The organism is Burkholderia sp. Bp9099 (genome assembly GCF_003857805.1).
GTDB lineage: Bacteria > Pseudomonadota > Gammaproteobacteria > Burkholderiales > Burkholderiaceae > Burkholderia.
The window spans coordinates 1-57,671 of record NZ_QTPU01000019.1 but is presented as its reverse complement, the minus strand read 5'-3'; the positions used below and the strand labels follow the sequence as shown (position 1 = coordinate 57,671).

The window sequence follows — 57,671 nt, the reverse complement described above, 5'->3', positions numbered from 1 at the left end:
CGAGCCGTCGTTCGGGCCGCTCTGGCACCGCGAGACGCGCTGGCTGCGCACGATCCGTTCGCTGAACCCGGCCGGCTTCGCGTTCCTGTTCATCACGTTTACCGCGCCGTGGCTCGCGATCGGCGCGGCGCTCGCGCTGCGTCTCGACGGCACCATCGCCGGCACGCTGGCGGGTGGCGCGGCCGTGGTGGGCGCGTTCGGGCGGCTGGTGCTGCACGCGCGCGGCGAGGACGGCTGGCGCGCGTTCTGGCGCGACCTGCCGCTCGTCGCGGTGCGCGACACGCTGCTCGCGCTCGAATGGCTCGCGGCCGTGTTCGGCACGCACGTCGTGTGGCGCGGCGCGCGGATGACGGTCGTCGGCGGCGAACGCGCGACGGTGATCGTGGAGGGCGGGGACGGCCGCTGACGTACGTTCCCCGAAGGGAACCGGCGATGCGCCCGGTCCCGATCGAATCCGGCCCGAAGGCCGAGACGCGTTGCGCGGCCACGTCGCGCGACGCGACATGACAGAGAGGCGGGCGCCGGCAGGGCGGCCCGCGGTTGATTGACTGAATCGTTGAAACGAATCGAACTATGCAGGCTACCGGAGCATTCATGAAAACGCTGTTCTTGCAGGCCCCTTCGTATGACGGCTTCGACGGCGGAGCCGGCTCGCGCTATCAGGCGAAGCGCGAAATCCGTTCCTTCTGGTACCCGACGTGGCTCGCGCAGCCGGCCGCGCTCGTGCCGGGCAGCCGCGTCGTCGACGCGCCGGCCGACGGCCTGTCGGTCGAGGAAACGCTGAAGATCGCCAACGACTACGATCTCGTGATCATCCACACGAGCACGCCGTCGTTCCCGACCGACGCGATGTTCGCGCAGGATCTGAAGAAGATGAAGCCGTCGATGCTGGTCGGCATGGTGGGCGCGAAGGTGATGGTCGATCCGCACAACTCGCTCACGGCGAGCGACGCGATCGACTTCGTGTGCCGCGAGGAATTCGACTACACCTGCAAGGAAATCGCCGAAGGCAAGCCGTTCCCCGAGATCAAGGGCTTGAGCTGGCGCGCGAAGGACGGCTCGATCGAGCACAACGAAGCGCGTCCGATCCTCGAGAACATGGACGAACTGCCGTTCGTCGCGCCCGTCTACAAGCGCGACCTGAAGATCGACAACTACTTCATCGGCTACCTGAACTACCCGTACGTGTCGATCTACACGGGCCGCGGCTGCAAGTCGCGCTGCACGTTCTGCCTGTGGCCGCAGACGGTCAGCGGCCACCGCTACCGCACGCGCTCGGTCGAGAACGTGCTCGCGGAAGCGAAGTGGATCCGCGACAACATGCCGGAAGTGAAGGAGCTGATGTTCGACGACGACACCTTCACCGACGACCTGCCGCGCGCCGAAGCGATCGCCATCGGCCTGGGCAAGCTCGGCATGACGTGGTCGTGCAACGCGAAGGCGAACGTGCCGTACAAGTCGCTGAAGATCATGAAGGAAAACGGCCTGCGCCTGCTGCTGGTCGGCTTCGAATCCGGCGACGACCAGATCCTCGTGAACATCAAGAAGGGCGTGCGCACCGATTTCGCGCGCCGCTTCAGCGCGGACTGCAAGAAGCTCGGGATCAAGATCCACGGCACCTTCATCCTCGGCCTGCCGGGCGAGACGCAGGACACCATCAAGAAGACGATCGAGTACGCGAAGGAAATCAATCCGCACACGATCCAGGTGTCGCTCGCCGCGCCGTATCCGGGCACGACGCTTTACAAGCAGGCCGTCGAGAACGGCTGGATGGAAGAGAACAAGACCATCAACCTGGTCAGCAAGGAAGGCGTGCAGCTCGCGGCGATCGGCTATCCGCACCTGTCGCGCGACGAGATCTATCACCATCTCGAGCAGTTCTATCGCCAGTTCTACTTCCGCCCGTCGAAGATCTGGGAGATCGTCCGCGAGATGCTGACGAGCTGGGACATGATGAAGCGTCGCTTGCGCGAAGGCGTCGAGTTCTTCCGCTTCCTGCGCGCGCACGAGGCCTGATTCGTGGCGACGCAGCGGGCGGCGCGGGCGCTGATCTTCACCGCGGACGACTTCGGGCTGCATCCGCGCGTCAACGCGGCGGTCGAGCGCGCGCATCGCGACGGCGTGCTGAACGCCGCGAGCCTGATGGTCGGTGCGCCCGCGGCGCAGGACGCGATCGAACGCGCGCGGCGCCTGCCGTCGCTCGCGGTCGGCCTGCATCTCGTCCTCGCGGACGGGCCGGCCACGCTGCCCGCGCATGACATTCCCGCGCTCGTCGGCCGCGACGGGCGCTTCGGCGATGCGATGGCGAAGGACGGCTGCCGCTTCTTCTTCCTGCCGCACGTGCGTGCGCAGCTGCGCCGCGAGATCCGCGCGCAGTTCGACGCGTTCGCGGCGAGCGGCCTGCCGCTCGACCACGTGAACGCGCACAAGCATTTCCACCTGCATCCGACCGTGCTGTCGATGATCATCGAGATCGGCCGCGACTACGGGCTGCGTGCGGTGCGGCTGCCGTACGAAACGCGCGCGCCCGCGCTGCTCAAGCCGTGGATCGCGCTGGTGCGCGCGCGGCTCGACCGTGCGGGGCTCGCGCACAACGACTACGTGGTCGGCATCGAGCATACGGGCGCGATGGACGAGCGCGTGCTGCTCGACGCGCTCGCGGCGCTGCCGCCCGGGGTCGGCGAGATCTACTGTCATCCGGCGGAAGCCGGGGACGGCCCGATCACGCCGACGATGGCCGCTTACCGGCCGGTCGACGAACTGGATGCGCTGCTGTCGCCGCGCGTCGCGGCCGCGCTGAAGGCCGCGGGCGTCGCGACCGGCGGTTTTGCCGACGTGTTCGGCCAGCCGGCGGCGCGGCGCGGCACGCACGCGTCGCGCGAAGCGGGGGCGCAGCCGTCATGACCAAGTGGATCAAATGGCTCGGCTGGCCGATCGGCATCGGGATCCTGCTCGCGCTCGGGCTGCACGAAGGCATCGGCGACGTGACGCGGATGCTCGAGCGCGCCGGCTTCGCGCTGCTGTGGCTCGTGCCGTTCCATGCGCTGCCGCTGCTGCTCGACGCGTATGCGTGGCACCAGCTGCTCGACCGGCGCGCGTCGCTGTCGTTCCTGTGGTGGGTCGCGACCGTGCGTGAAGCGGTGAACCGGCTGCTGCCGGTCGTCGGGATCGGCGGCGAGCTGGTCGGGATCCGGATGGCGCGCTGGCAGGTGCCCGACGCGAGCCGCGTGACCGCGTCGGTGATCGTCGAGGTGCTGGTGACGATCGTCGTCCAGTATGCGTTCGCGGCGCTCGGCCTCGTGCTGCTGCTCGCGACGACGCACGACATGGGCGGCGGCACGATCGGCCTCGCGCTGCTGCTGACCCTGCCGCTGCCGGTGCTCGGCGTCGTGCTGATGCGGCGCGGCGGGATCTTCCATGCGATCGAGCGGTTCGCGGGGCGTCTGCTCGGCGATTCGCACCGGTTGCTGCAGGGCGTCGACGGCCGCCGCCTCGACGGCGACATCGACGCGCTGATGTCGCGCACGCCGCTGCTGTTCAGTGCGTTCTTCTGGCAGCTGTCCGGCTACGTGCTCGGCGCGCTCGAAATCTACTGGGCGCTCGCGCTGCTCGGTCATCCGGTCTCGATCGGCGGCGCGATCGCGATCGAGGCGATGACGCAGGCCGTGCGGCATGCGGCGTTCATGGTGCCGGGCGGTCTCGGCGTGCAGGAGGCGACCGTCGTGCTGCTCGCGCAGATGTTCGGCGTCGATCGCGAGACGGCGCTGTCGCTCGCGCTGGTCAAGCGCGGCCGCGAGGTGCTGTTCGGCTGTCTCGCGCTCGGGTCGTGGCAACTGGCCGAGCTGGTGCGCACGCGCCACCGGATCAAGGCGGTGCCGGCCGGGCCGCGCACCCCGCAAGCGGGCCGCGAGGCCCAGGTGCAAACCGAAACGACGCATTGATCACGAGACGGGCCGCGCGGTCCGTCTCGCGCTTTTGGCGTTGCGCGGGTATCCTTGCCGCGTGTTTTCTCGACGCGCATTTCTTCCGATGATCTTCCGTTTCCGGCTGCTTCCCGTCACGATGCTGGCCGCCGCGCTGGCGCTGACCGGCTGCGACGACAAGCAAGGCAATCTCGACGTGCAACGTATCAGGGACTTCTTCAACGCGATCAAGCCGGCGCCGCTGCTGCTCAAGGGGCTGAAGGCCGGCGTCTCGACCGAAGCCGACGTGCGCGCCACGATGGGCAAGCCCGAGACCGAGCGCGCGTTCACCGACGGCTCGAAGCGCCTCGAATACCCGCGCGGCCCGATGGGCAACCAGACCTGGTTCGTCGACCTCGACCCGGGCGGGTATTACACGGGCGCGACGCAGGTGCTGACCGCCGAGAACTTCGCGAAGGTGCGCCCGGGGATGACCGAGGACGAGGTGCGCCGCCTGCTCGGCAAGCCGGGCGACGTCGCGCAGTATCCGCTGAAGCCCGAGACCGTATGGAGCTGGCGCTGGCTCGAGGACGGCGTCAACACCGACGCGTTCTTCAACGTCCATTTCGGCCCGGACGGGCTTGTCTATACGACTTCGCGCTCCGACATCCTGAAAGGGCGCTGAACCCGCGTCCGGCGCTATATCGAAAAAGCGACCGGAAAATTGCAAAAAGTCCGCTTCCCTGCGTGTCATCCGACTGTCAGGAAGCGGCTTTTTTCCTTTTGAAACAGCGCGATAGGCCGTGCCTGCAAATGGTAGGGTGAATTGCTGCGACGCAGCAATCGCGCGCACGGTGATTTGAGGCAAACAATTTCGCTTGCGACTATCCGCGTCAGCCCGGCGCCGGACAGTGAGCGCGCCGGTGTTCACATCAACACTGGAGACGCGCGTGTTCCTTTACGGCTTTGGTCCTGTCCTCTGGGCCGGCACCGTGCAGACCATCGAGCTGTCGGTGCTGTCGCTCGCCGCTGCGGTGGCGCTGGGGCTGATCGGCGCGGTGGCGAAGCTGTCGCACAACCGGGTGCTGCGAGCGGTCGCGACCGGTTATACGACGCTGATCCGCTCGGTGCCCGATCTCGTCCTGATGCTGCTGTTGTTCTACAGCATCCAGATCTGGCTGAACCAGTTCACCGACCTCGTCGGCTGGGACCAGATCGACATCGACCCGTTCGTCGCCGGCGTGCTGACGCTCGGCTTCATCTACGGCGCGTACTTCACCGAGACGTTCCGCGGTGCGTTCCTGTCGGTGCCGCGCGGCCAGCTCGAGGCCGGCTCGGCGTACGGGATGAGCGGGCTGCGCGTGTTCGTGCGGATCATGTTTCCGCAGATGATGCGCTTCGCGCTGCCTGGCATCGGCAACAACTGGCAGGTGCTCGTGAAGGCGACCGCGCTGGTGTCGATCATCGGTCTCGCGGACGTCGTGAAGGCGGCGCAGGACGCCGGCAAGAGCACGTTCAACATGTTCTTCTTCATCCTCGTTGCGGCGCTGATCTACCTCGCGATCACGACCGTTTCCAACCTCGTGCTGATCCAGCTCGAGAAACGTTATTCCACGGGCGTGCGCCACGCAGAACTATGATCGAGATCCTCCAGGAATTCGGCCAGGCGTTCCTTTACTGGGACGGCCAGCGCCTCTCCGGCCTTGCGGTGACGCTGTGGCTGCTCGTCGCGTCGATTTCGCTCGGCTTCGTGTGCGCGGTGCCGCTCGCGGTCGCACGCGTGTCGAAGAAGAAGTGGCTGTCGATGCCGGTGCGGTTCTACACGTACGTGTTCCGCGGCACGCCGCTCTACGTGCAGCTGCTGTTGCTGTACACGGGCATGTACAGCCTCGAGTTCGTGCGCTCGCACTCGCTGCTCGACGCGTTCTTCCGCAGCGGCTTCAACTGCGCGATCCTCGCGTTCGCGCTGAACACCTGCGCGTACACGACCGAGATCTTCGCGGGTGCGATTCGTGCGATTCCGCACGGCGAGGTCGAGGCGGCGCGTGCGTACGGGATGTCGCCGTTCACGATGTACCGCCGGGTGATCCTGCCGTCGGCGCTGCGCCGTGCGCTGCCGCTGTACAGCAACGAGGTGATCCTGATGCTGCACGCGACCACCGTTGCGTTCACGGCGACCGTGCCCGACATCCTGAAGGTCGCGCGTGACGCCAATTCCGCGACCTACATGGCGTTCCAGTCGTTCGGGATCGCCGCACTGATCTATCTTGCGGTATCGTTCGCACTCGTCGCGGCATTTCGCCGGGCGGAGCGCCACTGGCTCGCGTATCTCGCGGCCGGCCGTCATTGATTTCATTCGAGGAGAGCCAGATGGCCGAGATCACTCAAACGAGCGCGTCCGCTTCCACCAAGCTTGCCGCGGTCGACATTCACAAGCGCTATGGCGACAACGAGGTGCTCAAGGGCGTGTCGCTGAACGCGAAGGCCGGCGACGTCATCAGCATCATCGGCGCCAGCGGTTCCGGCAAGAGCACGTTCCTGCGCTGCATCAATTTTCTCGAGCGGCCGAATGCGGGGCAGATCGTCGTCGACGGCGAGGCCGTGCGCACCAGGACCGACCGCGCCGGTGCGCTCGAGGTGGCCGATCACAAGCAGCTGCAGCGCATCCGCACCAAGCTCGCGATGGTGTTCCAGCACTTCAATCTGTGGGCGCACATGAACGTGCTCGAGAACGTGATGGAAGCGCCGGTGCACGTGCTCGGCATTGCGAAGAAGGAAGCCGAGGAGCGTGCGCGCGAGTACCTGGAGAAGGTCGGTTTGCCGCCGCGCGTCGAGAAGCAGTATCCGTCGCATTTGTCGGGTGGCCAGCAGCAGCGTGTCGCGATCGCGCGGGCGCTGGCGATGCATCCGGACGTGATGCTGTTCGACGAGCCGACGTCGGCGCTCGACCCGGAACTGGTCGGCGAAGTGCTGAAGGTGATGCAGAAGCTGGCCGAGGAAGGCCGCACGATGATCGTCGTCACGCACGAGATGGGTTTCGCGCGCAACGTGTCGAATCACGTGATGTTCCTGCATCAGGGGCGGACCGAGGAAGAGGGTGATCCGAAGGAGGTGCTGGTGCGTCCGCAGAGCGAGCGTCTGAAGCAGTTCCTGTCGGGTAGCCTCAAGTAACGCGAAGGGCGTTTCATACGTGGTACCGGTGTCTCGTCCCGCAGGCGCCACCCGCACGACGCAGGTGGCGATCGTTGCATTGCCGCCCGTGTCGATGTCGGGTGTGGGTCCGATCGTCGATGCGTTGCATCTCGCGAACGAGATCGACGGGCGCTTGCTGTATCGCTGGCAGGTGTGTTCGTGGGACGGGCGGCCGGTGCCGCTCGCCGGCGGCGCGCAGTGGCATGCCGATGCGGCGTTCAACGATGCGATCGCGTGCGACTGGCTGATCGTCGTGTCGGAGCGGTTTCAGCAGTTTGCCGACTATCGGTTGTTTCTTGCGAGTCTCGCGCGGGTGGGGCAGCGCACGCCGGTCGTCACGGGGATTCACCACGGCGTGTGGTGGCTCGCGATGGCCGGGCAGCTTTCCGGATATCGCGTGAGCGTGAACTGGGAGACGTATCAGCAGTTTGCCGAACAGTTCGAGCGCTCGATCGTCACGCAGCAGATCTTCGAGATCGATCGCGATCGGGCGACCTGTGCGGGCGGGCAGGCGACCGTCGATTTCATGCTGGCCATGATCGGCCGGGAACACGGGGCGGACCTGGGTGAGCGCATTGCCGACGCGCTCGGGGCCGGCACGCTGCGCAGCGGCGAGGAGCGGCAGCGGATTCCTTTTGTGACCGCGCCCGGTGAGCGGCATCCTCGGCTGAACGATGCGTTGCTTTTGATGGAAGCCAATGTCGAGGATCCTTTGACGACCGATGAGATCGCCGGGCTCGTCGGCGTGTCGCGGCGGCAGCTGGAGCGGCTCTTCCGGCAGTATCTCGGGGCGATGCCCTCCAAGTATTACCTCAATCTCCGGTTGCTCAAGGCTCGCACGCAGTTGCAGCGGACCAGCAAGTCGGTCGTTCAGGTGAGCCTCGCCTGTGGGTTTTCTTCTGCTGCGCACTTTTCTAATGCGTACCGCGAAAGGTTTGGGGTCACGCCTCGGGAGGATCGGAGAGCCTGGCTCGAGAAGCAGACCGGCGGTGGGGGGGAGCCTCGCGGGGGCGCGCTTGTTGAGCGGGGGGCTAAGGATTGATTCTGTTTTTTTGATGGTGCGCTTGCGTTTGACGTGAAGCACCTGCGATCGTGTCGGTCTATTAGCGTCGCCCCTGCGCGGGGCGGCGGTTACTTTTCTTTGTCTTGCCAAAGAAAAGTAACCAAAAGAAAGGCGCCCGGATAACGCATGACTTCCCGGTGCCGTAGTCCACCAAGTGGCCCTCGCCTAAGTGTCCGCGCCAGTCGGGAACCCGGAGTGGTTCGAGCAATGGTTCTGACACCACTCCCTACGCAACGGAGCGGTATACCGCCCGCTAGCTCCATCCTCGCTATGCTCGGCTGCAAGGTTCTTCGGCCGCATTCATGCGCCCGCGCCACGCATGGACACCCACTGATCAGTTCCCCAAATCAGTGAGGGGCCGCTGTACCACAACGACGATTTCAATTTATTCAATTCATGCGTCGCTTGCCGCAATTGTGCAAATCAATCGACCGACAGCTTTGCGAAGCGGGACGTGTGGACCTGTCGACCGAGCGAAGCGAGGGCGGAGCTAGCGGGCGGTATACCACTCCGCGGGGTGGTGAGTGGTGTCGGAACCATTGCTCGAACCACTCCGGGTTCCCGACTGGCGCGGACACTTAGGCGAGGGCCACTTGGTGGACTACGGCACCGGGAAGTCATGCGTTATCCGGGCGCCTTTCTTTTGGTTACTTTTCTTTGGCAAGACAAAGAAAAGTAACCGCCGCCCCGCGCAGGGGCGACGCTAATAGACCGACACGATCGCAGGTGCTTCACGCCAAACGGCGAGCGCACCGCCAAAAAACCGCGAAACAGCAACCAAGCACAAAACGCCACGCCCCCCGCCGGGGAGAGGCAAAATAAAGCGCCCTATCCGCTTCCGATAGAACCCGTCGCAATTCCGCAAGACGCTTGCGTCACCCTTACCTAAACTTGATCCTGTTGAACCCTCTTACGAAACCGAAAGGAACGACCATGACGACCTCGACCGTGACCCGCCAGACATTCGACGAAGTGATGGTGCCGGTATTCTCCCCCGCGCCGTTCGTGCCGGACCGTGCAGAGGGCTCGCGCGTGTGGGACACGGCCGGCCGCGAATACGTGGATTTCGCCTGCGGCATCGCCGTCACGTCGCTCGGCCACGGCCACCCGGAACTGCTGAAGGTCCTGGACGAACAAGGCCGCAAGCTCTGGCACATCGGCAACGGCTACACGAACGAGCCGGTGCTGCGCCTCGCGAAGCGCCTCGAAGCGCTGACCTTCGCCGACCGCGCATTCTTCGCGAACTCGGGCGCGGAAGCGAACGAAGCCGCGCTGAAACTCGCGCGCCGCGTCGCATTCGACCGCCACGGCGCCGACAAGTACGAAATCGTGTCGTTCGTCCAGTCGTTCCACGGCCGCACGTTCTTCACGGTCAGCGTCGGCGGCCAGCCGAAATACTCGGAAGGCTTCGGCCCGGTGCCGGAAGGCATCAAGCACCTGCCGTTCAACGACATCGAAGCGGCCAAGGCCGCGATCGGCCCGCAAACCTGCGCGGTGATCGTCGAGCCGGTGCAGGGCGAAGGCGGCGTGATCCCGGCCGATCCGGCCTTCCTGAAGGCACTGCGCGAAGCGTGCGACGCCAACGACGCAGTGCTGATCTTCGACGAAGTGCAGACGGGCGTTGGCCGCACGGGCCAGTTCTACGCATACATGGACACGGGCGTCACGCCGGACATCCTCACGACCGCGAAGGCACTCGGCAACGGTTTCCCGATCGGCGCGATGCTGACGACGAACGAACTGGCCGCCCACTTCAAGGTCGGCGTGCACGGCACGACGTACGGCGGCAACCCGCTCGCGTCGGCGATCGCGGACAAGGTCGTCGAGCTGATCGGCGACCCGGCGCTGCTCGAAGGCGTGCGCGAACGCAGCGTGCGCCTGAAGGGCGCGCTGGAACGCATCAACGCACGCTTCGGCATCTTCAAGGACATCCGCGGCAAGGGCCTCCTGGTCGGCGCGGAACTCACCGCCGCATTCGACGGCCGCGCGAAGGACTTCGTCACCGCCGCCGCCGAGAACGGCCTGATCATGCTGATCGCGGGCCCGAACGTGCTGCGCTTCGTGCCGTCGCTCGTGATCCCGTTCGACCTGCTCGACGAAGGCGTGAAGCGCTTCGAGAAGGCAGTCGAGCAGGTGCTCGCGGCCCAGGAAGCCACCGCGCGCTGAGCGGCGCGCCCATCGCAGACAGGAACGACGATGCTATTTGTTCGCCCCGGCAAACTCACGGATCTCGATGCGCTCGCGCACATGGCGCGCACCGCGCAGCCGGTCCTGCACTCGCTGCCGCACGATCGCGCGGCGCTCGAAGCGCGCGTGGCGCTCTCCGAGGATTCGTTTCGCGCGGACGTCGACTTCGCCGGCGAGGAGTTCTATCTCTTCGTGCTCGAGGATTCGTCGACGGGCAAGCTGCTCGGCACGGCGAGCATCGTGGCCGCGGCCGGCTACTCGGAACCGTTCTACGCATTCCGCAACGATGCACTGATCCACGCGTCGCGCGAGCTGCACGTGAACCGCAAGATCCACGCGCTCACGATGTCGCACGAGCTGACCGGCAAGAGCCGGCTGGCGGGCTTCTACGTCGATCCGTCGCTGCGCGGCGACGCGGCCGCGCACCTGATCTCGCGTGCGCGGATGATGTACATCGCCGCGAACCGCCGCCGCTTCACGCCGGAAGTGTTCACGCTGCTGCTCGGCGTGAGCGACAGCACGGGCGCATCGCCGTTCTGGGAAGCGGTGGGCCGCAAGTTCTTCGGCCGCAACTTCACCGACGTCGACATCGCGTCGGGCGGCCGCAGCCGCACGTTCATCGCGGAAGTGATGCCGGCGTATCCGCTCTACGTGCCGCTGCTGCCGGAAGCCGCGCAGCGCGTGCTCGGCGAGCCGAACGAAACGGCGCTGCTCGCGTACGACATCCATCTCGAGGAAGGCTTCGAGCCGGACCGCTTCGTCGACATCTTCGACGCGGGCCCCGTGCTGACCGCGCAGGTCGACCGCACCGCATGCGTGAAGCACGGCGCGGAGCGCACGGTGCGCGAAGCCGCGCATCAGCAGGGCGACGTCGCGTACATAGTGTCGACCGGCAGCGGCGAATCGTTCCGCTGCGTGCTGGCCGACCTGCCGGGCGATACGGCCGACGCGCCGCTCGCCGGCGACGTGCGCGCGGCGCTCGATGTGAAGGATGGTGATGTCGTGCGCTGCGTGCCGCTGCACCGCCGCGACGATGAAGACATGAAGGGAGACGCAGCATGATCGTCGTTCGGGTCGTACAAACGGGCGACGTCGACGCGCTCGTGTCGCTCGCTAAGGAAACCGGGCCGGGCCTGACCACGTTCAAGCCCGATCGCGACGCGCTCGCCGCGCGCATCGAACGCACGCGCCGCACGCTCGACGGCGAGGCCGCGCCGGGCGAGGCCGGCTACTTCTTCGTGATGGAAGAATCGAAGACGGGCGACATCGCGGGCGTGTGCGGGATCGAGACGCAGGTCGGCCTCGAACAGCCGTTCTACAACTATCGCGTGAGCACGGTCGTGCACGCGAGCCAGGAGCTCGGTGTGTGGACGCGGATGTCCGCGCTCAACATCTCGCACGACCTGACGGGCTACGCGGAAGTGTGCTCGCTGTTCCTGAGCCCGCGTTACCGCACGGGCGGCGTCGGCGGCCTGCTGTCGCGCTCGCGCTTCATGTTCATCGCGCAGTTCCGCGAACGCTTCCCGGAACGCATCTGCGCGGAACTGCGCGGCCACTTCGACGAGGACGGAACGTCGCCGTTCTGGCGCGCGGTCGGTTCGCACTTCTACCAGATCGATTTCAACGCGGCCGACTACCTCAGCTCGCACGGCCGCAAGTCGTTCCTCGCGGAACTGATGCCGCGCTATCCGGTGTACGTCGACCTGCTGCCGCAGGACGCGCAGGACGCGGTCGGCCTCACGCACCGCGACACGCTGCCGGCCCGCAAGATGCTCGAGGCCGAAGGGCTGCGCTACCAGAACCACGTCGACATCTTCGACGCGGGCCCGGTGCTCGAATGCCACATCAACGACCTGCGCACGGTGCGCGAGAGCGTCGTCGTGCCGGTCGCGATCGGCGTGCCCGACGTGCGGGAAGATATGCCGAAGTCGCTCGTATCGAACACGTCGCTCGGCGATTTCCGCGTCGGCGTCGCGCCGGGCGTGGTCGTGAACGGGTCATTCGTGCTGTCGGCCGACGATGCCGCCGCGCTCGACGTGAAGGCCGGCGATCCGGTCCGCGTGCTGCCGCTCAAAGTCAAACAGGGATAAACGAATCATGACGGAACTCTTCATCGACGGCGCCTGGGTCGCAGGCTCGGGCCCCGTCTTCGCTTCGCGCAACCCGGGCACGGACGCGATCGCATGGCAGGGCGAAAGCGCGTCGGCGGCCGACGTCGACCGCGCGGTCGCGAGCGCGCGCCGCGCGTTCGCCGGCTGGTCGGCGCTCGACTTCGAAGCGCGCTGCGAAATCGTCAAGCGCTTCGCCGCGCTGCTCACCGAACGCAAGGAAGCGATCGCGACCGCGATCGGTCGCGAGACCGGCAAGCCGCTGTGGGAAGCCCGCACCGAAGTCGCGGCGATGGCCGCGAAGGTCGGCATCTCGATCCAGGCCTACCAGGAACGCACCGGCGAGAAGCGCCAGGACATGGCCGACGGCGTCGCGGTGCTGCGCCATCGCCCGCACGGCGTCGTCGCGGTGTTCGGTCCGTACAACTTTCCCGGCCATTTGCCGAACGGTCATATCGTGCCGGCGCTGATCGCGGGCAACGCGGTCGTGTTCAAGCCGTCGGAGCTCGCCCCGGGCGTCGCGCGCGCGACGGTCGAGGTGTGGCAGGAAGCCGGTCTGCCGGCCGGCGTGCTGAACCTCGTGCAGGGCGAGAAGGACACGGGCATCGCGCTCGCGAATCACCGGCAGATCGACGGGCTGTTCTTCACCGGCAGCTCTGATACCGGCACGCTGCTGCACAAGCAGTTCGGCGGCCGTCCGGAAATCGTGCTCGCGCTCGAGATGGGCGGCAACAACCCGCTCGTGATCGGCGAAGTCGAGGACGTCGACGCGGCCGTGCATCACACGATCCAGTCGGCGTTCCTGTCTGCCGGCCAGCGCTGCACGTGCGCACGCCGCATCTTCGTGCCGCACGGCGCGTTCGGCGACCGCTTCCTCGCACGCTTCGCCGACGTCACGTCGAAGATCACGGCCGACGTGTTCGACGCCGATCCGCAGCCGTTCATGGGCGCGGTGATCTCGGCACGCGCGGCCGCCAAGCTCGTCGACGCGCAGTCGCGCCTGATCGAGCAGGGTGCGCAGCCGATCATCGCGATGACGCAGCGCGATCCGCGCTTGGGCTTCGTGAACGCGTCGATCATCGACGTGACCGGCGTGGCGAACCTGCCCGACGAAGAGCACTTCGGCCCGCTCGCGCAGATCGTCCGCTACGCGACGTTCGACGAAGCGATCGAGCGCGCGAACGACACGGCGTTCGGCCTGTCGGCCGGCCTGCTCGCCGACGACGCCAACGCATGGGACCACTTCCGCCGCACGATTCGTGCGGGGATCGTCAACTGGAACCGCCCGACCAACGGCGCATCGTCGGCCGCGCCGTTCGGCGGCACGGGCCGCTCGGGCAACCATCGGCCGAGCGCGTACTACGCGGCCGACTATTGCGCGTATCCGATGGCGTCGGTGGAAAGCACCCAACTGACCTTGCCCGCGAGCCTGTCGCCGGGCCTGCATTTCTGATCGAGGGAACGACGATGAACGCACAAGAAGCCAATTTCGACGGACTCGTCGGCCCGACCCACAACTACGCCGGGCTGTCGTTCGGCAACGTGGCGTCGCTCAACAACGAGAAGTCGGCCGCGAATCCGAAGGCCGCCGCGAAGCAGGGGCTGCGCAAGATGAAGCAGCTCGCGGACCTCGGCTTCGCGCAAGGCGTGCTGCCGCCGCAGGAGCGTCCGTCGCTGCGCCTGCTGCGCGAGCTCGGCTTCTCCGGCAAGGATGCGGACGTGATCGCGAAGGCCGCGAAGCAGGCACCGGAGCTGCTCGCCGCGGCGAGCTCGGCGTCGGCGATGTGGACCGCGAATGCGGCGACCGTCAGCCCGTCGGCCGACACGAGCGACGGCCGCGTGCACTTCACGCCGGCCAACCTGTGCAGCAAGCTGCATCGCGCGATCGAGCACGAAGCGACGCGCCGCACGCTGTCGACGCTGTTCGCCGATCCCGCGCACTTCGCGGTGCACGAGGCGCTGACGGGCACGCCGGCACTCGGCGACGAGGGCGCGGCCAACCACACGCGCTTTTGCGCCGAATACGGCCTGCCGGGCGTCGAGTTCTTCGTGTACGGCCGCGCGGAATACCGCCGCGGCGTGGAGCCGAAGCGCTTCCCGGCGCGCCAGACCTTCGAGGCGAGCCGCGCGGTTGCGCATCGCCACGGTCTCGCCGAAACGGCGACGGTCTATGCGCAGCAGGATCCGGACGTGATCGATGCAGGCGTGTTCCACAACGACGTGATCTCGGTCGGCAACCGCGACACGCTGTTCACGCACGAGCGCGCGTTCGTCAACAAGCAGGCGATCTACGACACGCTGACGGCCGCGCTCGACGCGCGCGGCGCGCGGCTGAACGTGATCGAGGTGCCCGATGCGGCCGTGAGCGTGAACGATGCGGTCACGTCGTACCTGTTCAACAGCCAGCTGCTGTCGCGCGCGGACGGCTCGCAGGTGCTCGTCGTGCCGCAGGAATGCCGCGAGAACGCGAACGTTGCCGCCTATCTCGACCAGCTCGCGGCCGGCAACGGCCCGATCCGCGACGTGCTCGTGTTCGACCTGCGCGAAAGCATGAAGAACGGCGGCGGCCCGGCTTGCCTGCGCCTGCGCGTCGTGCTGAACGACGCCGAGCGTGCGGCCGTCACGTCGAACGTGTGGATCAACGACACGCTGTTCGCGTCGCTCGACGCGTGGATCGAAAAGCACTACCGCGACCGTCTCGCACCGGAAGACCTCGCCGATCCGACGCTGCTCGACGAATCGCGCACGGCGCTCGACGAGCTCACGCAGATCCTGCGCGTCGGGTCGCTGTATGACTTCCAGCGCTGAGTCCCGCGTGCCGGCCGCCGTGCTGCTCGACGACTTCCTCGCGTTCACGCTCGCGGGCGACGCGCCGGCCGTGAAGGTCGGCGCGTGCGCGAACGGCGCGGTGCGCTGGCATTGGCTCGGCGACGGGCTGCTCGCGCTCGAGCCGGCAGCGAATGAAGCGGGCGCTGCGGCGCGTGCGAGCGTGCTGGTGTCGGCCGGCGTGCATGGCGACGAGACCGCGCCGATCGAGCTGCTGTCGATGCTCGTGCGCGATCTCGCGGCGGGCACGTTGCCGCTCGCGTGCCGCCTGCTCGTCGTGCTCGGCAACGTGCCGGCGATGCGCGCGGGCGCACGCTATCTCGACGACGACCTGAACCGCCTGTTCAGCGGCCGTCACGCACAAGTGCCCGCGAGCCGCGAAGCGCCGCGCGCGGTGCAGCTCGAAGCGGCGGCCGCCGCGTTCTTCGCGGACGCGCCGGCCGGCAGCGCGCGCTGGCACGTCGACATGCACACGGCGATCCGCGCATCGGTGTTCGAACAGTTCGCGCTGCTGCCCCACACGGGCACGCCGCCGGCCCGCAAGATGGTCGAATGGCTCGGCGATGCGCGCATCGCGGCCGTGCTGCTGCATACCGCGAAGGGCAACACGTATTCGCATTACACGGCCGAGCACTGCGGCGCGCTCGCGTGCACGCTCGAACTCGGCAAGGTGCGGCCGTTCGGCCAGAACGACCTGTCGCGCTTCGCGCCGGCGGACCGTGCGGTGCGCAAGCTCGTGTCCGGTGCGCCGCGCGACGTCGACGCCGCGTTGCCGCGCGTGTTCACCGTGATCGACCAGATCACGAAGCAGAGCGATGCGCTCGAGCTGTTCGTCGCGGCCGACGTCGCGAATTTCACCGCGTTCGCGCGCGGCACGGTACTCGCGCAGGACGGCGACTACCGCTACACGGTGCAGCACGACGAGGAGCGCATCGTGTTTCCGAATCCGGCCGTGAAGCCGGGCCTGCGCGCGGGGCTGCTGGTGGTCGATACGACGCGCGAGACGCTGGCCGCACTCGTCTGATCCAAGGCCGGTGGCGCGTGGCTGCGGGGGCCGCGGCACGCGCATCGTCCGGCCGCATTTCCTTTTTTGCGATCGACGCCCGCATGCCGCGCGGATGGCCCGTGCGTCGCGCTTGCGTATTTGCGACATCGTCTTGCAAGTTCGACGGCGCATCCTGCCGTCATCGTGCACGCAGCGCAGCATCGCGGGCCGGCGGCCGCTTTGCCGTGCCGGGCCCCGCGGATTGGTACAATCGCGGCCTTGCGGCTGTTGCGCCGCATCAAGGCGCGGCATCGGCATTGGCGTCGTCATCCGACCCTGCGATGATGCATGCGCCCGTAGTTCCGGAACATTCGAGTATCGAGGAGAACACCTGATGAAGTTGGATTGGCGTAAAGTGGCCGCGCACGCGGTAGTGGCGGCATCGGCCGTGGCGGCAGGCAGCGCGATGGCAGCGGATCTGAAGGAGATCCGGTTCGGCGTCGAGGCCTCGTACGCGCCGTTCGAATACAAGACGCCCGACGGCAAGCTGACCGGCTTCGACATCGACATCGGCAACGCGGTGTGCGCGAAGCTGAAGACGAAGTGCGTGTGGGTCGAGAACGACTTCGACGGCCTGATCCCCGCGCTGCAGGCGCGCAAGTTCGACGCGATCAACTCGGACATGACGATCACCGACCAGCGCAAGCACGCGATCGCGTTCACCGATCCGATCTACACGATCCCGAACCAGCTGATCGCGAAGCAGGGCAGCGGCCTGCAGCCGACCCCGCAAGCACTGAAGGGCAAGCGCGTCGGCGTGCTGCAGGGCACGATCCAGGAAGCGTACGCGAAGAAGAAGTGGGCGCCGGCCGGCGTCGAAGTCGTGCCGTACCAGACGCAGGACCTCGCCTACGCCGACCTGAAGTCGGGCCGTCTCGACGCGGCGTTCCAGGATTCGGAGGCGGGCTCGAAGGGCTTCCTGTCGAAGCCGCAAGGCCAGGGCTTCGGCTTCGCCGGCGGCACGGTCAGCGATGCCGAGATCCTCGGTTCGGGCGTCGGCTTCGGTCTGCGCAAGAACGACGCGGCGCTGAAGACCGCGCTCGATCAGGCGCTGAAGGAACTGAAGGCCGACGGCACGATCGACAACCTCGCGAAGAAGTACTTCAGCGTGCCGGTCACGCTCAAGTAAGCATTTCGATCCGTCGTACCTGCAGCCGGCCGCTTTTGCGGCCGGTTTGCTTTTGGGGCGCCGCCCGCATCACGCCGATTACGCGGGAAAGAACCGCCCCAGTTCGCGCGCGAGTTCGTTGAGCACGCTCATCTCCTGCTGCGTGATCTTGCGCGCCGGCTGCGCGCCGGCCCAGTCGCCGTACAGCAGGCCGACCGTTTTCGCGCCGACGCGCACCGGCAGAAGCACGAACGCGCGCGTGTCCGGAAGCGCGTCGAGATACCACGCGGGCAGGCGCTTCACCATCTTCGGGTCCTGCGCCTGCTCGATGAAGATGCCGACCGAGTTCGTGATCGCGAGATGGAATACGTCCGGCTCGAAGCGCTCGTCGAAGCACAGCCGGTCGAGCGCCGCATCGACGCCCGGGCCGAAGCCGAGACGCGCGGCGAACGCGCCGTCTTCCCGGCGCACGAACATCACGGTGCGCGTGAACGCGAGGCCCGCGAGCAGGCTTTCCGACGCGAGCGCGAGCACCGGCGTCAGCACGTGCTCGGACGGCAGCGCGCGCAGGTCCGCGAGACCGGCCTCGAGGCATGCCTCGGGATCGGGCTGCGCCCGCGCGATCGCGTCGGCGTTCGCGCGCAACTCGACGATCTCGCGCATCACGGTGTCGCTCGCTTCCTCGGATGCGAGCCGGTCGGCGATCGCCACCAGCGCGTCGGCGTCGATGTCCAGCTCCTGGCTGTAGTGCTGCGCGAGCACCGCGATGTGCGCGTCGCGCTGCGGCCCCGCGGGCATCGCGAGCGCACCGGCGACATCGGTCGAGCAGCGGCTCACCGCGCGCAGCCAGCGTACGCGGCCGGGGCTGTCGTCGGCGCACGCGTCGCGGGAGCGCTGGCGATCGGCGTCGTCATCGTCCTCGTCGAGGCTCGCGGCATGCGCGGTACTGCCGTCGCCGTCGGCCATCCCGGCGCGGATCACGTCGGGCAGCCGCCAGTTCGCGGCGGCCTCGATACCGATCTCGTCGAAGCCGACGCCGAGCACGTCGATGCACGCGGCCGCATCGTCGCCGTCCAGCTCGGCGGCGCGACGGCGGATCCGGTCCCATTCGCTGTCGAGGTAGCAGACCACCAGCAGCTTGCCGACCTGGCGCATCAGCGTGCAGACGACGGCTTCCTCGCCGCCGCGCAGCTCCGCATGCTCGGTGAGCTTGCGCGCGACGCAGCCGGACAGCAGCGCGCGGTTCAGCTCGAGCTTCGCGTCGATGCGGCGCGGCGTGCTGTGGTGGAAGTGGTCCACGAGCTTCAGCCCGACGACCAGATGGCCGACCGTGTCCATGCCGAGCACCATCAGCGCCCGCGTGACGGTCGTGATGTTGCCGCCGAACGCCATGTACATCGCGGAATTGGCGAGCCGCAGGACTTTCTGCGTGAGCGCGAAATCCGACAGCACGACGCGCACGAGCGCGGTGAAGTCGAGGTCGTCGTTCTTCATCGCGGCCATCGTCGCGCGCAGCGACTCCGACAGCAGCGGGAAGTCGCCCCGTTCGTTCATCCGGGCCCACAGCTTGTCGAGCAGCGCCGTGCGGGGCAGGTGTGCGGTGATTGACATACGGATCTATCCGGTTCGCCGCGCGCGTCAGGCGGCGTGCAGGCGCAGCTGCTGCGCCTCGAAGCGCCGTGCGAGTTCCTCGGACGGCAGCGCCTGGCACACGAGCCAGCCCTGGATGTGGTTGCAGCCCATCTCGGTCAGCAGTTCGCGCTGTGCCTCGGTCTCGACGCCTTCCGCGACGAGTTCGAGATCGAGCGTCTGCGCGAGGCCGACCACCGCCGACACGATCGCGCGGTCGTTGCGCGACGTCAGCAGGTTCTCGACGAAGCTGCGGTCGATCTTCAGCTTCGCGAGCGGGAAGCGCTGCAGGTAGGCGAGGCTCGAATAGCCGGTGCCGAAATCGTCGATCGCGAAGCGGATGCCGAGCTCGGTCAGCTCCTCGAGCAGCCCCTTTGCCTGCACGGGGTCGTGCATCAGCAGGCTTTCGGTGATTTCCAGCACGATGCGGCGCGGATCGATGCCCGTCAGCGCGATCGCCTCGCGCACGCTCTGCGTGAAGCGCGGGTCGCGGAACTGCTGCGGCGACACGTTGACCGCCACGTACTGCAGCGCGAGCCCCTGGCGATCCCAGGCGACGAGCTGCATGCACGCGGCCTTGAGCACCCAGTTGCCGAGATAGTTGATCAGGCCGATCGATTCGGCGAGCGGAATGAAGGTCGCCGGCGGCACGAGGCCGTGCACCGGATGACGCCAGCGGATCAGCGCCTCGACGCCGTCCACCGCCCCCGACTGGCTGCGCGTGATCGGCTGGAAGTGGAGCGAGAACTCGCCGTTGCGCACGCCGTCGTACAGGTCGGCTTCGAGCTTGAGCCGCTCGGCGTCGGCCGGATCGTCGACCGGCGCGTGAAACGCGAGCGCGTTGCCGCCCGAGGCCTTCGCCTGCGCGAGGGCGTGGTCGGCGCGGCGCAGCAGCGGGCTGTGGTGCTGCGCGCGATGGGGCGCAGCCCGTTCGTCCGGGTACACGGCGATGCCGATGCTCGCGGACAGGTGGACGGTCTGCCCCTGGTACGCGTAAGGTTCGCGCACCGCGGCCTGCAGGCGGCGCGCGAGCGCGTCCGCGGCATTGCTCGCGTGTGCGCGGTCCGGTGCGGTGAGCACGACCGCGAACTTGTCGCTCGCGACACGCGCGAGCTGCTCGCCGGGCGCGACGAGCGCCTGCAGCCGCTGCGCGGTGTCGCGCAACAGCGTGTCGCCGGCGTCGTAGCCGAGCGCACGGTTGATGCGCTGGTAGTCGTCGAGGTCGAGCAGCAGCAGGGCGGCACAGGTGCCGCTTTCGTCGGCGGCCTGCTGGGCGCGCATCAGCGCCGGCACGAGTGCGGACAGGTTGCCGAGCCCCGTCATCGGGTCGTGGTGCATCTCGTACGTCAGGCGGGCCTCGAGCGCACGCCAGGCCGACACGTCGAACGCCGCGATCGCGAAGCCGTCGACGCCGTGGTGGCGGCTCTTGAACGCGCGGACCTCGACGTCGAGCGGATAGGTGAGCGACTTGACGATGCACATCGTCGCCTTCTCGACCTGGCCGGAGCGCGCGGCGCGTGCAAGCAGGCCTTCGAGCGTCGCGGTATCCTGTTCCGCGATCAGGTCGCGCAGCGTCAGCGTGTGCAGGTAGTCGCGGTGATAGCCGATGAAGCGCAGGCTCGCATCGGACACGTACAGGAAACGCAGCTCGCGGTCGACATGGGCGAGGAAGTCCACCGTGCCGACCGTCTGTTCCAGCCAGTTGCGCACGGTGTCGTCGCGGCGCGGCGCGCCGGCGCGCGCAGGCATCAGCGCGCCGCCCGACCAGGCGAAGCGGCGCAGCGTATGCAAGGCATTGCGCCAGGAGCCCTTGCGTGGCGTCTGTTTCCTGTTGGCTTCCATGTGTCTCGCTGACGTGAAGGGCTGGAACTGGTTGTCCGGAAGAAATAACGGCAGGCTGCGCAAAATCTTTAACCGGCCGGCCGCGGCTGGCACGGCCGCTGGACCGGGTCGCGCACATCGGCGTTCGACAGGCGAACGCCGATACGGCCTACATCGAGGCTGACTTTATAAGAAATGAGGACGCAGATGAAGCGAAAACTATGGGTGGGCGCCGCGGCGGCGCTGCTGGTGGCCGGCCATGCGCGGGTCGCGCAGGCGGAACTGAAGCCGGGCGCCGCGGCGCCCCCTTTCACGACGCAGGCGTCGCTGGGCGGCAAGACTTACACGTACTCGCTGGCCGATGCGCTGAAGCACGGGCCGGTCGTGCTGTACTTCTACCCGGCCGCGTTCACGAAGGGCTGCACCATCGAGGCGCATGCGTTCGCGGATGCGGTCGATCGTTACAAGGCTTACGGCGCGACGGTGATCGGCGTATCCGCGGACAACATCGACACGCTGACGAAGTTCTCGGTGAGCGAGTGCCGCAGCAAGTTCCCGGTCGCGGCCGATCCGGACGCGAAGATCATCCGCGAATACGACGCGAAGCTGCCCGCGCTCGATCGCGCGAACCGCGTGTCCTACGTGATTTCGCCGGAAGGGAAGGTGTTGTACCAATATACGAGCCTGTCGCCCGACAAGCATGTCGAGAACACGCTCGGCGCGGTGAAGGCGTGGGCCGACGCGCATCCGAAGCCGTAAGCAGCCATCCGCAGGCGGTCAGCCCGCCGTAAAGCGGCCCGCTTCGCGGGCCGCAGGCGCGATGACACGCGGCCGCCCCGTGGCGGCGCGGGCAGGCCGGGCAAGCGTCAGGCGCGCAATGCCTGTTCGATCGGCACGCTGCCGCCGACGAAGCCGATGACCTTGCGCGAAATGCCCAGCTTGATCGCCTCGATCGCGGCCCACGCGACATCCTGGCGCGACACCGGCGGCGCTGCGTCGAGCGGCTCCTCGGTCAGCGCGATCTTGCCGACGCCCGGGCCGTCCGCGAGCGGGCCGGGGCGCAGGATCACGTAATCGATGCCCGACGCGATCACGCGGTCGTCGCCTTCGCGCTTCATCTGCGAGTAGTGGCGCAGCGCGTCGCCGCTGCGCTCCGGCCAGTACGCGGTCAGCGAACTGATCACGACCAGCTTCTGCACGTTGTAGGCGAGCGCATGCTCGGCCGCGCGCGCGACCGCGTCGCGGTCGATCTGCTCCTCTTCGGCGGCGCCTTCCGATTCCGCCGAGCCGGCCGCGTAGATCACGTGCGTGATGCCCTGGAACGCGTGCGAGAAATCGCCCGTCAGATCGGCCTCGACGACCTTCGCGCCCGGCAGCGCATAGCCGTGCCGGCGCACCAGCGCAGTCACCTCGAATTCCGGCTGCTCCAGCAGCAGATCCGCGCAGGCCCGGCCGGTGCGGCCGGTCGCGCCAATCAGCAATACCTTCGTCGTCATGAAACCGCTCCTTGCTCGATGCGTCGTCCTTCCAGATAGGGACGGACGACCGATACTCAAGTGTATGTCGATCGGGGCGGCGGCGCTCGGGTAATTGGGGCTGTACCGCACCGAAACGGCCGGCGCGGCGCCCCGTCTCCGCGCGCTCGCGCGCACGGATCGCGGAATCGCCCCGCCGACCGGCTATCATGTGCGCGATGCATTTTTCGCCGCCAGGCAATACAACGCGGCGACCAACCGGTTGGAGTACACATGGCATTACCCCTGGACAACGTCAGCATGGCCGTATTCTGCGACTTCGAGAACGTCGCGCTCGGCGTGCGCGACGCGAAGTACGAGAAATTCGACATCAAGCCCGTCCTGGAGCGGCTGCTGCTGAAGGGCAGCATCGTCGTGAAGAAGGCGTATTGCGACTGGGAGCGCTACAAGGGCTTCAAGGCCTCGATGCACGAGGCGAGCTTCGAGCTGATCGAGATTCCGCACGTGCGCCAGTCGGGCAAGAATTCGGCCGACATCCGGCTCGTCGTGGACGCGCTCGATCTCTGCTACACGAAGTCGCACGTCGATACGTTCGTGATCATCAGCGGCGACTCGGATTTCTCGCCGCTCGTGTCGAAGCTGCGCGAGAACGCGAAGAAGGTGATCGGGGTCGGCGTGAAGAAGTCGACGTCGGACCTGCTGGTCGCGAACTGCGACGAATTCATTTTCTACGACGACCTGGTGCGCGAGCAGCAGCGCGCGCTGGCGAAGCGCGAACAGCAGCGCACCGGCAACGGCGGCGCGAAGCGCGCCGACGAGCCGTCGCGCAAGCCGGAACTGGAAGTGCGCCGCAGCGAGGCGATCGCGCTCGCGGTCGAGACGTTCGATGCGCTGGCGTCGGAGCGCGACGACGTCGGCAAGATCTGGGCGTCGGTGCTCAAGAGCGCGATCAAGCGCCGCAAGCCGGACTTCAACGAGTCGTATTACGGTTTCCGCGCATTCGGCAACCTGCTCGACGAAGCGCAGGCGCGCGGCCTGCTCGAGGTGGGACGCGACGACAAGTCGGGCGCGTTCGTGTCGCGGCCGCGCCAGTCCGCGGCGGCGGCCGAGCCGGTGGCGGCGGCGCGCGATACGGGCGGCGCCCAGCACGGTCACGGCGGGCGCCACGGGGAAGCCGCAACGGCCGAGCGCGAGCCGCGGCGCCGCGGGCAGCGGGCGGAAGCGGCTGTCGGCGAAAGCGTGCGGGCCGATGTCGACGAGGCGGACGTCGTCGACTTCGTGAACGAAGCGGCGCTCGTGCCGGCCGCGACGGCCGACGCGAATGAGGCGGCCGACACGCACGGTGACGCGAAGGATGGCCGCAAGCGCGCGCGCAAGACCGCGGCGAAGAAGGCAGGGGCGAAGAAGGCCGGCGTGAAGCAGGCGGGCGATGCGAAGGGGGCCGGCCGTCACACGGCGGCGAATCCGGACGAGGCCGCGCACGGCGGTGCGAAGCACGGTGGCGACAAGCATGCGGAAGGCAAGCATGCAGAAGCGACACATCGCGACGCGGAGCACGGCGAGGACCGGCACGTCGCGGCGCAGCACGCGGCGCCGACGGCCGGCGAGTACGGTGCCTCGGCGGCTGCCGCGCAGCCGTCGCACGAAGCCGCACCGACCGCCGAATCGACCGTTGAAGCGGCCGCCGACGCAGCAGCCGGCGCCAAGCCGAAGAAGCCGGCCCGCAAGACGGCGACCCGCGCGCGCCGTCCGCGCAAGACGGCTGCCGCCGCCGAGTAACGGAGTCAGCGGGCGTCAGAGGGCGTCCGGGCGGGACGGCGTCCGACCGAGGGCGCTGCCCGCGCCGCCGCGTCGGCCGGTGCAACACCGGCCGACGCGCTTCGTTATCCGTTCAGCACGTACGGCCGCGTCATCACCTCGAGGAAGTGACCGTCCGGATCGTCGAAATACACACCACGCCCGCCGTCATGGCGGTAGATCTCACCGGGCTGCCGCTTCGCCGGATCGGCCCAGTGCGGCAGGCCACGCGCGCGAATGCGCGCGAACACGCGGTCGAAGCCGGTCTCGTCGGTCAGGAACGCGTAGTGCTGGGCCGTGATCTCTCCCTCTTTTTCATAAAAATCGAGCGACACGCCGTTGTCGAGCCGGACGACCAGCATCGCGCCGAACGGCGTCGGCGCCGGCAGTTCCAGAAGTTCGGTGAGGAAGCGGCTCGATGCGTGCTTGTCGCGGCACCAGACGATCGTATGGTTCAGCTGGACGTTCATGGCGGGTCCCCGGGACGGGGCGCGAGGGTGGGCATGGACACACGATAGTCGATCACCGCCGGCGTGCAAGCCGGATGGGCGGCGAGCGCGGCGGCCACGACGGCGGCTGGTGCGGCGGCCATCAGCGAATCGTCGTCTGCAACGATCTGGACGATCGGCTACTTTTTCGGGAGCAAAGGTCATTGGCGTGGCTTTTTGCGCCGCCAAGAATCCCTGTCAACCATCGCCGCCATCCGCCGGATGACGAACCGGCGATGCGCAACAGGGAGACAGACGATGCGCTTCACGCTGAACGGCCAGCCGTTCGATTTCGACGGCGATCCCGATACGCCGCTGCTGTGGGTCATACGCGACACGGCCCGGCTCACCGGCACCAAATACGGCTGCGGCATCGGCGCGTGCGGTGCCTGCACCGTGCATCTCGACGGCGAGGCCGCACGCTCGTGCGTGCTGCCGGCCGCGAGCGTCGCGGGTCGCGCGGTCACGACGATCGAGGGGCTGTCGCACGATCGCTCACACCCGGTGCAGCGCGCGTGGATCGAGAAGGACGTGCCGCAGTGTGGCTACTGCCAGTCGGGGATGGTGATGGCCACCGCCGCGCTGCTCGCGCGGCATCGCAAGCCGACCGACGCGCAGATCGACCAGGCCGTCACGAACCTGTGCCGCTGCGCGACCTATCAACGCATTCGCGAGGCCATCCATGTCGCGGCCGGCTGACGCGCTGCGGGTGCGGCACACGCCGAATGCATCGCGGCGCGTATTCCTGAAGGGCGGCGTCGCGCTGGCGGGCAGCCTGCTGCTGCCGCTCGCGATCGGCGACGTCGTGCAGGCGGCCGGCGACGGCGCACGCTTTCGCGAGATCAACGACTGGGTGCGCGTCGACGCTGACGGCACGACGATCATCGGCCTGTCGCAAGCCGAAGTCGGGCAGGGCGTCTACACGGGGCTGCCGCAGGTGCTCGCCGACGAGATGGATGCTGACTGGCGCAGCGTGACGATCGAATTCGTCACGGGGCGCGACGCGTACCGGATCGACGCCGCGAACGAGGCGCCGCAGCAGTTCGTCGGCGCATCGATGTCGGCGACGATGTTCTACACGCGGCTGCGCATCGCGGGCGCGCAGGCGCGCTCGGCGTTCCTGCGGGCCGGTGCCGCGCGGCTCGGCGTGCGCGACACGCAGTGCGTGACGCGCGACGGCCGTGTCATCCATGCGCCGAGCGGCCGGTCGCTGTCATATGGCGAACTCGTCGATGCCGCCGCGAAGCTGCCGCACGACCCGCAGCCGCGCCTGAAGCCGGAATCCGCGCACACGCTGATCGGTCGTCCGCTGCACAAGCTCGACGTGCCCGCGAAAGTCGACGGCAGCGCGATCTACGGCATCGACGTGCAGGTGCCCGATATGCTGGTCGGCGCGCTGGCGATGGCGCCGACGCTGAACGGCCGGCCGACGGCCGTGAACAATCGCGATGCGTTGCGTGCGATGCCCGGCGTCGCGGACGTCGTGCTCGCGAAGGACGCGGTGATCGTTGTCGCGCATACCTACTGGCAGGCGAAGAAGGCGTGCGATGCGGCGGACATCGTGTGGGATGCGGGCCCGACGCCGGCGTTCGACAGCGCGACGATTCTCGCGCAGTGCAAGGGCGCGCTGCAGGCGGAGCACGCGGCGGTCGCGACGACGATCGGCGAGCCCGCTCGCCGGCTCGCCGAGGCCGGCACGCTCGTCGAAGCCGACTACCACACGCCGTACATCGTTCACGCGACGATGGAGCCCGTCAACGCGACCGTGCACGTGCGGGCGGACGAGATCGTGGTGTGGGGGCCGATCCAGGGGCAGGACAAGGTGCGCTGGGCGCTGTCGGCGCTGTTCGGCATGCCGGCCGAGCGCATCATCGTCAACACGACGTTTCTCGGCGGCAGCTTCGGCCGCAAGTACGTGCCCGATTTCGTCGTGCATGCGGCCGTCGCGTCGAAAGCGGTGGGGCGGCCGGTGAAGGTGATCCGCTCGCGCGAGGACGATATCCGTCACGGCTTCTATCGGCCGTGCGCGTCTGCGCGGTTGCGCGCCGCGCTCGGTAGCGACGGGCTGCCGGTCGCGCTGCATGCGCGCGTCGCCGGCCACTCGCTGTATGCGGCGATCAAGCGCGACCGCTACGAGAAGGCGGGTGGCTGGGACGAGACGATGCTCGACGGCTTGTACGACCTTTGCTACGACGTGCCGAACCTGCTGGTCGACTCGGTCACGGTGATGCAGCCGATTCCGGTCAGCTTCATGCGCAGCGTCGGCAGCACGTCGACGGTGTTTTTCCTCGAGAGCTTTGTAAACGAACTCGCGCACACGGCGCGGGCCGACCCCGTGCGATACCGGCGCGCGTTGCTCAAGCACGACCCGCTCGCGCTGCGCGTGCTCGACGCGACGGCCGCGCGCGCGAACTGGTTCGGCCGCGCGCCGGCCGGCCTGTCGCGCGGCGTCGCGTATTCGTTGTACACGGGGCGCGGCGGCGCGTTCCGCACGTACGTCGCGACGATCGCCGAGGTGCGCGTGACGGGCGGCAACGTGAAGCTCGAGCGGATCGTGTGCGGGATCGACTGCGGCCGCGCGATCAATCCGCTGCTGATTCGCGAGATGGTCGAAGGCGGCGTCGGCTTCGCGCTGACCAATACGTTCCGAAGCGAGATCACGTTCGCGCACGGCGCGGTCGTGCAGCGCAATTTCGCGGACTACCCGCTGCTCGGTCTGGCCGCGATGCCGAAGATCGACGTCGTGATCGTCGACAGCGATCGCGACCCGCAAGGCTGCGGCGAAGTCGCGTTGCCGCCGGTCGCACCGGCCGTCGCCGACGCGATCTGGCATGCGACCGGCGAGCGGCCGCGCTCGATGCCGTTCGCCACGCCGCTCGTGACCTGAGCTTTCCGGTGTTCCCCCAAGGCCGGCGGCGTGCGATGCGACGCCGGTCAATATCAAGCATAACTACACGACTGGTCTGGAGAATTCCATGAAAACCTTCCGCACGGCCGCGACGGCCGTTTCGTTCGCGGCGGCCGCCGCTGCCGTGTCGCCGGGCGCGCATGCGCAGAGCAGCGTGACGCTGTACGGCATCGTCGATACCGGCGTCCAGTACTACAACAACGCGGCGGGCGGCGGCTCGGTCGCCGGCATGCCGTCGCTGACCGGCGAGGTGCCGTCGCGCTTCGGGTTGCGCGGCGTCGAGGATCTCGGCGGCGGCTATCGCGTGTTCTTCGTGCTCGAGAACGGCTTCGCGCTGAACTCGGGCGCGCTGAACTACGGCGGCCGGCTCTTCGGCCGGCAGGCGAACGTCGGCATCGAATCGCCGTACGGGGCGCTCACCCTCGGGCGGCAGATGAACATGTCGATGCTGGTGCTGCTGAACGCCGACGTGATCGGCCCGTCGATTCATTCGATGGCGAGCTTCGACAGCTATCTGCCGAACGCGCGCAGCGACAACGCGGTCGGCTATCTCGGCCACTTCGGCGGCCTGACGCTCGGCGGCACCTACAGCACCGGGCGCGACGGCGCGGGCCCGGCCGGCCCGTCGGCCACGAACTGCGCGGGCAACGTGGCGGGCGATCCGGTCGCCTGCCGCCAGTACACGATGATGGTCGCGTACGACGCGCCGCAGTTCGGCGCGGCCGCTTCGTACGACGTGATGCACGGCGGCGCGGGTGCGTCGGCGCCGCTGTCGAGCCCCGGCTATACGGACACGCGCACGATCGTCGACGCGTACGTGAAATTCGGCATCGCGAAACTCGGCGCGGGCTGGATCCGCCGTAACACGGCGGCCGCGACGCACAGCCAGTCGGACATCTTCTTCGCGGGCGGCACGGTCTACGCGACGCCGGCGCTATCGTTCGACGCACAGGCGGTGCGCTACCTGCTGCGCGGCCGCTACGACTCGAACCTGTTCGTCGCGCGCGCCAATTACAGCCTGTCGAAGCGTACGATGCTCTATACGTCGGTCGGCTATATGACGAACAGCGCACTCGGCACGTCGGCGGTGGCGGCCGGCGGCACCGTCGGCGCCGGCCGGAACCAGGTCGGCGTGATGGCGGGCATCCAGCAGCGCTTTTGAGCCGGCGGCACGCACCACGGAGACTCCGACGATGACGACTGATCTTCTCAGCGACGTGCTGGCCGATCTGCGGGCCGATGCGGTCGTCACCGGGCGCTTCACGTTGAGCGCACCGTGGGCGATCCGCAAGCCGGCCGTCGCGGGCGCACCGTTTCGCACCTGCGCGGGCAGCCCGTTCTTCCTCTCGGTCGCCGGTGCCGCGCCCGTGCACGTGGGGCCGGGCGACTTCGTGCTGCTGCCGCACGGCGACGAGCACGTGATGGCGTCGTCGCTCGACGAGCCACCGGTGCCGTTCGATACGTTGATGGCGGACAAGGGCATCCGGCCGCGCTTCGACACGCCGCTCGAATTTGCCGCGGGCGGCGGCGGCGCGACCAGCGACCTCTATACCGGGATCGTCATTTATCGCGACCTCGTGCGCAGCCCGCTGTTATCCGTGCTGCCGCCACTGATCCACGTCCGCGCGAACGACGCGGCCGTCGCGCCCTGGCTCGCGAGCACGCTGCAGAGCTTCATCGAGGAGTCGATGGCGTGCCAGCCCGGCTGGGCCGTCGCCGCGACGCGTCTCGCCGACGTGCTGTTCGTGCAGCTGTTGCGCGCGCACCTGCAGTCGTCGGCAAATCATACGGGCTGGCTGCGCGGCCTGACCGATCCGCAGATCGGCCGTGCGATGGCGCTGATGCACCGCGACCCGCGCCGCAACTGGCAGCTCGCGAGTCTCGCGGCCGAGGCCGGCATGTCGCGCTCGCGCTTTTGCGCGCGTTTTGCGGAACTGGTCGGCGAGACGCCGATCGTCCACCTGACCGCCTACCGGATGTATCTGGCGAGCGGCGAGCTCGCGCACGGCAAGCTGCGGCTGATCGAGGTCGCCGAGCGGGTCGGCTACACGTCGGAGAAGGCATTTGCGCGCGCGTTTCATCGCTGGTCGGGAATGGCGCCGCGCCGCTATGCGCGCAACGCAAAGGATCTGTATGACCTCGCGCGACATGGATGACGGCTCGTCGCGCTATCGCGAGCCCGCGCTTGCGCGCAGGCTCGCGATTCTCGAAGCGGCCGCGTGCCGTTACTCCCCGGCCACCGCCGGTCCGCCCGAATTGCCGCGGCGGTTGCGGCGCTTTTCGCCCCACACGCGGAACCGGTCCATGTACAGATAGACGACCGGCGTCGTATAGAGCGTCAGCACCTGCGACATGATCAGGCCGCCGGCGATCGCGATCCCGAGCGGCGCGCGCAGCTCGGCGCCGTCGCCGTGGCCGAACGCGAGCGGCAGCGCGCCGAGGAGTGCCGCCATCGTGGTCATCATGATCGGCCGGAAGCGCAGCAGGCACGCCTCGTGGATCGCATCGAACGACGATTTGTTGCCGTTGCGCGTCTGGTCGATCGCGAAGTCGACCATCATGATCGCGTTCTTCTTCACGATACCGATCAGCAGGATCACGCCGATCAGCGCGATGATGCTGAACTCGGTCTTGAACAGCAGCAGCGCGAGGAGGGCGCCGACGCCGGCCGACGGCAGCGTCGACAGGATCGTGATCGGGTGGATGTAGCTCTCGTACAGGATCCCGAGCACGATGTAGACGGCCAGCAGCGCCGCGAGAATCAGGATCGGCTGGTTGTTCAGCGACTGCTGGAACGCCTGCGCGGTGCCCTGGAAGCTGCCGACGATCGTCGGCGGCACGCCGATCTGCGCCATCGTCTGGTAGATCACCTGGGTCGCCTGCGACAGCGACACGCCCGGCGGCAGGTTGAACGAGATCGTCGTCGCGACGAACAGCCCCTGGTGGTTGATCGACAGCGGCGTCGTGCTCGGGCCGAAGGTCGCGATCGCGGACAGCGGAATCATCGTCGACTTCGACGTCGACACCGCCGCGCCCGACGACGCGCTCGACTTGCCGCTCGACGCGATCGAGTTCAGCGCCTGGTTGCGCGCGGAATCGGACGCGATCGCCGCGGCGCTCGTCGCGGCCGTGCCGGCGCTCGACGTGCCGGCCGAGGTCGCGACGAAGGTGCCGGCCGCGGCGTTGGTGGTCTGCGAGCCGTTCGCGCTGCCGCCCGACGTGCTGATCCACACCTGGTTCAGCATCTCCGGGCTCTGCCAGTATTTCGGCGCGACCTCCATCACCACGTGGTACTGGTTCAGCGGGTTGTAGATCGTCGAGACCTGGCGCTGGCCGAACGCGTCGTACAGCGTGTTGTCGATCTGCGCGGGCTTGATGCCGAGCCGCGCGGCGCTCGCGCGGTCGATCGTCACCATCGCCTCGAGGCCGCCTTGCTGCTGGTCGGAGTTCACGTCGGTCAGCTCGGCGCGCTTTTGCAGCGCCTCGGTCAGGAGCGGCGCCCACTTGTACAGCTCGGCGCTCGAATCGCCGAGCAGCGTGAACTGGTACTGCGCGCTGCTTTGCCGGCCGCCGACGCGGATGTCCTGCGCGGCCTGCAGGAACGTGCGCGCGCCCGCGACGTCCGACAGCGGCCTGCGCAGCTGCTGGATCACCTGGTCGGCCGACAGCTTGCGCTCGGCGCGGTCCTTCAGCGTGACGAACATGAAGCCCGAGTTGGTCTGCGTGCCGCCGGTGAAGCCCGCGACGCTCTTCACGTTCGGGTTCGCCTGCACGATCCGCATCATCTCGGCGAACTTCAGCTTCATCGCCTGGAACGAGGTCGACTGGTCGGCCTGGATGCCGCCGATCATCAGCCCGGTGTCCTGCTGCGGGAAGAAGCCCTTCGGCACGATGATGTACAGGTAGACGTTCAGCCCGATCGTCGCGAACAGGATCAGCAGCACCAGCAGCGGGCGGCGCAGCGCCCACGACAGCGAGCGTTCGTAGCCGCGCTGCATCCGCGTGAAGAAGCGCTCGAGGAAGCGGCCGAGGCGGCCTTCCTCCTGCACCTCGTGAGATTCGCGCAGCAGCCGCGCGCACATCATCGGCGTGACGGTGAGCGACACCGCGAGCGACACGCCGATCGCAAGCGACAGCGTCAGCGCGAACTCGCGGAACAGCCGCCCGACGATGCCGCCCATCAGCAGGATCGGCAGGAACACCGCGACGAGCGAGATGCTCATCGACAGCACCGTGAAGCCGACCTCGCGCGCGCCGTCGAACGCAGCCTGCAACCTCGGCTTGCCGTTCTCGATGTGGCGCGTGATGTTCTCGAGCACGACGATCGCATCGTCGACGACGAAGCCGGTCGCGACGATCAGCGCCATCAGCGACAGGTTGTCGATCGAGAAGCCGAGCAGGTACATCGCGCCGAACGTGCCGATGATCGAGATCGGCACCGCGACGCTCGGGATCAGCGTCGCGCGCCAGTTGCGCAGGAACAGGAACACGACCATCACGACCAGGCTGACCGCGATCAGGAGCGTGTGCTCGGTGTCCTTCAGCGACGCGCGGATCGTCGTCGAACGGTCGAGCACCGGCGTGACCGTGATGTCGGCCGGCAGCGACGCGGTGAGCTGCGGCAGCGCCGCGCGCACGCGGTCGATCGTCTCGATGATGTTCGCGCCGGGCGAGCGGTAGAGGATCACGAGCACCGCGCGCTTGCCGTTCGACAAACCGAGGTTGCGCAGGTCCTCGACGCCGTCCACGACCTCGGACAGGTCGGACAGCCGCACGGCCGCGCCTTTGCGGTAAGCGACGACGAGGTCGCTGTACTGCGACGCCTGCGACGCCTGGTCGTTCGTATAGAGCTGGTAGTGCTTCGGGCCGAACTCGATCGCGCCCTTCGGGCTGTTGGCGTTTGCGGACGCGAGCGCGGCCCGCACGTCCTCGAGGCCGATGCCGTAGTGGAACAGCGCGTGCGGCTCGAGCTCGACGCGCACGGCCGGGTTCGCGGAGCCGCTCACCGACACCTGGCCGATCCCGTCGATCTGCGACAGCGACTGCTGCAGCACCGTCGACGCGGCGTCGTACAGTTTCGCGGGCGACGACGTTTCCGACGTGAGCGACACGATCATGATCGGCGAGTCGGCCGGGTTGACCTTGCGGTACGTCGGGTTGCTCCTGAGCGACGCGGGCAGGTCGGCGCGCGCCGCGTTGATCGCGGCCTGCACGTCGCGCGCGGCGCCGTCGATGTCGCGGTTCAGCCCGAACTGCAGGGTAATCCGCGCGTTGCCGACGGTACTGGTCGACGTCATTTCGCTGACGTCGGCGATCGAGCCGAGGTGCCGCTCGAGCGGGCTCGTCACGCTGGTCGCGACCGTCTCGGGGCTCGCGCCGGGCAGCGACGCCTGCACCGAGATGGTCGGGAAGTCGACCTGCGGCAGCGGCGACACCGGCAGCCTGATGAACGCGAACAGGCCCGCGAGCGCGACGCCGAGCGCGAGCAGCGTCGTCGCGACGGGGCGGGTGATGAAGGGGCGCGACAGGTTCATGTTGGCACTCGCTGGGCGGCCGCGTGTTCCGACGGATGCGTTTTCGGGAGATGGGGGGGCTGCGCCCCCCCACGCGAACGAAGTGAGCGTGGGGGGCGGTTCATTTACGCACCCGTGTGCTTGCCGGCATCGGCGCCGGGGCCGTGCCGCTCGAACCAGCCGCGCACGCGGCGCGCGAGGCTGTCGAAGCCGAGGTAGATCACCGGCGTCGTGAACAGCGTCAGCACCTGCGACACGATCAGGCCGCCCGCGATCGCGATCCCGAGCGGCTGGCGCAGCTCGGAGCCCGCACCCGCGCCGACGATCAGCGGCACCGCGCCGAGCAGCGCGGCGAGCGTCGTCATCAGGATCGGCCGGAAGCGCAGCAGGCACGCCTGGTAGATCGCCTCGCGCGGCGGCTTGCCTTCGACCCGCTCGGCTTCGAGCGCGAAGTCGATCATCATGATCGCGTTCTTCTTCACGATGCCGATCAGCAGCACGATCCCGATGATCCCGATGATGTCGAGGTCGTGCCCGGTGATCATCAGCGCAAGCAGCGCGCCGACGCCGGCCGACGGCAGCGTCGACAGGATCGTGATCGGATGGATGTAGCTCTCGTAGAGCACGCCGAGCACGATGTACATCGTGACGACCGCCGCGAGGATCAGGAACAGCTGGTTCGACAGCGACGCCTGGAACGCGAGCGCGGCGCCCTGGAAGCGCGTCTGGAACGAGCCGGGCAGGCCGATGTCCTGCTCGGCGGCGCCGATCGCCTTCACGGCCTCGCCGAGCGACGCGCCCGGCGCGAGGTTGAACGAGATCGTCGTCGACGGGAACTGCGACAGGTGCGCGACGAGCAGCGGCGACGGCCGCTCGTGGAACGACGCGATCGACGACAGCGGCACCTGGCCGCCGCCCGCGGACGGCAGGTAGATGTCGCTCAGCGATTCGGCGTAATGCTGCTCCTTCGGCTCCGACTCGAGAATCACGCGATACTGGTTCGACTGCGTGAAGATGGTCGACACGATGCGCTGGCCGAACGCGTCGTACAGCGCGTTGTCGACGGTCGCCGGCGTGATGCCGAAGCGCGCGGCGCTCGCGCGGTCGATCTCGATGTAGACCGACTGGCCGTTGCTCTGCAGGTCGGTCGCGACGTCGGCGAGCGACGGCTCCTTCTGCAGCCGCGTGACGAGCTTCGGCACCCAGGTCGCGAACTCGTCCGGGTTCGGGCTCGTCAGCATGAACTGGTACTGCGTCGGGCTCACGGTCGAGTCGATCGTCAGGTCCTGCACCGACTGCATGAACAGCGAGATGCCGGTCACGTTCGCGACACGCTGCTGCAGGTCGCGGATGATCTGCGCGGACGATTCGGAGCGGGCGTCGCGCGCCTTCAGGTTGATCAGCATCCGGCCGCTGTTCAGCGTGATGTTGCTGCCGTCGACGCCGATGAACGACGTGAGGCTCGCGACGTTCGGATCCTTCAGGATCTCGGCCGCGAGCGCCTGCTGGCGTTCGGCCATCGCGCCGTACGAGATCGACTGCGGCGCCTGCGTGATCGCCTGGATCACGCCGGTATCCTGCGCGGGGAAGAAGCCCTTCGGTATGAACACGTAGAGCAGGCCGGTCAGCACGAGCGTCAGCACCGCGACGACGAGCGTCGAGCGCTGGCGGTTCAGCACCCATTCGAGCGCGACCCCGTAGCGTGCGATCACCCAGTCGATCGCGCGGTGCACGCGCGCCTCGAAGCGGTGGCTCTCCGGCGGCGGCGAATGGCGCAGCAGCTTCGCGCACATCATCGGCACGAGCGTGAGCGACACGATCGCCGAGATCACGATCGTCACCGCGAGCGTGATCGCGAACTCGTGGAACAGGCGGCCGACCACGTCGCCCATGAACAGCAGCGGGATCAGCACCGCGATCAGCGACACCGTCAGCGAGATGATCGTGAAGCCGATCTGTCTCGAGCCCTTCAGCGCGGCCTCGAGGCCCGTGTCGCCTTCCTCGACGTAGCGCGCGATGTTCTCGATCATCACGATCGCGTCGTCGACGACGAAGCCGGTCGCGATGGTGAGCGCCATCAGCGACAGGTTGTTCAGCGAGAAGCCGGCCATGTACATCACCGCGAGCGTGCCGATCAGCGACAGCGGCACCGACAGGCTCGGGATGATGGTCGCGTAGACGTTCGCGAGGAACAGGTACATCACCAGCACGACCAGCGCGACCGCGAGCAGCAGCTCGAACTGCACGTCGCGCACGGCGGCGCGGATCATCGTCGTGCGGTCGGTGACGATCTGCACGTCGAGCGCTGCGGGCAGCGTCTCCTGCAGCTTCGGCAGCTGCGCCTTGATCGCGTCGACGGTCGCGATCACGTTCGCGCCCGGCTGGCGCTGCACGTTCAGGATGATCGCGGGCTCCGCATTGACCCACGCGCCCAGCTTGGTGTTCTCGGAGCCGGCGACGATCTTCGCGACGTCGGTCAGCATCACCGGGCGGCCGCTCTTGTAGGCGACGACCGCGTCGTTGTATTGATCGGCGCTGGTGAGCTGGTCGTTCGCGTTGATCGTGTACGCGCGCGTCGGGCCGTCGAAGTTGCCCTTCGGCGTGTTCACGTTCAGGTTCGAGATCGTCGTGCGCAGGTCGTCGAGGTTCATCCCGTACTGCGCGAGCGCGGTCGGGTTCGCCTGGATCCGCACGGCCGGCCGGTTGCCGCCCGACAGGCTGACGAGGCCGACGCCCGCGATCTGCGAGATCTTCATCGCGAGACGCGTGTCGGTCAGGTCCTGCACCTGGGTGAGCGGCAGGGTCTTCGACGTGATCGCGAGGGTCAGCACCGGCGCGTCGGCCGGGTTGACCTTCGCGTAGATCGGCGGGGCAGGGAGGTCGGACGGCAGCAGGTTGCCGGCCGCGTTGATCGCGGCCTGCACTTCCTGTTCGGCGATGTCGAGCGGCAGGTCGAGCGAGAACTGCAGCGTGATCACCGACGCGCCGGCCGAGCTTTGCGACGACATCTGGTTCAGCGACGGCATCTGGCCGAACTGCCGCTCCAGCGGCGCGGTGACCGCCGACGTCATCACCTCCGGGCTCGCGCCCGGATAGAAGGTCTGGACCTGGATCGTCGGGTAGTCGACCTCGGGCAGGGCGGCGAGCGGCAGGAAGCGCAGCGCGACGAGACCGGCCAGCATGATCGCCGCCATCAGGAGGGCGGTGCCGACCGGCCGGAGAATGAAGAGGCGGGAGGGATTCATCGAGCGGCCCGCGCGTTACTGGGCCGCGGGGGCCGCTGCCTGCGACGCGCCGTGCTTGTGTCCGCCGCGGCGGGCGGCCGCGCCCGATGCGCCGGACGCCGCGCCGGCGCCGTGCGCGCCCGACGCGCCTTTCGGCTTGTCGGCCGGGATCGTGATCTTCGCGCCTTCGCGCAGCCGGTCGGAGCCGTCGGTGACCACGCGCTCGCCGAGCGCGACGCCGCTGACGATGCTCGTGCGCTCGCCGTCGACCGGGCCGATCGTGACCTTGCGCACCGTCACCGTGTTGTCGGGCTTCACGATGTACACGAACTGGCCGATCGAGCCCGTCAGCACGGCGGCCGTCGGCACGATCGTCGCATCGCGCATCACGTCGACCAGCAGCCGCGCGTTCACGAACTGATTCGGGAACAGCAGCCCTTCCTTGTTATCGAAGGTCGCGCGCAGCTTGACCGTGCCGGTGCTGGTGTCGATCTGGTTGTCGAGCGTGGCGAGCGAACCCGTCTCGAGCGGCACCGTGTTGTTGCGGTTGTACGCGGTGACCGACAGTTTCCGGCCCGCGTTCACCTGCTTGACGATCTGCGGCAGGTTGTCTTCCGAAGTCGTGAAGATCACGCTCATCGGCTGCAGCTGCGTGATCACGACGATCCCGTTCGTGTCGCCCGGCGTCACGTAGTTGCCGGGGTCGACCTGGCGCAGGCCGACGCGGCCCGACACCGGCGCCGTGATGCGCGCGTACGCGAGGTTCAGCTTCGCGGAATCGATCGCCGCCTGGTCGGTCTTCACCGTTCCTTCATATTGCTTGACGAGCGATGCCTGGGTGTCGACCGTCTGCGACGCGATCGAATCCTGCGACAGCAGCGTCTGGTAGCGCTTCAGGTCGAGGCGGGCCGTCGCGAGCAGTGCCGAGTCGCGCGCGTGCGTGCCTTCGGCGTTCTCGAGCGCGACCTGGTACGGGCGCGGGTCGATCTGCGCGAGCAGGTCGCCCTTCCTGACGATCTGGCCTTCCTGGAACGCGACCGACTGCAGGTAGCCCGACAACTGCGTCTTGACCGTCACGCTCGCGAGCGGCGTCACGGTGCCGAGCGCGGACAGCACGATCGGCATCTCGCCCTGCGTCGCGGTCGCGACCGATACCGGTTGCGGAACGTTCGCCATCGCGGCGGGGCCGCCGCGGCCGCGATGGCCGCCGCCTGCGCTCGCGCCGGAGGCCGCGCTGGCCGCCGCCTGCGCGTCGGCCTGCGTGCGGTTCCACGGGTGCCACCACAGCAGGCCGCCGATGACGACGACCGCGAGCGTCCCGATCACCAGCGTGCGGCGCGGTCGGCGCGCGGCGGGGGAGGCGGGATCCTTCGAAGGGGGCGTGGGCTTTTGTTGATTGTCCATCGGGTTCTGTCAGGAAGACGGCTCGGCAGGCCGGGAAACGGGCTCGAAACCGGGCTGGAAAACGGGCCTGGGCGGCGCAGGGGCATGCGGTGCCGGAAGGCCGGCTCGGTCCGGGCCCTTCCGGTCTGCGCGGAAAAAGAAAAGAGCGGTGCGCGCCGCGAATGCGGCGCGACGATGGGCATGATCCTACGTCCCGTCCCCGTTACAGTCCAGTCGTCTATCTTTCAACGGGTTACGGTCGTTACAGAACGCGACGGGGCGATGACGGATCGATTACACGGCGCTGCGCCGGGCCGGCGCGCCGCCGATCTCGCGGGTGATTTTCGCGATGCACTCGTGCAGCGCGGGCACCACGTGTTCCTGCAGCCATTCGGGCGGGCACTGACTCGATGCGCCGCCGCAGTTCACCGAATAGCGCTGGCCCGACGGGCCGACGAACCCGGCCGCGACCGCATTCAGCCCTTCGCGCCATTCGCCGATGGCGATCGCGTGGCCGGCGCGCATCGCGTCCTCGAGGCCGGGGGTCAGGCGCGCCGATACGTGCGGCCAGTCGTCGCCGGCCGTCGCGCGCAGCGCGTCGAGCAGCGTGCGGCGCTCGTCGTCCTCCAGCGCCGCAAGATACGCGCGGCCGACCGCGGTGCGCGCGATGTCCATCCGCGAGCCGATCTCGAGGCGCGTGACGAGCACGGCCGAGCGCGGCCGGATCACGTCGATCGCGACCATGTCGAGCCGGTCGCGCACCGCGAGGTGCACCGACAGCGACGTGCGCTCGGCGAGTTCGATCATGAACGGCCGCGAGCGCGCGCGGATGTCGAAGTTGCGCAGGAAGCCGTGGCTCAGCTCCAGCACCGACGCGGTCAGCACGAAGCGCTCGCTGTCGGGCAGCTGGAACAGGAAGCCGGCGCTGACGAGCGTCGCCGTGATGCGCGACACGGTCGGCTTCGGGATGCCCGTCAATTCGGTCAGCTCGCGGTTGCTGACCGGGGCGTCGGCGGCCGCGATGCGGCGCAGCACGGCGAGGCCGCGCGCGAGCGCGGTGATCTCGTCCGGCGACGATTCGCGGTCTCGGGGCGCGGGAGGCGTTACAGATGTCGACACGAGGGATTCTCTCTATTTCCGAAACTCGATTTCATTTTGTTGGTATTGTAGGATGATTGTCAAAAGATGCATGTTCCATGGGTGAATCGTTCATTCGATGCGATTTTACGGGTTCACCCTTGGTTTATTAGGAAAGTGCTCAAACGAGCATTGCCGGAAAGTGAACAAACCGGTGCAAATACCGCTTGACTTGTCGGGCGGAAACGGAAAGAATGTCTCACGTTTTCGAAACATCGTTTCAGGAGTTTAACCGGCAACGGTGTTTCGCGCAGTCTCTCAGGTTCTAGCACGGCCCTCGGAATGGCTAGAACTTTTTTAGCGCCACGGTCTCCGTGGCGCTTTTTTTTGCCCGTCGTTTTCCTGTCGCAGGCCGGCAAGCCCGCCACCAGGGCCCGAACGCCGCGGTTGCGCCACAGCGAAGTCTACCGCGTCGCCAGCCATCCTCCCCCGAATCGCCGCGTCGTTCGGCGCCGGACCCTCGTTTCCGTCATTTCGATTTTCGGCTGGCCGCGCCGCCGGCATGCCCGCGCGGTGTGCGCCGATCGTGCGGCAAATGATGCTCCCCGTTCGCCGGGGACCCCCTATGCAAAAGTAGGAGGGTGACCCATCCCGACCTTGCGCGCGCGTCCGCAGAATGCCGGTACGGGCCGTGAAAGCTTCGCGGCCCGCGTCTGCAGCAGAGCATGACGTCCAGCGCGTGTCGCTGGCGGACCCCTTGGATGGAGGTCATATGTTCAGTACCCGCGCGTGTTGCAGCAGTGTGGCGGCACTGTTGCTCCTGATGTGCGCCGTTCCCTCGTTTGCCCAAACGTTTCGCGTTCAATGTCCGTTCACCACGCCGTCCCATCCGACGGCGCTGCCGGCCGGCGGTGCGGAACCCGCCTACACCGGACCGTCCTTCACCGGGCTGAACTCCACGCCGACCGGTATCGTCAACGGCGCCATCAAGTGTCAGCAGATCTCGGGCGGTGACGGGTACGCCACCATGGCCGACGGCACGCAGACGTACCTGTTTGCCTTCGGCCCGTTGTCCGGCATTGCCGACATCCAGGCCGGCCGCGCCGGTACGGAATTCGCATCGGTGTTCAACACGGTCGGCGATCCGAGAACCGACCCGACCTACAACGGCGCGGTCGGCCTCGTGCCCGACCCGGAATCGTCGCCGCCGGGCCAGTTGACCGGCCATGTGGATCCGCGCCCGATCATGGACATCGGCGTGATGAACGGCAACATGCCGGCGCCCGAGATGGCGATCGACGAGGACGACGAGTTCTTCCTGACGCTCACGAACGTCGGCATGATCATGCGCCCCGACCTGTTCGAGCAGCACACGGTGCACTTCCACGGTTATCCGAATGCGTCGTCGTTCTATGACGGCGTGCCGGATGCGTCGGTGGCGATCAACATCGGCGCCAGCTTCACCTATTACTATCTCGCGCCCGATGCCGGCACCTACTTCTGGCACTGCCACATCACGCCGCCGGAGCACCTCCAGATGGGGATGGTCGGCCAGATCTTCGTGCGGCCGCGCCAGAACCGGGTGCCGTCCGGCCATTCGCTGTACGCCGCGCTGGTGGCGCAGCAAGGCGATCTTCGTACGCGGTGCGGCAACGACATTCTGTGCTCGACGCCGCTGCCGCCTTCGAATGGCGTGCTGCACGTCAACGACAAGAGCGGCAAGCCGACGCTCTACGCGTACAACGACGGCGACGGTTCGACTGCATACGACGTCGAGTATCCGGTGCAGATCCACGGCTTCGATCCGAACTTCCATTTCGTGGGGATGACGTTCAACCCGGAACCGTTCACCGACATGAAGGACAAGTACTTCATGCTGAACGGGCGCAGCTATCCGGACACGGTGACCCAGGGGCCGATGCAGACCCCGGTGGCCGACGGCACGGCCCATGTTTCCCAGCCGCTGCCGACCATCATCAATATCCCGGCCGGCGGCCGCGCGCTGCTCAGGATTTCCGATCTCGACGTCACCGAATTCCAGACGCTCGCGTCGCTGGGCGTGAGGATGCACGTGATCGGCGTCAACGCCCGGTTGCTGCGCGACATGGCCGGCAACGACATGACCTACTACACGAACTCGATCACGCTCGGCGGCGGCGAATCCATCGACGTGATTCTCGATGCGAGCGACACGACGAAGTACGCGCCGGGGTCGGTCTACTACCTCTACACGCCGAATCTCGATCACCTGTCGAACGACGCCGAGAACTTCGGGGGGCTGATGACGGAGGTCCGCATCTGCCCGGCCGCGCTCAACCCGGCTACGAAGTCCTGCATCTAGGAGAAATATCGTGGGCCACTTCACTCATGACATCCGGACCGCTATGTGCACGGGTGCCGGACGGCTCGTACGGCTCGCCGTGGCAATGCTTGCCGCATTGCTCTGCGGGCCGGTTCTGGCCGCCGCGCCGGGCATCACCGGCACGCATTTCGACCTGAGCGCGGAAGCGAGCCGCATCAGCCAGCCGGACGGCACGAGCGTCTATTCGTGGGGTTACGGCTGCCGCACGGCGCCGGCGGGATTCTCGCCGGCGGGCATCACGGGGGCGAACTGCCCGAGCATGCAGATTCCCGGGCCGACGCTGATCGTGCGGCAGGGCGACGTGATCACGGTGACGCTCACGAACAACCTGCCCGCGGCCGCGGGCAACACGTCGATCCTGTTTCAGGGATTCCAGGTGTGCGCGGCGGCGCTCAATCCCGACGGCTCGTGTCCGGCCGCGCTCACCGGCGTGCCCGGGCTGCTCACGCGCGAGGCGTCGCACGGCAACACGGTCACCTACAGTTTCGTCGCGGCGACGCCCGGCACGCATGCCTACTACAGCGGCACACGGGGCGACCTGCAGATCGAGATGGGCCTCTATGGCGCGATCATCGTATTGCCGACCTCGGCGCCGGGCGTGCTGGCCGTGCCGGCCGGATGCCGCGCAGTCGCCGCGACGCTGCCCGACGGCCAGCCGGACTACCGCAACGCGGCGGCGGCATACAACCATGTTTCGGCGTGCTACGACCGTGAGTATCTTTTTCAGTTCTCCGAAATGGATCCGCGCATCCATACGCAGGCCGAGCAGGAGGCCGCGAAGACGTGCACGCTGCCGACGGGCTGCATGACCGTCGAGACCGAGCCTTATCATCCCGCGTACTTCATGATCAACGGCCGCTCGATGCCGGACGACATGGATCCGAACTATGCGATGCAGTATCCGCATCAGCCCTACAACGGCAATCCGCACATGCACCCCGGCGAGCTGGTGCTGTTGCGGATCATCGGCACGGGCCGCTGGCAGCATCCGTTCCACGAGCACGGCAACCACGTCCGCGTGCTCGCGCGTGACGGCAACCTGCTGCTTGCCAAGACGGACGCGACCAAGGTCGCGGGCCCGCTGCTGTTCACCACGACCACGACGCCGGGCGAAACCCTGGACGGCATCTTCTACTGGACCGGCAAGGGGCTCAACTGGGACGTCTACGGGCACAAGCCCGGCGACGGCAGCGTCTGCATTCCCGATGCGAACGGCTACTACACCGCGGACCCGACGGCGCCGAACTACTACGAATGGTGCGCGGACCACAACAAGGCGCTCGAAGCGCATCCGTTCGGCAACGTCGGCAGCGGCGGACCGGTCACGCTGCCCGACTCGCACATCCTGACGAACGGTGCGTGGTATGGCGGCAGTCCCTATCTCGGACCGGATGCGACGATTCGCGCGACCTCGCCGACCGGCACGACGCCGCCGAGCGGCACGATCGCGAATCCGCCGGGAAGCGAAGCGGGCTTTGCATTCATGTGGCATTCGCACAATGAACGCGAGATCACCACGAACAACATCTTCCCGGGCGGAATGATGATGATGATGCTCGTCGATCCACAAGTCTTCGTGATCAACGAAGGCAACTAGAGGCGGGGAGAACGGAAATGCGATTCATCCAGTTCAAGGCGACGTTTCTCCGCCTGGCCAAGGCGAGCCTCGCCGCGTCGATGCTGCTGGCAGCGAGCGAGGCATCGCTCGCCCAGACCGTGAACCTGACGGCGAAGGCCGTGACTGCCACGATGCCCGACGGCGAGATCGTGCCGATGTGGGGCTACACGTGCTCGGCCGCCGCCGTGGCGCCGGCAACCTGTGCGGCGGCCAATCCCGGCGCCGGATCGGGCTGGTCGCCGGTGGTGATCACCGTGCCGTCCGGCGCGTCGCTGACGATCAACCTCACGAACAGTCTGCCGGCCTCCGTGCCGACGTCGCTCGTGATCGTCGGCCAGCTGGGCGGCGGTCTCGGCAAGACGGCGACGTCGACCCCGAGCCCCGTGCATCCGACCCAGACCTCGACGACCTGGCCGATCGCCGGCACCGGCAGCGGTGCGACGTTTACGCCGCCCGCGCAAGGGCCGCGGGTTCAGTCGTTCTCGACCGAAGTGGCGCACGGCGCGACGACGGCGTTGACGTGGAACAACCTGCGCCCCGGCACCTACCTGATCGAATCGGGCTCCCATCCGTCGATCCAGGGGCCGATGGGCCTTTACGGCGTGCTGGTGGTGCGCACGCCGCCGGCGTCCGCAACGTCGCGACCGGTCGCATATCCGGGCGTGCCATACGATGCCGACATCCCGCTCGTGCTGAGCGAAATCGATCCGGTGCAGAACGCCGCGGTCGCCGCGGCCGTGGCGACGACCGGCTTCAGCGAAACCAAGGTATGGTCCGGCCTTTCCGGTGGCTGCGGGGATTCGCACTCCTCATCGTTCGGTACCTGCTATCCGCCGGCCGTGAACTACGATCCGCGTTATTACCTGATCAACGGCGTCGCTTTCGATCGTACGCATCCTGACCGCTCGTCGTTCCCCGCAAGGGCTTCCGTGTCGACCGGCCAGGTGCTCCTGCGCTTCGTCAACGCGGGCCTGCGGATGCACGTGCCGTCGGTGGTCGGCGCGCAAACCGGCACCCCGCAGGTCTCCGGCTTCACGCTCGTCGCCGAGGACGGCAATCCGCTGCCCGGCAATCCGCGCGTGCAGTCGTCCGTGTTCCTGGCGGCCGGCAAGACTTACGACGTGATGATGACCGCGCCGGGCCTGAATGCGCCCGCGCTGCCGGTGTTCGACCGGCAACTGAGCCTGTCCACCAACAACCAGCGCGACGGCGGCATGCAGGCATATCTCAGCATCAACAACGGCGCGCTTCCGTCGGCAGGCGGAGGCGGCCAGAACGTCGTCGCCAATCCCGACAAGTACTTCCTCGTGGCGGGCAACACGCTGACCGTGGCGGACCCCGGGAAAGGGGTGATCGCCAATGACGTCGGCGTCTATGGCGTGCAGCTCGTGACCAAGCCGGCCAACGGCACGGTGACGCTGAACCCGGACGGCACGTTCAGCTACGTGCCCAATGCCGGTGCGACGTCGGACAGCTTCGTGTATCAGGCGAACGGTAATCCCGCGGTCACCGCGATGGTGACGCTGGCCGCGTGCACGCAAGCCGCCGGCTGCCTGTCCGGGCCGCCGGTCGCTCACGACGACAGCTACACGAGCAACATCGCGTCGCGGCTGCAGATCGGCGCGCCGGGCGTGCTCGTCAACGACACGGACCCGAGCGGGCTGCCGCTCACCGCGGCAGTGGTGCCGGGCAGCGTCAGCGGCGGCACCGTCACGCTGAATGCGGACGGTTCGTTCTCCGTGACGCCGAGCGCGCCGCCCGTCGGCGCCGCGACCGCGGGCGTGACCTTCAAGTATACGGCGGTCAACTCGCAGAACACGGCGAGCGCCCCGGCGAACGTTGCCGTCACGTTCAAGGGCGGCAGCGGGCTCGCCGTGAAGGTGCTGGACGGGCCGAGCACGGCACCGGGCAAGACGCCCGTGCAGCTCACCGACTACCGCTGGATCATCGAGGAAGACCGCACGTTCCAGATCGACCCGGCCTGCCAGGTGAACACGACACCGCGCCCCGCGAACTGTCCGCCGCTGCCGGTGCCGAGTCTCGGCACCAGCTTCCATACGAGCTACATGCCGGTGGTCGCGGCGGGTTGCGTCGGCACGGTTGCGTGCGAGTCGGGGCAGACGGTGTTCGATCCCGCCACCAACACGCACGTGCCCGCGGTGTGCGACATCGGCGACGGCGCATGCCGCACGAGTGCCGCGCAGCAGGTGCCGGTCGATCCGAGCCAGGTGTCGCTCGATCCAACCAAGCACTACTACATCTCGATCCTGCCGGGCGATGCCGGTAACAGTTTCTCGAATGGCGGGGGCGCCCCGAAACCCGTCGATCCGAACAACCCCACCGGCGCGATGCGGCAGTTCGACATTTCAAAGGATTGCCCGTCGGGCCCCGGCGGCGCGGATTTCGCGCCGGGCACGGGCACCTGCGGTCATACGATGGGCGGCGCGCCGATCGCACCGGCCCAGAAGAACGTCAACGTGCTCGTGCAGGAGACGCCGTTGCAGACCGCGAAGATCTCGGTATTCGTGTTCGAGGACGACGCGCCCGTCAACGGCGAAGTGGACGTGAGCGGCGGCAACGATGCCTTCGGCAGCGCGCATGAGCCGGGTCTCGGCGGGTTCGAGATCAAGCTGTTCGACGATGCCGGCGGCACCGGCGACGCCACCGGGCAGATGACCTACGACATGTTCAACATGCCGCTGTCGAACTCGCTGCAGGGCACCCGCGATCCCGCCACGGGCCTGAACGCCTGCCCGATTTCGACGACGTCGACCGACGGCCTCGTCGGCATGATCCCGACCTGCCCGAAGTACGAGTCCGACGGCAAGACGCTGTCGCCGCTGGTCGGCCAGGCGGTCATCGCGAACCTGATGCCGGGACGCTATGGCGTCGTCGCGACGCCGGGCGCCGACCGGACCGGCCGCGGCGAGGAATGGCTGCAGACCAACACGCTGGACGGACAGAAGGCGCACGACGCGTTCATCAAGGTCGGCGGCCCGTCGTACTTCCAGGAGTTCGGGCCCGCGGGCTTCCACGTGTCGATCGGCTTCGCGAATCCGAAGATCATCAACGACCGGCTGCCGGTGGTATGCGCCGGCGCGATCTGCAACAACTCGGTCGCCGGCCGGATCACGAATCTGCACTACAGCCGTCCGCCGAACGAGAACCTGTACGGCTCGGGCTCGCGCGATTCGCTCGGCTTCACGCAGTGCTACGTGAGCGTCGGCGATACCGACGGCGAGGACATCGCCTTTACCAAGTGCAATCCCGACGGCACGTTCAAGATCAGCGGCCTGCCCGACGGCACGTTCCGCATCACGGTCTTCGATCAGTGGAACGACCAGATCGTCGACGGGCTGGCGACGGCGACGCAATTGAAGGGCGGACAGTCCAAGGACCTCGGCGATATCCCCGTGCTGCAGTGGCACACGAATCTGTACACGCGGACCTTCTTCGACCAGAACGGCGACGGCGTGTCGCAGGACAGCGAGCCCGGGCTCACGCTCGTGCCGACCAACATCCGTTTCCGCGACGGGAGCTATTCGAATTTCAACAACACGGACCTGAACGGCTTCGCCGGATTCAACGAAGTGTTCCCGCTGTTCAACTGGTACGTGGCCGAAGCCGACACGACGCGCTACAAACAGACGGGCGTGCACGTGGTGTATGACGCGGGCGGCCCGGTCGACGGCACGCCTGGCGGCGGCAACTCGAACATCGCGGCGAATTTCGCCAACACGATCGAATCCTCGACCGCGCATCTGCCGACGAACCTGCGCGTGCCGGGCGCCAAGTATTGCAACGACGCGGATTGCACCGACCAGTCCGGCACGAACCCGTCGACCGCGCGGATCGACCCGCCGTGGGTGACGACCGAAGGCTGGCAGGGCTTCTCCGGCCAGAATTCGTTCATCGAGTTCGGCAAGAAGCCGTACGGGCCGACCGAGAACGGCGGCATCAAGGGCGAGGTGATCTACGCGTCGACGCGGCCGTTCGACGACCCGGCGCTGCTGATTCACACGAGCTGGACGCCGAACATTCCGAACGTGACGGTCAACCTGTACCGGGAGGATACGGCGACGGACGGTACGACGACGCTCGCGCTCGTCGACACGACGAAGACGAGCAGCTGGGACGACTGGGCGCAGGGCTTCCGCTCCGACGGCATTCCGAACATGAACTGCCCGGGGCAGGAGGCGAGCGACCCGTTCTTCTATACGTTGAAGAACAGCCCTCAGTGGCTCGACCCGACGCATCGCGCGTTGCCTGCGAATTCGCAGTTCAAGTGCTATGACGGCATGCATGCGTTCAACCAGGTGCAGCCGGCGCCCTACGACGGGATGTACCAGTTCCCGAGCGTGACGTCGCGCGATCCGTCGACGGGCCTGCCGACGGGCACGAACTGCACGATCTGCGTGGCGAATCCGTCGGGCGACGGAACCAAGATGCTGCCGACCGGGAAATACGTCGTCGAGGTGGTGGTGCCGCCGGGCTACGAGCTCGTGAAGGAGGAGGACAAGAACATCCTGATCGGCGACAACTACATCGCCCCGGTGACGCAGCAGTTCGGCGGCCTCGGCAACATCTTCATCCTGCCCGACCAGGCGGCGATGAATTCGACCTTCAACCCGAACAATGCGCAGAACCCGACGTCCGATCTCGGTTCGACACCGCGGCACGAAGGCGACACGGGCAGTGTCGAGACCTTCTGGCCGTGCGTCGGCGCGCTGCGCATCGTGCCGGACTACATCAGCCTGTTCCCGGGCTCGAAGGAGGTCGCGCCGTTCGCGGGTGCCTCGCGGCACCTGTGCGACCGCAAGGAAGTCACGCTCACGAACGAGATGTCGGTGCTCGCGAAGTTCTGGCTGTTCAGCTCGACGCATGTCGCCGCGCACTACACCGGCTTCATGCTCGACGACTTCTCGTCCGAGTTCGATCCGTACTCGCCGCAGTTCGGCGAGAAGTTCGCGGTGCCGAACGTGCCGATCTCGATGAAGGACTTCGCCGGCAATGAAGTGGCGCGTACGTATTCGGATTCGTGGGGCATCTTCAACGGGCTGAACTATTCGACGTGGCAGGTCAACCCGCCGAACCCGACCGGCTACGCGCCGACGATGATGGTCGCGTGCATGAACGATCCGGACATGCCCGACCCGGCGCATCCGGGGAAGACGATCCGCGATCCGATGTTCAACCCGGCATACAGCCAGTTCTGCTACGAGATCCCGTTCATGCCCGGACAGACCCAGTACATGGACACGCCGGTGGTGCCGGTGCAGGCGTTTGCGTCCGGCTACAACCCGCCTGACTGTGCGTACCCGGACGGCACGCCCGCGATCGCCAGCGTGACCGGCGACTCGAGCGGCGGAGGGGCGGGCCCGTGGGTCAGCACGGTCGGTCACCAGCTGACGATCAAGGCGCTCGGCGACCAGGTCGTGCCGAACAACGCGTACAACGGGCCAGCCGCGACCGCCGCGCCGTTCAACCAGAAATTCGTCAAGCGCCACTATGGCTTCGGTGCGACGCAAGGGAAGGTCACGATCGGCGGCCACGTAGCTTCAGTGCAGTCGTGGACCGACTCGGAGATCCATGTCGTCGTCACGCCGCTGATCGGCTCGAGTTGCACCGTCGACCAGCGCGGCGTGCTGACGCCGGCGTCGTGCGGCGAACTGGTCGTCACGACCGCCAGCGGCAAGAACACGATCGATACGGTCACCGTGACGGTGGGCGGCAAGGCGCCGACTTACGTGAACGGCGAGAACGCGACCAACGACGCGATCCAGACCGCGATCGACAACGCGACCCCGGGCGACCTGATCATCGTCGGTCCGGGCACCTACAACGAAATGGTCGTGATGTGGAAGCCGGTGCGGCTGCAGGGCGTCGGCGCCCCGTCGGTCGTGATCAACGCGAACACGCATCCGTCGGGCAAGATGGACGCGTGGCGCAGGAAGGTCGACTGCCTGTTCGGTGTCGCAATGAACGGCGCGATGATCTCGGCATCGAACCCGTTCGATCCGACCGGCACGTACACGTGCCCGACGGCGATGCAGCGCAAGGTGGACCCGATCCCGTTCGAGCCGACCGTGGGGTGGGACTCGAACCTGAACGGCAACCTTGGCGAAATGCTGCTCGAGCCGACGCTGATGGGCGCGTACGAAGGCGCGGGCATCACGGTGCTCGGCAAGGGCGTGCGGGACGTGCTGGTGGGCGGCGTGCCGCAACCCGACCCGAACTGCACCGCGAACGGCATTTGCGTGCCGCTCACGGGCCCGACGCGGTTCCAGCCGAACCCGCCGGATTGCCGGAATAACCCGAGCAACTTCCTGTGCAATCCGTCGCGCATCGACGGCATCACGGTCACGAACAGCTCGCAAGGCGGCGGCGGGATTTTCCTGCACGGCTGGAACCATCTGATGGAGGTGTCGAACAACCGGGTGTTCGCGAACGCGGGCACGCTTTCCGGCGGCATCTCGGTCGGCCAGGTCGAGGTCCCGGACGGCACGATCGCGGCCGACGGCATCACGCAGCTTCCGTTCGGCTTCAACAAGGCCGTGAACGTGCATCACAACTCGGTGACGTCGAACGCGGCGTACGGCGACGAAATCAATTCGAGCACGCCGTCGTCGGCCGGAGGCGTGGTGTTCTGCTCGGGCGCCGACAACTATCACTTCAACTACAACTGGGTGTGCGGCAACATGAGCAGCGGCGACGGCGGAGGCGTCGCGCACTTCGGCTTCAGCTATGCCGGCGACATCTCGCACAACTGGGTGCTGTTCAACCAGAGCAACAACCCGACACTGCCCACCTACGGCGGCGGCATCATCGCCCAGGGCGTACCGCCGGATGGCACCTTCTGCGAAAACTCGACGGTCGACGTGGACTGCGCACCGCAACTGTCCGACGGTATCGGGCCGCGGCTCGTGATCGACGGCAACCTGATCATGGGTAACACGGCGGAGAGCGGCAAGGGCGGCGGGTTGCGGCTGCAGCAGGTGAACGGCACGGACGTGGAGCGCAGCCCCGACAATGCGGCGAATTGGTACACGGTTCGCGTCATCAACAACATCATTGCGAACAACGTGGCGGGCTGGGGCGGCGGCGGCGTGTCGCTGCAGGACGCGGTGCGCGTGAGCTTCGTCAACAACACCGTGATGTCGAACGACGCGACGGCGTCCGCCGGCGTGCTGTTCAACACGGATGCGGCCACCCAGGCGAACGTCGGGCCGCCGAACTGCACCACGGTCGGCGCGCAAACGACGTGCAATCCGATCACGACGTCGACGTACCAGCCGGCCGGACTCGAGACCGCGCGGCATACGGCGAACTTCATCGCCGCGTTCACCGCGCCCGGCGTCGCGTGTCCGGCGGGTCTGCCGAACTGCACGACGTTCTCGAACCCGATCCTGACCAACAACGTGTTCTGGCAGAACCGTACGTTCTTCATCACGGTGTCCGGAGTGAATCCGAACATACCCGGGCTGCAGAACACGGTTGCGCTGAACCCGACGTTGAACCAGGCCGGGCATGCGACGGGCTATTGCGATCCGAACGCGGTTTATTGGGACATCGGTGCGTATGGCGACACGGGCCCGGGCAACCATCAGTCGGGTCTCAAGCTGAGCCCGCAGTACTCGATCCTGACCGATGCGGGCGACTACCCGGGCGCGAACAACAGCGGGGCCAACCCGTCGGTCGTGAGCCAGTACTGCAATGGCGCGCGCGTGCCGCCGGAAGGAGGCGGAAACGGCTTCGCGGTGCCGCCCGGCATCTCGGACACGGTGCTTCCGAACCCGCTGTTCAGCCTGCTGCCATCGGCGGTGCCGGACGAGGGCAATCAGTGGATCAACATGTCGTACGGCCCGCTGTCGCTGTTCAACATGTCGATCGCGTCAGGTAGCGCCGGGTATGGCGTGCTGCTCGGCAACTACTCGCCGCGCGCAGGTTCGCCCGCGATCAACGCGGGAACGCAGGCGGGTGCGCCGAATCATGATTTCTTCGGCACGACGCGTCCGCAACAGGGGAAGTACGACATCGGTGCGGTCGAGTTCCTGCCGTCCGGCATCGTGGGCGGTCTGCCGATCGATCCGCTGGCGCTCGGCACGGTGCTGACCGACGTGGTGGGCGGCCTGCCGATCCCTCCGCTCGCGGTGCCGAACGTGCCGGCCGGCGCCGTGGGCGGCCTGCCGATCGCTCCGCTGGCGGCGCCGACCGCGCCGGCCGGTGTCGTGGGCGGCTTGCCAAACAATCCGCTTGGGTTCGGCGCGGCGCTGAATCGACCTTGAAGGGGAGGGGGCCATGATCCGTTCACGTTTGCCGTGCAGGCGAGCGGCGCTTTACGCCGTCGCCGCCTGCCTCGCCGCCGCAGCCGTCGCAGAGCCGGCCGCGGCGCAGCAGGGCGCGCCCGCTACGCCCGGCGCCGGTGCGAAGCATTCGCCATACCGGCCGGACCTTCCGCGGCGCGCGAGAACCTACTACATGATGACGAGGGGGATCGACAACCTGAAGGTGCACCGCATCACATCGGACAACCTGATTCGTTTCAGCTACCGCGTGACCGATCCGGCCGCGGCGAAGCGGCTAGCCGACAGGAGCGCGACACCGTATCTGTACGGGCAGACGAGTCACGCGCTGCTCGAGGTGCCGGTGATGGACAAGATTGGCCAGTTGCGGCAAAGCGGCCGGCTCGAAGCCGGCCGGGAATACTGGATGGTGTTTTCGAACAAGGGCAACGTCGTCAAGGTCGGCGAACGCGTGAACGTGATCATCGGATCGTTGCATATCGACGGGCTGCTGGTCGAATGACGATGCGGCCGCGATGCGCGGCACGGGAACAGGAGAAGACTCATGACCCGGTTTCTTTCGGTAGCAATGGGGGCGGTCTCATTGGCGGGTTTGCTTGCGCTGGCGCCCGACTCGATCGCGGCCTCGGCGGCAGGCACCGCCCAGGCCAAGGCAGCATCGGCGGGGCAAGCGAGCGCCGCGCAGATCGTCGAGCGCAACGTGGCGGCGCGCGGCGGGCTGCAAGCGTGGCGCACGGTCAACACGCTGACGATGTCGGGGCTGATGGAGGCCGGCGGCAAGAAGAACACCGCGCTGCCGTTCGTGATGACGATGAAGCGTCCGCACAAGAGTCGCTTCGAAGTCCGCTTCAACGGGCAGACGGCGTTCCAGGTCTATGACGGTGCGCAGGGCTGGAAAGTCCGGCCGTTCCTCGGCCGTGACGAAGTCGAGCCCTATACGCCGGCCGAGGCGAAGTCGGCGGCGCAGTCCGCGGAACTGGACGGGCCGCTCGTCGATTACGCGAGCAAGGGCAGCACGGTTCAGTTGATCGGCTCGGAAACGGTGGAAGGGCATCGCGCCTACGTGTTGAAAGTGACGACGAAAGAGCGCGCGGAGCGTCGCGTGTGGATCGATGCGGCCACGTTCCTCGAGCTGAAGATCGACGGCGAGCCGCGCGTGCTCGACGGCAGGACGCACGGCGTCTCCGTGTTCTTCCGCGACTTCCGCAAGGAGGGGGGAATCGTCGTGCCGCACACGCTCGAGACGGCCGTTGCCGGCGTGAAGGGCACGCACAAGTTGACGATCGATCACGTGGCGGTGAATCAGCCGGTGGACGATGCGTCGTTCGGCAAGCCGCAGCTCGGGGCGGCCAGGGTGTCGAGCCGCTAGCCGGACGATTGGGCGAGGACCGAGGCCATGAAGCGAATCGAATCGTGGGTGCTCGCCGCCTGCATGGCGGCAGCCTTGTGCGCGTGCAAGCAGGTACCGGGGCAGGGTCTCACCGCGGACCAGATCGTCGAGAAGAATGTCGCCGCGCGGGGCGGGCTCGACGCATGGCGCAAGGTCCGGACGATGGTCTGGTTCGGCCATGTCGACAGCGCGAACGCCCCCGTGCGGGACATGCCGTTCGTCCTCGCGATGAAGCGGCCAAACAAGACGCGCTTCGAGCTGACGGTATTGAACGAGAAGAGTGTGCGCGTCTTCGACGGCCGGGAAGGCTGGAAGCTGGGCGCGAGTCCGCGGCCGTATTCGGGCGACGAGATCAGGTCGGCGCGTGACGAGCAGGTGATCGACGGGCCGCTGATCGATCACGACGCGAAGGGCGTCGGCGTGGCGCTGGAAGGGGTCGACCAGATCGGCGGCCACGATGCATACCGCCTCGCGGTGACGCTGCCTTCCGGCGCGGTTCGCCATGTGTGGATCGATGGCCGCACGTTCCTGGACGTGAAGATCGACCGTCAGTTGCGCGGCCCGCGCGGCCTGGTCACCGTCGAAGTGAGCTACAGCGATTTCAAGGGCGTCGACGGCCTGCAGATCCCGTTCAGGATCGAAAGCCGTACGGCGGCTTCCCCGAACAGGGACACGCTGGTCATCGACAAGGTGTCGCTGAATCCGCCGCTCGACGATGCGATCTTCACGCGGCCCGCGTCGCCGGGCGGACGCCGTTCGGTCGCGATCGATGCGAGCGTGTCGCCGGCGCCGCCGCGTGCCGGCCTGCCGACGGCACGGCCATGAACGGCATCCGGCGGCGGCTGCGCGTCCTCGTGGCGGCGCGTCCGCTTGCCGTGAGCCGCCGGCTGGCGCGCTGGATGTTGCTGGCCGCGCTGTGCGCGCCCGCCGGTTACGCGCGCTGCGACGAGGTGGCGCCCGCCGAGCCCGTCGCGCCGGTCGCGCCCGTGCCCGTGCCCGTCGCGCGGGCGGACGCGGGCGAGGCGATCTACCAGCGCGGCATCCTCGGTTCGGGCGCGCCGCTCGAAGCCGTGCATCCGGACGGCGTGCGCCTGCGCGGCGCGGCGGCCGCCTGCATCAATTGCCACCGGCGCAGCGGCCTCGGTTCGAAGGAAGGCAACAACACGGTCCCGCCGATCACGTGGCGCTATCTGGCGCATCCGCGCGCGCAAACCGACGAGGATCTCGACATCCCGTACGTTGCCGGCATGCGCACCGATCGCGAACCGTACACGGAGGAACGGCTCGCGCGGGCCGTGCGCGACGGGACCGCCCCGGATGGCCAGCCGCTCGGCAGGCTGATGCCGCAGTACGCGCTCGGCGATGCCGACATGGCTGCGCTGACGGCCTATCTGAAGCGCCTCGATCGCCGCCGGCCGTCGGGCGTGACCGACACGGTGCTGCATTTCGCGACGATCGTCACGTCCGATGCGGACCCGGTGAAGCGGGCGGGCATGCTCGACGTCCTGCAGCACTACTTCGCGGACAAGAACGCGTTTCCGATCGGCGCGACGCCGCCGCTGCGCTCGACGCGAAAAATGATGTTCATGGTCAATCGGCGCTGGGAGCTGCACGTCTGGTCGCTCACCGGCCCGCCCGACACGTGGCATGAGCAGCTCAGGCAGTATTTCGCGCGACAGCCGGTCCTGGCCGTCGTGTCGGGGCTCGGCGGCAGGAACTGGGCGCCCGTTCACGACTTCTGCGAACAGCAGGCCGTGCCGTGCCTGTTTCCGAACGTCGAGGTGCCCGTCGAGACCGATCACGATTTCTATTCCGTGTACTTCTCGCGCGGCGTGCTGCTCGAGTCGGACCTGATCGCGAAGCGCATCCTGGACGAAGCCGGTGCACGGCCGGTGAAGACGGTCAGGCAGGTCTATCGCGCGGGCGACAACGGCGAGCGGGGCGCACAGGCGCTGGCCGCCGCGCTGAAGGCGCACGGCATCGCGGTGTCGAACCGTGCGCTTGCGCCTCACGAGGATGTCGCACATGCGTTGCACGGGATGCCGCGCGACGATGCACTCGTGCTGTGGCTGCGGCCACCCGACCTCGCGGCGCTCGAGCATGTGCCGCCCGCGTCGGACACGGTGTTCATGTCGGGGCTGCTCGGCGGGCTCGACAGCACGCCGCTGCCGACGCGCTGGCGCGGCGTGACGCGCGTCGCCTATCCGTTCGACTTGCCCGAAGGGCGGCGCGTGCGCGTCGACTACGCGTTCGGCTGGTTCACGATCCGGCACATCCCGATGGTCGCGCCGCAGGTGCAGGCCGACACGTATCTCGCATGCGGCCTGCTCGCCGAGACGCTGAAGCATCTGGTCGATGCGTTCGTGGGCGAGTATCTCGTCGAGCGCATCGAGGACATGCTCGAACGTCGCATCCTGACCGGCTACTACCCGCGCCTGACGCTCGCGCCCGGGCAGCGCTTCGCGTCGAAGGGCGGCTATATCGCGCGGTTCGCCGGGCCGGATCGCGCGAAGCTTGCCGCCGACGGAGGCTGGATCGTTCCCTGAGCGGCCGCGCGCGTCGAGATGGAGTAGGAATCAGACCGCGAATGGAGGAAATCTCCCCATGCCGGGTCTCGCGGACGCTTCGCACAATGAAGGCATCGCGCGACGTTCCGGCGCAGCGCGGGCCACACGGCGTGAGGAGGGAAACCGCCATGACAACGTTTCTTGTCGGGCATGACACGCGTCATCGCCGGGCGCATCGCGGCTGGATGATCGTGATCGTGGCGCTCGCGTTGCTGCACGCGTCCGTCGGGCAGGCGCTGCCGATCTTCGCGCGCCAGACCGGGCAAAGTTGCGTCGCGTGTCACGCCGGCGGCCAGTTTCCCGAACTGACGCCGTACGGGCGCATGTTCAAGCTGAACGGTTATACGTTGGGCGAGCGCACGATTCCGCTCGCGGCGATGGCCGTCGCCGACATGAGCAAGACGCGAGCCAACAGCGACGCCAGCGGCAATCCGGTCACGCCGAAGAACGGCCTGCCGATCTTCGACTTCGCGAGCGTGTTCCTCGCCGGGAAGATCACCGACCATCTCGGCGGGTTCGCACAGTTCACCTATGCGAACTACGATCATCAGGATGCCAACGGAAAATGGAAAGGCTGGTGGGCATCGGACAACACCGACTTTCGCTTCGTCGACCGGATCATGTCTCCGGCCAACGATCTGATCCTCGGCCTGACGCTCCACAACAACCCGACCGTGCAGGATGTATTCAATACCGCGCCGGCCTGGAGCTATCCGTACATCGGCTCGGCGATCAGCCCGGTGGCCGGCGTTCCGGTCACGCCGATCATCGAGGGCGGTCTCGCGATGCAGGTCGTCGGCATGGGCGGGTACCTGTACTGGAACAAGACGGTCTATGCGGAGCTGACCGCCTACAGCACCGCCGACGGCATCTGGTCGTTCCTGAGCAAGGGTAACCACGCGGGCAACCCGGACCACCCGCAGGTCTATCTGCGCGGCTACAACCCGTATGCGCGCATCGCGCTGACGCGCGAATGGGGGCCGCACAGCCTGATGGTCGGCGCGTTCGGGCTGAGCGTCAACGTCTATCCGAACGACCCGAACAGTTTCCCGATCTTCGGCACGGGCGTGACGCGCTATCGCGACTACGGTTTCGACACGCAGTACCAGTACCTGCTGGAGCCGCACACGATCACCGCGCAGGCGCGCTACGTGCGCGAGAACATTCACGATCCGAACAACTTCGTCGTGAGCGACAACACGGCGGCGAACCTGAATTCGTTGCGGCTCAAGGCGTCGTACATCTACCAGTCGAAGTACGGCGTCAGCCTGTCGTTCTTCAATACGACGGGGACTGCGGACAGCGCCGCCTATGCGGCGAGCGCGAACTTCCATCCGAATACGCAGGGGTGGACGCCGGAAATATTCTGGATACCTGATCAGCACGTGCGAATCGGTATCCAGTACACGCACTTCACCAAGTTCCTCGGCGCGACGACCAACTACGACGGCAACGGACGCAATGCAAGGGACAACGACACGCTGTTCATCTATCTATGGCTGGCTTCATTCTGACACCCGGCGGGGCGACGGACATTGCGGCAGGGAGAGCGCTGACATGAACAAGGTGACCCATTTCGCTTGGCTTGCGCTGGTGCTGGCGGCATCGGGTTGTCACGACCTGGAGCGGTCGCGGGAAGTCGACAATCCGGCCGTGTCGGGCAAGACCATTGCATTGCAGGTGTGCTCGAACTGCCATGGCGCGACCGGCGTGTCGGTATCGCCGATGTTTCCGAAGCTCGCCGGGCAACGCAAGGAATACCTCGTCGACCAGTTGACCGACTTCAAGCATCACGCGCGCGCCGATCCGAATGCGAAGCGCTACATGTGGGGCTTCACGCATCTGACCGATGCGCAGATCGACCAGCTCGCGGATTATTTCTCGAGCCAGCCGGCGGTGCTCGGCGAGGTCGGCGATCGGCTGCTGCTCGACGCGGGGAAGGCGATCTTCGTATCGGGACTGCCGGACAAGGGCGTGTCGGCCTGTGTCGGCTGTCATGGCCAGCATGGCGAGGGCATGACCGGGTTTCCCCGGCTCGCCGGCCAGCACGCGGACTACGTGCTGAAGCAGCTGAGGGTTTTCCGGGAAACCGACACGCGCCCACGCGGTGCGGTGATGAAGGGGGTGTGCGCGAACATGACCGAGCAGGAAATGCGCGCGGTCGCGGCCTATGTCGAGGCCTTTCCGCCGGAAGCCGACGCTCCGGCGAGCCCGGCGAGCCCGTCGGTCGAGCAATGAGCCGCCGGCGCCGAACCGGCGTCACATGCGGCAGGTGCCGCGGGGCGGGCAGACGAGCGGCGCCGGCGGCGATCGTTTAGGTGTCTCGTCTCCCCCGGGGCGGGGCGCCTCTTTTTATTTGCATCCGATGGTTCCATCCTGGTGACGCTCATGAAAGCCATTCAATCGTCACGCGGCGGCATGATGTCCGTTGCCGCGTCACTGTATCGGCTGCCTCGACGACTTCGCGCGCCGGCCGCGGTTCGCGCGTGCGGGCCGGGCGACGACCGTCCGTTCCTCGCACGCCGGTCGGTCATCGACTGGCTGTTCGCCCTGGCACTCGTGGCGGGCGCAGGCCATGCGTTCGTGCATTACAACGAACACATGAATGACTACGACAAGGCGGTGATGATCGGCACCGTGCCGGCGCTCGTCGTGCTCGGCTGGCGCTGGAAGCCCGCGCGGCTG

Annotated in this window: 39 protein-coding genes and 1 pseudogene (1 of these 40 running past the window's edge); 32 read left to right on the top strand and 8 right to left on the bottom strand. The window is 67.5% G+C overall.

Annotated features, from left to right (window positions below; translation table 11 throughout):
• From hpnI to DIE17_RS22305, 16 genes are all read left to right on the top strand, one after another.
• Nucleotides 1-406 carry the end of a bacteriohopanetetrol glucosamine biosynthesis glycosyltransferase HpnI gene (hpnI, locus tag DIE17_RS22390; protein WP_124521343.1) on the top strand. Its footprint begins 770 nt before the window's first position, so only the last 406 of its 1,176 coding nucleotides appear in the window; its start codon lies beyond the left edge, outside the window; its stop codon occupies nt 404-406.
• Between the two features lie 167 nt (nt 407-573).
• The gene (gene hpnJ, locus DIE17_RS22385) at nt 574-2,016 is read left to right on the top strand and encodes a hopanoid biosynthesis associated radical SAM protein HpnJ (RefSeq protein WP_308234889.1); all 1,443 of its coding nucleotides are present in this window, start codon (nt 574-576) and stop codon (nt 2,014-2,016) included.
• A 3-nt stretch (nt 2,017-2,019) separates the two neighbouring features.
• Nucleotides 2,020-2,904, top strand: coding sequence for a hopanoid biosynthesis-associated protein HpnK (hpnK, locus tag DIE17_RS22380; protein ID WP_124487405.1), 885 nt, complete (start codon nt 2,020-2,022; stop codon nt 2,902-2,904).
• The gene (locus DIE17_RS22375; protein ID WP_124521341.1) at nt 2,901-3,941 is read left to right on the top strand and encodes an HpnL family protein; all 1,041 of its coding nucleotides are present in this window, start codon (nt 2,901-2,903) and stop codon (nt 3,939-3,941) included. Before hpnK ends, DIE17_RS22375 begins: the two co-directional genes overlap by 4 nt.
• 88 nt (nt 3,942-4,029) lie before the next feature.
• Entirely contained in the window at nt 4,030-4,587 is a 558-nt protein-coding gene (locus tag DIE17_RS22370; protein ID WP_044849120.1) for a lipoprotein, read from the top strand.
• 265 nt (nt 4,588-4,852) lie between these two features.
• Nucleotides 4,853-5,542 carry an ABC transporter permease gene (locus DIE17_RS22365; RefSeq protein ID WP_044849121.1) on the top strand — a complete coding sequence of 230 codons (690 nt, stop codon included), beginning with the start codon at nt 4,853-4,855 and terminating at the stop codon, nt 5,540-5,542.
• Nucleotides 5,539-6,252 (top strand): ABC transporter permease, encoded by a 714-nt coding sequence (locus DIE17_RS22360; RefSeq protein WP_044849122.1) that lies wholly within the window; start codon nt 5,539-5,541, stop codon nt 6,250-6,252. Before DIE17_RS22365 ends, DIE17_RS22360 begins: the two co-directional genes overlap by 4 nt.
• Nucleotides 6,253-6,272: 20 nt before the next feature.
• Nucleotides 6,273-7,073, top strand: a complete 801-nt coding sequence (locus DIE17_RS22355; protein WP_124487404.1) for an ABC transporter ATP-binding protein — start codon at nt 6,273-6,275, stop codon at nt 7,071-7,073.
• Between the two features lie 19 nt (nt 7,074-7,092).
• A complete protein-coding gene (locus DIE17_RS22350) occupies nt 7,093-8,136 on the top strand; it encodes a GlxA family transcriptional regulator (RefSeq protein WP_124487403.1) in 1,044 nt (347 codons plus the stop codon).
• Nucleotides 8,137-9,090: 954 nt separating this feature from the next.
• Complete coding sequence (locus tag DIE17_RS22340; RefSeq protein ID WP_044849125.1) at nt 9,091-10,323, top strand: aspartate aminotransferase family protein; 1,233 nt, start codon at nt 9,091-9,093, stop codon at nt 10,321-10,323.
• Between the two features lie 30 nt (nt 10,324-10,353).
• A complete protein-coding gene (gene aruF / locus DIE17_RS22335; protein ID WP_124521339.1) occupies nt 10,354-11,406 on the top strand; it encodes an arginine/ornithine succinyltransferase subunit alpha in 1,053 nt (350 codons plus the stop codon).
• Nucleotides 11,403-12,434, top strand: coding sequence for an arginine N-succinyltransferase (gene astA / locus DIE17_RS22330; RefSeq protein WP_124521337.1), 1,032 nt, complete (start codon nt 11,403-11,405; stop codon nt 12,432-12,434). The genes aruF and astA overlap by 4 nt, the downstream gene beginning before the upstream one ends.
• Nucleotides 12,435-12,441: 7 nt before the next feature.
• Nucleotides 12,442-13,905 (top strand): succinylglutamate-semialdehyde dehydrogenase, encoded by a 1,464-nt coding sequence (gene astD / locus DIE17_RS22325; protein WP_124521335.1) that lies wholly within the window; start codon nt 12,442-12,444, stop codon nt 13,903-13,905.
• A gap of 14 nt (nt 13,906-13,919) precedes the next feature.
• Nucleotides 13,920-15,260 (top strand): N-succinylarginine dihydrolase, encoded by a 1,341-nt coding sequence (gene astB / locus DIE17_RS22320; protein ID WP_124487399.1) that lies wholly within the window; start codon nt 13,920-13,922, stop codon nt 15,258-15,260.
• Nucleotides 15,244-16,302: a succinylglutamate desuccinylase gene (gene astE, locus DIE17_RS22315; protein ID WP_124521333.1), complete on the top strand. Its 1,059-nt coding sequence runs from the start codon at nt 15,244-15,246 to the stop codon at nt 16,300-16,302. Before astB ends, astE begins: the two co-directional genes overlap by 17 nt.
• A gap of 355 nt (nt 16,303-16,657) precedes the next feature.
• Complete coding sequence (locus tag DIE17_RS22305; RefSeq protein WP_044849131.1) at nt 16,658-17,452, top strand: ABC transporter substrate-binding protein; 795 nt, start codon at nt 16,658-16,660, stop codon at nt 17,450-17,452.
• 78 nt (nt 17,453-17,530) lie between these two features.
• On the opposite strand, the gene DIE17_RS22300 is transcribed toward DIE17_RS22305, so the two are convergent.
• A complete protein-coding gene (locus DIE17_RS22300) occupies nt 17,531-19,042 on the bottom strand; it encodes an HDOD domain-containing protein (RefSeq protein WP_124521331.1) in 1,512 nt (503 codons plus the stop codon).
• Nucleotides 19,043-19,069: 27 nt separating this feature from the next.
• On the bottom strand, nt 19,070-20,809 hold the full coding sequence (gene cdpA / locus DIE17_RS22295) for a cyclic di-GMP phosphodiesterase CdpA (RefSeq protein ID WP_193759872.1): 1,740 nt from the start codon (nt 20,807-20,809) through the stop codon (nt 19,070-19,072).
• Nucleotides 20,810-21,088: 279 nt separating this feature from the next.
• On the opposite strand from cdpA, the gene DIE17_RS22290 reads away from it, so the two are divergent.
• Complete coding sequence (locus tag DIE17_RS22290) at nt 21,089-21,640, top strand: peroxiredoxin (protein ID WP_124521329.1); 552 nt, start codon at nt 21,089-21,091, stop codon at nt 21,638-21,640.
• 107 nt (nt 21,641-21,747) lie between these two features.
• Here the strand turns inward: DIE17_RS22290 and DIE17_RS22285 are convergent, their stop codons facing one another.
• Entirely contained in the window at nt 21,748-22,377 is a 630-nt protein-coding gene (locus DIE17_RS22285; protein WP_124487395.1) for an SDR family oxidoreductase, read from the bottom strand.
• 252 nt (nt 22,378-22,629) lie between these two features.
• On the opposite strand from DIE17_RS22285, the gene DIE17_RS22280 reads away from it, so the two are divergent.
• Nucleotides 22,630-24,135: an NYN domain-containing protein gene (locus DIE17_RS22280; RefSeq protein ID WP_124487394.1), complete on the top strand. Its 1,506-nt coding sequence runs from the start codon at nt 22,630-22,632 to the stop codon at nt 24,133-24,135.
• A 104-nt stretch (nt 24,136-24,239) separates the two neighbouring features.
• On the opposite strand, the gene DIE17_RS22275 is transcribed toward DIE17_RS22280, so the two are convergent.
• Nucleotides 24,240-24,623 carry a VOC family protein gene (locus DIE17_RS22275; RefSeq protein WP_409333458.1) on the bottom strand — a complete coding sequence of 128 codons (384 nt, stop codon included), beginning with the start codon at nt 24,621-24,623 and terminating at the stop codon, nt 24,240-24,242.
• Nucleotides 24,624-24,899: 276 nt separating this feature from the next.
• Here DIE17_RS22275 and DIE17_RS22270 point away from each other — a divergent pair, with 276 nt between their 5' ends.
• The 4 genes from DIE17_RS22270 to DIE17_RS22255 all read left to right on the top strand — a co-directional run bounded on the left by DIE17_RS22270 (nt 24,900) and on the right by DIE17_RS22255 (nt 29,705).
• Entirely contained in the window at nt 24,900-25,340 is a 441-nt protein-coding gene (locus DIE17_RS22270; protein WP_124487393.1) for a (2Fe-2S)-binding protein, read from the top strand.
• Entirely contained in the window at nt 25,324-27,528 is a 2,205-nt protein-coding gene (locus DIE17_RS22265) for a xanthine dehydrogenase family protein molybdopterin-binding subunit (protein ID WP_124521327.1), read from the top strand. The genes DIE17_RS22270 and DIE17_RS22265 overlap by 17 nt, the downstream gene beginning before the upstream one ends.
• Nucleotides 27,529-27,616: 88 nt before the next feature.
• The gene (locus DIE17_RS22260) at nt 27,617-28,711 is read left to right on the top strand and encodes a porin (RefSeq protein ID WP_124487391.1); all 1,095 of its coding nucleotides are present in this window, start codon (nt 27,617-27,619) and stop codon (nt 28,709-28,711) included.
• 31 nt (nt 28,712-28,742) lie between these two features.
• Nucleotides 28,743-29,705, top strand: coding sequence for an AraC family transcriptional regulator (locus DIE17_RS22255; protein ID WP_124487390.1), 963 nt, complete (start codon nt 28,743-28,745; stop codon nt 29,703-29,705).
• Between the two features lie 69 nt (nt 29,706-29,774).
• On the opposite strand, the gene DIE17_RS22250 is transcribed toward DIE17_RS22255, so the two are convergent.
• From DIE17_RS22250 to DIE17_RS22235, 4 genes are all read right to left on the bottom strand, one after another.
• The gene (locus DIE17_RS22250; RefSeq protein ID WP_124521325.1) at nt 29,775-33,083 is read right to left on the bottom strand and encodes an efflux RND transporter permease subunit; all 3,309 of its coding nucleotides are present in this window, start codon (nt 33,081-33,083) and stop codon (nt 29,775-29,777) included.
• Between the two features lie 104 nt (nt 33,084-33,187).
• The gene (locus DIE17_RS22245) at nt 33,188-36,307 is read right to left on the bottom strand and encodes an MdtB/MuxB family multidrug efflux RND transporter permease subunit (RefSeq protein WP_044848932.1); all 3,120 of its coding nucleotides are present in this window, start codon (nt 36,305-36,307) and stop codon (nt 33,188-33,190) included.
• A gap of 15 nt (nt 36,308-36,322) precedes the next feature.
• Nucleotides 36,323-37,690, bottom strand: coding sequence for an MdtA/MuxA family multidrug efflux RND transporter periplasmic adaptor subunit (locus tag DIE17_RS22240; protein WP_124487388.1), 1,368 nt, complete (start codon nt 37,688-37,690; stop codon nt 36,323-36,325).
• Between the two features lie 273 nt (nt 37,691-37,963).
• Complete coding sequence (locus tag DIE17_RS22235) at nt 37,964-38,788, bottom strand: IclR family transcriptional regulator (RefSeq protein WP_124487387.1); 825 nt, start codon at nt 38,786-38,788, stop codon at nt 37,964-37,966.
• 730 nt (nt 38,789-39,518) lie between these two features.
• On the opposite strand from DIE17_RS22235, the gene DIE17_RS22230 reads away from it, so the two are divergent.
• From DIE17_RS22230 to DIE17_RS22185, 10 genes and pseudogenes are all read left to right on the top strand, one after another.
• A complete protein-coding gene (locus tag DIE17_RS22230) occupies nt 39,519-41,087 on the top strand; it encodes a multicopper oxidase domain-containing protein (protein ID WP_124487386.1) in 1,569 nt (522 codons plus the stop codon).
• Nucleotides 41,088-41,172: 85 nt separating this feature from the next.
• On the top strand, nt 41,173-42,705 hold the full coding sequence (locus tag DIE17_RS22225; RefSeq protein ID WP_260426259.1) for a multicopper oxidase family protein: 1,533 nt from the start codon (nt 41,173-41,175) through the stop codon (nt 42,703-42,705).
• A gap of 17 nt (nt 42,706-42,722) precedes the next feature.
• Nucleotides 42,723-51,011, top strand: coding sequence for an Ig-like domain-containing protein (locus DIE17_RS22220; RefSeq protein WP_185500386.1), 8,289 nt, complete (start codon nt 42,723-42,725; stop codon nt 51,009-51,011).
• A gap of 193 nt (nt 51,012-51,204) precedes the next feature.
• Complete coding sequence (locus DIE17_RS38435; protein ID WP_409333457.1) at nt 51,205-51,531, top strand: hypothetical protein; 327 nt, start codon at nt 51,205-51,207, stop codon at nt 51,529-51,531.
• A gap of 42 nt (nt 51,532-51,573) precedes the next feature.
• The gene (locus tag DIE17_RS22210) at nt 51,574-52,398 is read left to right on the top strand and encodes an outer membrane lipoprotein-sorting protein (RefSeq protein WP_409333456.1); all 825 of its coding nucleotides are present in this window, start codon (nt 51,574-51,576) and stop codon (nt 52,396-52,398) included.
• A gap of 27 nt (nt 52,399-52,425) precedes the next feature.
• Nucleotides 52,426-53,244, top strand: a complete 819-nt coding sequence (locus DIE17_RS22205; RefSeq protein WP_124487384.1) for a hypothetical protein — start codon at nt 52,426-52,428, stop codon at nt 53,242-53,244.
• A complete protein-coding gene (locus tag DIE17_RS22200; RefSeq protein ID WP_185500385.1) occupies nt 53,241-54,965 on the top strand; it encodes a c-type cytochrome in 1,725 nt (574 codons plus the stop codon). The genes DIE17_RS22205 and DIE17_RS22200 overlap by 4 nt, the downstream gene beginning before the upstream one ends.
• Nucleotides 54,966-55,114: 149 nt before the next feature.
• Nucleotides 55,115-56,500, top strand: a complete 1,386-nt coding sequence (locus tag DIE17_RS22195) for a cytochrome C (protein ID WP_185500384.1) — start codon at nt 55,115-55,117, stop codon at nt 56,498-56,500.
• Between the two features lie 43 nt (nt 56,501-56,543).
• The gene (locus tag DIE17_RS22190) at nt 56,544-57,224 is read left to right on the top strand and encodes a cytochrome c (RefSeq protein ID WP_124487383.1); all 681 of its coding nucleotides are present in this window, start codon (nt 56,544-56,546) and stop codon (nt 57,222-57,224) included.
• 183 nt (nt 57,225-57,407) lie between these two features.
• Nucleotides 57,408-57,671 (top strand): annotated as a pseudogene (locus DIE17_RS22185) (c-type cytochrome biogenesis protein CcsB); the annotation flags it as partial.

Excerpts from the sequence above, each read along its gene's own strand:
- hpnJ (WP_308234889.1), top strand. The coding sequence starts at position 574 with ATGCAGGCTACCGGAGCATTCATGAAAACGCTGTTCTTGCAGGCCCCT.
- DIE17_RS22375 (WP_124521341.1), top strand. The coding sequence starts at position 2,901 with ATGACCAAGTGGATCAAATGGCTCGGCTGGCCGATCGGCATCGGGATC.
- DIE17_RS22370 (WP_044849120.1), top strand. The coding sequence starts at position 4,030 with ATGATCTTCCGTTTCCGGCTGCTTCCCGTCACGATGCTGGCCGCCGCG.
- DIE17_RS22360 (WP_044849122.1), top strand. The coding sequence starts at position 5,539 with ATGATCGAGATCCTCCAGGAATTCGGCCAGGCGTTCCTTTACTGGGAC.
- DIE17_RS22355 (WP_124487404.1), top strand. The coding sequence starts at position 6,273 with ATGGCCGAGATCACTCAAACGAGCGCGTCCGCTTCCACCAAGCTTGCC.
- DIE17_RS22340 (WP_044849125.1), top strand. The coding sequence starts at position 9,091 with ATGACGACCTCGACCGTGACCCGCCAGACATTCGACGAAGTGATGGTG.
- aruF (WP_124521339.1), top strand. The coding sequence starts at position 10,354 with ATGCTATTTGTTCGCCCCGGCAAACTCACGGATCTCGATGCGCTCGCG.
- astA (WP_124521337.1), top strand. The coding sequence starts at position 11,403 with ATGATCGTCGTTCGGGTCGTACAAACGGGCGACGTCGACGCGCTCGTG.
- astD (WP_124521335.1), top strand. The coding sequence starts at position 12,442 with ATGACGGAACTCTTCATCGACGGCGCCTGGGTCGCAGGCTCGGGCCCC.
- astB (WP_124487399.1), top strand. The coding sequence starts at position 13,920 with ATGAACGCACAAGAAGCCAATTTCGACGGACTCGTCGGCCCGACCCAC.
- astE (WP_124521333.1), top strand. The coding sequence starts at position 15,244 with ATGACTTCCAGCGCTGAGTCCCGCGTGCCGGCCGCCGTGCTGCTCGAC.
- DIE17_RS22305 (WP_044849131.1), top strand. The coding sequence starts at position 16,658 with ATGAAGTTGGATTGGCGTAAAGTGGCCGCGCACGCGGTAGTGGCGGCA.
- DIE17_RS22300 (WP_124521331.1), bottom strand. The coding sequence starts at position 19,042 with ATGTCAATCACCGCACACCTGCCCCGCACGGCGCTGCTCGACAAGCTG.
- cdpA (WP_193759872.1), bottom strand. The coding sequence starts at position 20,809 with ATGCCTGCGCGCGCCGGCGCGCCGCGCCGCGACGACACCGTGCGCAAC.
- DIE17_RS22290 (WP_124521329.1), top strand. The coding sequence starts at position 21,089 with ATGAAGCGAAAACTATGGGTGGGCGCCGCGGCGGCGCTGCTGGTGGCC.
- DIE17_RS22285 (WP_124487395.1), bottom strand. The coding sequence starts at position 22,377 with ATGACGACGAAGGTATTGCTGATTGGCGCGACCGGCCGCACCGGCCGG.
- DIE17_RS22280 (WP_124487394.1), top strand. The coding sequence starts at position 22,630 with ATGGCATTACCCCTGGACAACGTCAGCATGGCCGTATTCTGCGACTTC.
- DIE17_RS22275 (WP_409333458.1), bottom strand. The coding sequence starts at position 24,623 with ATGAACGTCCAGCTGAACCATACGATCGTCTGGTGCCGCGACAAGCAC.
- DIE17_RS22270 (WP_124487393.1), top strand. The coding sequence starts at position 24,900 with ATGCGCTTCACGCTGAACGGCCAGCCGTTCGATTTCGACGGCGATCCC.
- DIE17_RS22265 (WP_124521327.1), top strand. The coding sequence starts at position 25,324 with ATGTCGCGGCCGGCTGACGCGCTGCGGGTGCGGCACACGCCGAATGCA.
- DIE17_RS22260 (WP_124487391.1), top strand. The coding sequence starts at position 27,617 with ATGAAAACCTTCCGCACGGCCGCGACGGCCGTTTCGTTCGCGGCGGCC.
- DIE17_RS22255 (WP_124487390.1), top strand. The coding sequence starts at position 28,743 with ATGACGACTGATCTTCTCAGCGACGTGCTGGCCGATCTGCGGGCCGAT.
- DIE17_RS22250 (WP_124521325.1), bottom strand. The coding sequence starts at position 33,083 with ATGAACCTGTCGCGCCCCTTCATCACCCGCCCCGTCGCGACGACGCTG.
- DIE17_RS22245 (WP_044848932.1), bottom strand. The coding sequence starts at position 36,307 with ATGAATCCCTCCCGCCTCTTCATTCTCCGGCCGGTCGGCACCGCCCTC.
- DIE17_RS22240 (WP_124487388.1), bottom strand. The coding sequence starts at position 37,690 with ATGGACAATCAACAAAAGCCCACGCCCCCTTCGAAGGATCCCGCCTCC.
- DIE17_RS22230 (WP_124487386.1), top strand. The coding sequence starts at position 39,519 with ATGTTCAGTACCCGCGCGTGTTGCAGCAGTGTGGCGGCACTGTTGCTC.
- DIE17_RS22225 (WP_260426259.1), top strand. The coding sequence starts at position 41,173 with ATGCTTGCCGCATTGCTCTGCGGGCCGGTTCTGGCCGCCGCGCCGGGC.
- DIE17_RS22220 (WP_185500386.1), top strand. The coding sequence starts at position 42,723 with ATGCGATTCATCCAGTTCAAGGCGACGTTTCTCCGCCTGGCCAAGGCG.
- DIE17_RS38435 (WP_409333457.1), top strand. The coding sequence starts at position 51,205 with ATGATGACGAGGGGGATCGACAACCTGAAGGTGCACCGCATCACATCG.
- DIE17_RS22210 (WP_409333456.1), top strand. The coding sequence starts at position 51,574 with ATGACCCGGTTTCTTTCGGTAGCAATGGGGGCGGTCTCATTGGCGGGT.
- DIE17_RS22205 (WP_124487384.1), top strand. The coding sequence starts at position 52,426 with ATGAAGCGAATCGAATCGTGGGTGCTCGCCGCCTGCATGGCGGCAGCC.
- DIE17_RS22200 (WP_185500385.1), top strand. The coding sequence starts at position 53,241 with ATGAACGGCATCCGGCGGCGGCTGCGCGTCCTCGTGGCGGCGCGTCCG.
- DIE17_RS22195 (WP_185500384.1), top strand. The coding sequence starts at position 55,115 with ATGACAACGTTTCTTGTCGGGCATGACACGCGTCATCGCCGGGCGCAT.
- DIE17_RS22190 (WP_124487383.1), top strand. The coding sequence starts at position 56,544 with ATGAACAAGGTGACCCATTTCGCTTGGCTTGCGCTGGTGCTGGCGGCA.